The organism is Streptomyces atriruber (genome assembly GCF_001418325.1).
Lineage (GTDB): Bacteria > Actinomycetota > Actinomycetes > Streptomycetales > Streptomycetaceae > Streptomyces > Streptomyces atriruber.
The window spans coordinates 352-44,216 of sequence record NZ_LIPN01000047.1 but is presented as its reverse complement, the minus strand read 5'-3'; the positions used below and the strand labels follow the sequence as shown (position 1 = coordinate 44,216).

Genomic DNA, 43,865 nt, shown 5'->3' with positions numbered 1-43,865 from the left:
CCAATCCCCCGTCGCCCCCAAGCCGCGCAGCCGGGCCACCGTCTGGGTGGTCACCATCGCCGTGGCCCTCGTCGTGGGCGGTGGCGCCACCGCCGGGGCGTTGCTCTGGCAGGACACGGGGAACGACAAGGCGGACGGCGCGGGCAAGGACGACAAGGCCTCGGTCAGCCGGACCGACCAGCCGAGCGGGCAGCCCAGTGAGGACCCGGGCGGCGCCCCGAGCCCGGCGGCGTCGCAGAGTCCGGAGTCCGGCGACAGCACGGATCCCGGGACGACCGGCGAGTCGAAGGTCCCCGAGGGCACCGAACGGATCACGGACCCCGAGGGCTTCTCCTTCGCGGTGCCCGAGGGATGGACCCGCCAGTCCGTCAACCCCGAGCGCCCCGGACAGATCACCTATGCCGGGTCGACCGGCCGTGAGGAGTTCCTCGTCGGCGTCGTCACGGACGCGCCCTACACCTCGTACGAGAACTTCCGGAACATCGAGAAGCACACCAAGTCGGCGCCCGACAAGTCGGACTACGACCGCATCCGGATGGAAGAGAACACCTTCCAGGGGCAGGACGGGGCGATCTGGGAGTACACGTACACCGACGAGGCGGACCGCACGATCCACGCCATCAACCAGAGCTACGTCGCGGAGAACGGCACGGAGTACGCGATCCAGCTCTCCTGGCGCGAGGACTTCTGGCCGACGGGCGAGGGCGCGAAGACGCACGCGACCGCACTGGACACGTGGCGCCTCACGGACTGACACGCCCGGCCGCAGCAGGGCTCCGACCTCGCAGCCGGAGCCTTGCTGCAAGCTCGCTAGAACCCTCCGACGCGCTCCGGACGCTCTCTAAAGGGTGAGCCGGAAACAGTGGGCCGTACGCCGCGACGTCTCCACGCCCGGTACCAGCGGGGGAGTGGTGAACGACTCGGCGAGCTCCATGCCGAGCCGCCGCGTCACCGCGATGGACCGCTCGTTTCCGGCGACGACCATCGCCACCACGCTCGGCACCCCCGCCGCGCGCAGCCGCTCGACCGTCGCCTCCGCGGCCGCGGTCGCGTACCCCTTGCCCCAGGCGCCGCGGGCGAGCCGCCAGCCGATCTCGATCTCACCCACCGGGCCCCAGCTCCTGGTCCAGGGCTGGGCGCCGGTGAAACCGATCGGCTCGCCGGCCGGGTCGAGCAAGGTCCACAGGCAGTAGCCCAGTTCGGCGTCGTGTCTGCGCTGGCGGGCGGTCAGCTCCTCGTACATGGAGAGCTCCGCCGACGAGCCGCCGAAGAACTCCATGACCTCGGGGTCGTCGAAGAGCCGGTGCCAGACGAAGGCGTCCTCGTGGGTGGGGACGCGCAGCTGCACGGCGGGGAGGTGCAGCGCGGGCAGGGTATCGGTCTGCTCGGTCACGTGTGGCCCTTCGGCTGGCTGATCAGTACCGCCTCATAGACTGCCCATATCCCGTGCCGGTCGGCACACAGATTTCGAGCCTTGGGGAGAACCCGCCGTGACCGAGCCGCTCTCCGAACACACCGCGGACGTAATTGTCGTCGGCGCCGGCCCCGCCGGTTCGACGACGGCGTACTACCTGGCGAAGGCCGGCCTCGACGTACTCCTCCTTGAGAAGACCGCGTTTCCACGGGAAAAGGTCTGCGGCGACGGGCTCACGCCCCGCGCCACCAAGCAGCTGGTGTCCATGGGAATCGACATCTCCGAAGAGGCGGGCTGGCTGCGGAACAAGGGCCTGCGCATCATCGGGGGCGGGGTGCGGCTCCAGCTGGACTGGCCGGAACTCGCCTCTTACCCCGACTACGGCCTCGTCCGGAAGCGTGACGACTTCGACGAGCAGCTCGCCCGGCAGGCGCAGAAGGCGGGCGCGCGCCTGTACGAGCGGTGCAACGTCGGCGAGCCCGTCATCGACGACCGGACCGGCCGCATCACCGGCGTGCACGCCAAGATGGGCGAGGAGAAGACCCCGGTCACCTTCCACGCCCCGCTCGTCGTCGCGGCCGACGGCAACTCCTCGCGGATCTCGCTCGCCATGGGCCTGCACCGCCGCGAGGACCGTCCGATGGGCGTCGCGGTCCGCACGTACTTCACCTCGCCCCGCCACGACGACGACTACCTGGAGTCCTGGCTGGAGCTGTGGGACCGCCGCGGCCCCGGCGAGGACCGCCTCCTGCCCGGCTACGGCTGGATCTTCGGCATGGGCGACGGCACGTCCAACGTCGGCCTCGGCATCCTCAACTCCTCCAAGTCGTTCCGCGAGCTGGACTGGCGCGAGGTCCTCAAGGCCTGGTGCGCCTCGATGCCGGAGGACTGGGGTTACACCCCGGAGAACATGACCATGCCGATCCGCGGCGCCGCCCTGCCGATGGCCTTCAACCGTCAGCCGCACTACACGAAGGGCCTGCTGCTCGTCGGCGACGCGGGCGGCCTGGTGAATCCCTTCAACGGCGAGGGCATCGCGTACGCCATGGAATCCGGCCAGATCGCGGCGGACGTCATCGCGCAGGCACACGCGCGTGCCACCCCCGCCCAGCGCGAACTGGCGCTGCAGAACTACCCGCAGACGCTCAAGGAGGTCTACGGCGGCTACTACACGCTGGGCCGTGCCTTCGTGAAGCTCATCGGCAACCCGAAGGTCATGAAGATCGCGACCCAGCGCGGTCTGACCCACCCGGTCCTGATGCGGTTCACGCTGAAGATGCTGGCGAACCTGACGGACCCGATGGGCGGCGACGCGATGGACCGCATCATCAACGGCCTGAGCAAGGTGGCGCCGAAGGCATGACCGTGTGACCGCCGGGGCGCCGTGGGGGAGTTCCGCGGCGCCCGCAGGGCCCGACTAGCCCGATTTGCCCCACCCGTCGGGCGCAAGGCACGCTGGCCGGATGATTTTCATCGCAGTCAAGTTCACCGTCCGCCCCGAGCACAGCGACAGCTGGATCGAGCGGACCGCCGCATTCACCACCGCCACGCGCGCGGAGCCGGGCAACGTCTTCTTCGAGTGGTCCCGCTCCGTCGAGGACCCGAACCAGTTCGTGCTCCTGGAGGCATTCGCCGACGGGGACGCGGGCGCCGCGCACGTCGGCTCCGACCACTTCAAGGCCGCCATGGAGACGATGGGCGAGCTCATCGCGACCGTTCCGCAGATCGTGAACACCGAGATCGAGGGCAGCGGTTGGTCCGAGATGGCGGAGCTGAAGCCGAAGAACGCGTGAGGAAGACGTGACGAAGGCGTGAGGAACGCCTGAGAAGCCCTCTCAGGGCGCACCAAGGGCCGGAACCCCTCCAGGGGGGTTCCGGCCCTTGGTCGTGGCTCTAAGGGGCCGTCAGAGGACGCGCACGGCACCCGAGGCCGGGTAACCGGACAGGTCCTGGATGACAACGCCCTTGCCGGGGTTGGCGGCGTCCAGGTACTGGCCGTTACCGATGTACACACCGACGTGGTACGCGGAGCCCTTGCCGCCCCAGTACAGGATGTCGCCGACCTGCAGGTTCGAGGTGCCGACCTCGGTGCCCATCGTCGACTGGTCCTGCGAGACGCGCGGAAGGTCCACGCCCGCCTGCTTGAACGCGGCCTGCACCAGGCTGGAGCAGTCCCAGGCGTTCGGGCCCGAGGCGCCCATCACGTAGGCGTCGCCGAGCTGGGCCTTGAGGAAGCTGATGACCGAGCCGACGCTGCCGCTGGCCGGGGCGACCGAGTCGGAGGCGCTCGTGGAACCGCCACCGGACTGCGTGGAGAGGTTCGTGCGCTCGGCGGAACGCGAGGCGCGCTCCTCCGCCGCCTTCTTCTTCGCGGCGGCCTCGGCCTTGCGCTCGGCCTCGGCCTTCTTCTCGGCCTTCGCGAGGTCCGCCTTGGCCTGCTTGGCGGCCTTGGAGGCGGCGGCGTCCTGCTCGGCGCGCGACTCGTAGGTGTCGGCGGCCTGCTGGGTGGCGTCCGCCGACTGCGCGATCTGTGCGGACAGATCGGTGGAGAGCGTGGGCATCTCGATGGTCTCGGACACCGGCTCGGCCGCGTTAGCCGTACCGGCCGCCGCGGCCACTGCCAGGGTGCTGAGGACGCCACCGGCAACTCCGGCACGCAGGGCAATCTTCGAGGCGCTGCGACGGGGCTTCCGGTGGCTGGGTATGTGAGCGGTGTGGGACATGAGACCAACCGCTATCAGGGACTCACGGTTCCCTTCAAGAAACGTGTGCTGCGCCACAGTTACGGATTCCGCGCCTGAATCCCGGGCGTGTCGCTCTTTATTGACGCCGTAACGGGCAATGCGGACAGGGCTGATCACGCCTGTGATCATGGGTTTTCTGTGATACGCCCGAATTGCCCTCGGTCTACCACCCGTTGAGTCCGTTGGCCAAGCCCGGCTTATTCGGGGAAGTTCACCCTGTGGCGCAGGTCACACCGCGACCTCCTGGGGGTCTCCTTGAGATCTCGCTGAGACATCCCTGAGATCTCCCGCAGATTCCGACGGCGGTTCGAGGGTGGGTCGGGTGACCCCCTCCGGGCGGAGGGGGCGCGTCGGGTCGGTCGCGGAGATCGTCCGTGAGGGTCGGCCGCGAAGGCCGACCGAGGCCGCCGGTCGCGGAGTGGTGGGTCCCGGCGAACAGGGGGCCCGGCGCTAGTGAATCGGCGCACGCGTCCACATCCGTCCACACCTGTGCCGCCAAAGTGTGAACGCGACTCCTCTATCAAGTGATCCCGTCCAGCGCCAATTTGCTTGCAGGTGCCACCGCTTGATAGAGCGACACGCCTTCGACCAGCGATGACGCGCTGAGATGTCACCTCTAGTGATCGCTCAGGCGCTTCGCGTACGAAGATCACCGCTCATCCGACTTCATGATCCTTCGTCAGGTGGTGGAGATCACAAAGCCGTTGTCGCACCCCGTGTCGCAGATCACAGACCGCCGGGCATAGGATGCGGGGCAGTTGGGCTTGTGACCTGCTTCACATGTAAGCGATCTTCGATGGGAATCAGGGAGCGGTCCGACGCAACCGCCAACAGTCAGTGCCGACTGAGAGGAGCGAGGAGCGTGAACGCCTATGCGCCCATCCTCGTGCTGGGAGCCCTCGGGGCAGGCTTTGCGATCTTCTCCGTGGTCATGGCCACGCTTATCGGTCCAAAGCGGTACAACCGCGCAAAGCTAGAGGCCTATGAGTGCGGCATCGAGCCGACGCCGACGCCGGCAGGCGGCGGGCGATTCCCCATCAAGTACTACCTGACGGCGATGCTCTTCATCGTCTTCGACATCGAGATCGTCTTCCTCTATCCCTGGGCCGTCACTTTCGACGCGCTGGGGATTTTCGGGCTCGTGGAGATGCTGCTCTTCGTGCTCACCGTCTTCGTCGCGTACGCGTACGTATGGCGACGCGGCGGCCTGGAATGGGACTAAGGGTCTGAGGGGTCAAAGAGCATGGGAATCGAAGAGAAGCTGCCGAGCGGATTTCTGCTGACCACCGTCGAGCAGGCCGCGGGCTGGATGCGGAAGTCGTCCGTCTTCCCCGCCACGTTCGGCCTCGCCTGCTGCGCCATCGAGATGATGACGACCGGTGCCGGGCGCTATGACATGGCGCGCTTCGGCATGGAGGTCTTCCGCGGGTCGCCGCGCCAGGCCGACCTGATGATCGTGGCGGGCCGGGTGAGCCAGAAGATGGCGCCGGTGCTGCGGCAGGTCTATGACCAGATGCCGAATCCCAAGTGGGTCATTTCCATGGGGGTTTGCGCTTCATCGGGTGGAATGTTCAACAATTACGCGATTGTGCAGGGCGTGGACCACGTTGTCCCGGTTGACATCTATTTGCCCGGCTGCCCGCCACGCCCCGAGATGCTGTTGGACGCGATTCTCAAGCTCCATCAGAAGATCCAGAACACCAAGCTCGGCGTGAACGCGGAAGAAGCCGCCCGTGAGGCGGAGGAGGCGGCCCTCAAGGCGCTCCCCACCATCGAGATGAAGGGGCTGCTGCGGTGAGCGACGCGCACGACGAGCACCTGAACGGCAACGGCGTACCGGCGCCGCGCGACGAGGCCGGCGAGGTCATCGGCGTACGCAAGGGCATGTTCGGCGCCGCCAACGGCGCGGACACGTCCGGCTACGGCGGGCTCGTGCGGACCGTCACCCTGCCCGGCGCCTCCTCGCGCCCCTACGGCGGCTGGTTCGACGAGACCGCGGACGAACTGGAAGGGGCCCTGGAAGAGCAGGGCCTCGTCCCGGAGAACGCCATCGAGAAGACGGTCGTCGACCGCGGCGAGCTCACCTTCCACATCGAGCGCGAACACCTCGTCCGCGTGGCCCAGACGCTGCGCGACGACCCGGCCCTGCGCTTCGAGCTCTGCACGGGCGTGAGCGGGGTGCACCTCCCCGGCGACAAGGGCCGCGAGCTGCACGCCGTCTACCACCTGCGCTCGATCACCCACAACCGGCTGATCCGGCTCGAAGTCGGCGTCCCCGAAGGCGATCCGCACCTGCCCTCACTGGTCCCGGTCTATCCGACCAACGACTGGCACGAGCGCGAGGCGTACGACTTCTTCGGCCTGATCTTCGACGGCCACCCGGCGCTCACGCGGATCATGATGCCGGACGACTGGCAGGGGTTCCCGCAGCGCAAGGACTACCCCCTCGGCGGCATCCCCGTCGAATACAAGGGCGCCCAGATCCCGGCTCCGGACCAGCGGAGGTCGTACAGCTGATGTCTGCCACTCAGGGAACATCCCACGCTTCCCCCCGCGAGACGACCGAGGGGACCGTATATACGGTCACCGGCGGCGACTGGGACGAGGTCGTCCAGTCCGCGGCCAAGGCCGACGACGAGCGCATCATCGTCAACATGGGCCCGCAGCACCCGTCCACGCACGGTGTGCTCCGGCTCATCCTGGAGATTGAGGGCGAGACCGTCTCCGAGGCCCGCTGCGGCATCGGCTATCTGCACACCGGCATCGAGAAGAACCTCGAATACCGCACGTGGACGCAGGGCACGACGTTCGTCACGCGCATGGACTACCTGACGCCGTTCTTCAACGAGACGGCGTACTGCCTCGGGGTCGAGAAGCTCCTCGGCATCGAGGACCAGATCCCGGACCGCGCCTCGGTCATCCGCGTGCTCCTCATGGAGCTCAACCGCCTCTCCTCGCACCTGGTGTGCATCGCCACCGGCGGCATGGAACTCGGCGCGACCACGATCATGATCTACGGATTCCGGGATCGTGAACTCGTTCTCGATGTCTTCGAACTCATCACCGGCCTCCGGATGAACCACGCGTACGTCCGGCCCGGCGGACTCGCCCAGGACCTGCCGCCCGGCACGGTCGACCAGCTGCGCGAGTTCGTGAAGACGATGAAGAAGAACATCCCCGAGTACGACAAGCTCGCCACCGGGAACCCCATCTTCAAGGCCCGCATGCAGGACGTCGGCTATCTCGACCTCGCCGGCTGCATGGCCCTCGGCGCCACCGGACCGGTCCTGCGCTCGGCGGGCCTCCCGCACGACCTGCGCAAGTCCCAGCCCTACTGCGGCTACGAGAACTACGAGTTCGACGTCCCGACCGCCGACACCTGCGACTCCTACGGACGCTTCCTGATCCGCCTGGAGGAGATGCGGCAGTCGCTGCGCATCATCGAGCAGTGCATCGACCGGCTCGCCCCCGGCCCGGTCATGGTCGAGGACAAGAAGATCGCCTGGCCCGCCCAACTGGCCCTCGGCCCGGACGGCCTGGGCAACTCGCTCGACCACATCAAGAAGATCATGGGCACCTCCATGGAGTCCCTCATCCACCACTTCAAGCTGGTGACCGAGGGGTTCCGGGTCCCGCCGGGACAGACGTACACGGCGGTCGAGTCGCCCAAGGGCGAGCTCGGCGTGCACGTCGTCTCCGACGGCGGCACCCGCCCCTACCGGGTCCACTTCCGCGACCCGTCCTTCACCAACCTCCAGGCCATGGCGGCGATGTGCGAGGGCGGCCAGGTCGCCGACGTCATCGTCGCTGTCGCGTCCATCGACCCCGTGATGGGAGGCGTCGACCGGTGACCACCACTCCTTCAGAGCAGGGCGCGGGCGTCAGCCTGGGCATGCCCCAACTCCCCGCCCCCGACTACCCGGCCGACGTGCGGGCCCGCCTAGAGGTGGACGCCAAGGACGTCATCGCGCGCTACCCGGGATCCCGGTCGGCCCTCCTCCCGCTGCTGCACCTGGTGCAGTCCGAGGAGGGGCACGTCACCCGCACCGGCATGCGGTTCTGCGCCGAGATGCTGGGCCTGACCACGGCAGAGGTCACGGCCGTCGCGACCTTCTACACCATGTACCGGCGCAAGCCGTCCGGTGACTACCAGGTCGGCGTCTGCACCAACACGCTGTGCGCGGTCATGGGCGGCGACGCGATCTTCGAGGAGCTCAAGGAGCACCTCGCCATCGGCAACGACGAGACGACCGGGGACGGCAAGATCACCCTTGAGCACATCGAGTGCAACGCCGCCTGCGACTTCGCCCCCGTGGTGATGGTCAACTGGGAGTTCTTCGACAACCAGACCCCGGAGTCCGCCAAGCGGCTCGTCGACGACCTGCGCGACGGGAAGGTCGTGCGGCCCAGCCGCGGGGCGCCCCTGTGCACGTACAAGGAGACGGCCCGGATCCTGGCCGGCTTCCCGGACGCGCGCCCCGGCGCCGTCGAGGCGAGCGGCGGCGCGGGCCCCGCCTCGCTGATCGGACTGCGCCTGGCCAAGGGCGAGGAGCCGCAGCCGCGCGTCGTCCACCCGCGCGCGGGAGGCCCTCAGGACGAGGCCCCCGCCGAGCACCTCAGCTCGCACGACGCGCCGCAGCACACCTCGGCGTCCGACCCGGCGCACCCGGCAGGGCCGACCGCCGAGGAGGGGGAGTGATGACCTTGGCAGCCGAGATCGACAACGAGACCAGCCCCGAGAAGCTGCTCGCACCGGTTCTTTCGGCCTTCTGGGACGAGGAGAAGTCCTGGACGCTGGACACCTACCGACGGCACGAGGGGTACGAAGGCCTGCGCAAGGCGCTCGCCATGGCCCCGGACGACGTCATCGCGTACGTGAAGGACTCCGGGCTGCGGGGCAGGGGCGGCGCGGGCTTCCCCACCGGAATGAAGTGGCAGTTCATCCCGCAGGGAGACGGCAAGCCGCACTATCTGGTTGTCAACGCCGACGAATCGGAGCCGGGGACCTGCAAGGACATCCCGCTCCTCTTCGCGAACCCGCATTCCCTCATCGAGGGGATCGTCATCGCGTGCCACGCGATCAGGTCGTCACATGCCTTCATCTATCTGCGGGGTGAAGTCGTCCCCGTCCTGCGCAGGCTGCACGAGGCCGTCCGCGAGGCGTATGCGGCGGGCTACCTCGGGAAGAACGTGCTGGGCAGCGGACTCGATCTCGAACTCACCGTGCACGCAGGCGCGGGCGCGTACATCTGCGGTGAAGAGACCGCACTGCTCGACTCGCTCGAAGGCCGCCGCGGCCAGCCGCGACTGCGACCCCCCTTCCCTGCCGTCGCGGGCCTCTACGCATGCCCCACTGTCGTGAATAACGTCGAGTCCATCGCGTCCGTTCCCGCGATCCTCAACCGGGGGAAAGACTGGTTCAAGTCGATGGGCAGCGAGAAGTCGCCCGGCTTCACCCTCTACTCGCTGAGCGGGCACGTCACCAACCCCGGTCAGTACGAGGGTCCGCTCGGCATCACGCTGCGCCAGCTGCTCGACATGAGCGGCGGCATGCGCGCCGGGCACCGGCTCAAGTTCTGGACCCCGGGCGGCTCTTCGACGCCGATGTTCACCGACGAGCACCTCGACGTCCCCCTGGACTACGAGGGCGTCGGCGCCGCCGGATCGATGCTCGGCACCAAGGCGCTCCAGTGCTTCGACGAGACGACGTGCGTCGTGCGGGCCGTGACCCGCTGGACCGAGTTCTACGCCCACGAGTCCTGCGGCAAGTGCACGCCCTGCCGCGAAGGCACGTACTGGCTGGTGCAGTTGCTCCGGGACATCGAGGCCGGCAAGGGCGTCATGGCCGACCTGGACAAGCTGAACGACATCGCCGACAACATCAACGGCAAGTCCTTCTGCGCCCTGGGCGACGGCGCGGCCTCGCCGATCTTCTCCTCGCTGAAGTACTTCCGCGAGGAGTACGAGCAGCACATCACCGGCAAGGGCTGCCCCTTCGACCCGGCCAAGTCGACTCTCTGGGCCGACCGGCCCGCTGAAAGCGCGCAGGTGAACGCATGACAGTGACCACCAACAACGCTCCCTCCGGGGGCGGGGAGGCGGCGGTTCCGCCCGAGGATCTCGTCTCGCTGACCATCGACGGCATCGAGATCAGCGTCCCCAAGGGGACGCTGGTGATCCGGGCCGCCGAGCTGCTCGGCATCGAGATCCCGCGGTTCTGCGACCACCCGCTGCTCGACCCTGCGGGCGCCTGCCGTCAGTGCATCGTCGAGGTGGAGGGCCAGCGCAAGCCGATGGCGTCCTGCACCATCACCTGCACCGACGGCATGGTCGTGAAGTCGCAGCTGACCTCGGCCGTCGCCGAGAAGTCGCAGCGCGGCGTGATGGAGCTGCTGCTCATCAACCACCCGCTGGACTGCCCCGTCTGCGACAAGGGCGGCGAGTGCCCCCTGCAGAACCAGGCGATGCAGGTCGGCGACTCGGACACCCGCTTCGAGGGCAAGAAGCGGACGTACGAGAAGCCGGTGCCGATCTCCACCCAGGTGCTGCTCGACCGCGAGCGGTGCGTGCTCTGTGCGCGCTGTACCCGCTTCAGCAACCAGGTCGCGGGCGACCCGATGATCGAGCTCATCGAGCGCGGCGCCCTCCAGCAGGTCGGCACCGGCGAGGGCGACCCCTTCGAGTCGTACTTCTCCGGGAACACGATCCAGATCTGCCCGGTCGGCGCGCTGACCTCGGCGGCGTATCGCTTCCGCTCCCGGCCCTTCGACCTGGTGTCGTCGCCCTCGGTGTGCGAGCACTGCTCCGGTGGCTGCGCGAGCCGCACGGACCACCGGCGCGGCAAGGTCATGCGACGGCTCGCCGCGGACGACCCCGAGGTCAACGAGGAGTGGATGTGCGACAAGGGGCGCTTCGGCTTCCGTTACGCGCAGCGCCCCGACCGGCTGACGACACCTCTGGTGCGCAACGCCTCGACGGGTGAGCTGGAGCCCGCCAGCTGGCCCGAGGCCCTGGAGACCGCGGCCCGTGGTCTCGCCGCCGCGCGCGGCCGGGCCGGGGTCCTCGTCGGCGGCCGCCTCACCGTGGAGGATGCCTACGCGTACAGCAAGTACGCGCGCGTGGCGCTCGACACGAACGACATCGACTTCCGCGCGCGCGTGCACAGCAGCGAGGAGGCCGACTTCCTCGCGGCCCGGGTGGCGGGCCGGGGCCGGGACCTCGACGGGACGGGCGTCACGTACGCCCTCCTGGAGAAGGCGCCCACCGTCCTGCTCGCCGGGTTCGAGTCCGAGGAGGAGGCGCCCGGCGTCTTTCTGCGGCTGCGCAAGGCCTGGCGCAAGCACGGCCAGCGCACCTTCTCCCTCGCGCCGTTCGCGACCCGGGGCCTGGAGAAGGCGGGCGGCACGCTGCTGCCCGCGGCGCCGGGCACCGAGACCGAGTGGCTGGACGCGCTCGCGGCCGGCGTCGGCCTGGAGGCTCCCGGCACCGAGGCGTCCGAGGCGCTGCGCGCCGACGGGTCGGTCATCGTCGTCGGTGAGCGGCTCGCGGCCGTGCCCGGCGGGCTCACCGCCGCCGTGCGGGCCGCCGCCGCGACCGGCGCCCGGCTGGTGTGGATCCCGCGCCGGGCCGGGGAGCGTGCCGCCGTCGAGGTGGGCGCGCTGCCGTCGCTGCTGCCCGGCGGACGTCCGGCCACCGACCCGCGCGCGCGGGACGAGGTCGCGGCCGCCTGGGGCGTCGCCGAACTCCCGCACCGCTACGGCCGCGACACCGGCCAGATCGTCGAGGCCGCCGCGACCGGCGAGCTCGGCGCCCTGCTGGTGGCGGGTGTCGAGGTCGCCGACCTGCCGGACCCGGCACGCGCGCGTGCGGCGCTGGACGAGGTCGGTTTCCTCGTCTCGCTGGAGCTGCGGCCCAGCGAGGTCACGGACCGGGCCGACGTGGTCCTGCCCGTCGCCGCCGTCGCCGAGAAGCCGGGCACCTTCCTCAACTGGGAGGGCCGCGCGCGGATGTTCGACGCCGCGCTGAAGCCGGACCAGATGACGCGCAGGCTGGCGCCCACCGACGCGCGCGTGCTGCACATGCTCGCCGACGCCGGGGACATCCACCTCGGCCTGCCCGACCTGCTGACCCTGCGCCGCGAGCTGGACCGGCTCGGCGGCTGGGACGGCCCGCACGCCACGGACCCCCTGGAGACCGGCGCCCAGCCGCCGCGGCCCGCCGCCGGCGAGGCGGTCCTCTCGGGGCACCGGCTGCTGCTCGACCAGGGCCGTCTGCAGGACGGCGACGAAGCGCTGGCCGGGACGCGGCACGCCGCCCACGCGCGCGTGTCCGCCGCCACCGCGGCGGAGGCGGGCGTGAAGGACGGCGACCTCCTTGCGGTCGCCGGTCCGGCCGGGGCGACCGAACTCCCGCTCCAGATCACGGAGATGCCCGACCGCGTGGTCTGGCTGCCGCTGAACTCGACCGGGGGAGGCGTCACGTCGGACACCGGCGCCCGCCCCGGCGACCTCGTCCGCATCGGCCCGGCGGTCCTGCCGGAGCCCACTGAGGCCCCGGAGGTGACGTCGTGACGCACACGCTGGTGCCGCTTGCGGCGGAAGACCTGTCCATGTTCGGCCGTGACCCCTGGTGGCTGGTCGCCTTCAAGGCGGTCTTCTGCTTCGCGTTCCTGATGGTGACGGTCCTCCTCGCCATCGTGTGGGAGCGCAAGGTCGTCGCCTGGATGCAGCTGCGCATCGGTCCCAACCGGAACGGTCCCTGGGGCCTGCTGCAGTCCCTCGCGGACGGCGTCAAGCTGATGCTCAAGGAAGACGTGATCGTCAAGCGCGCGGACAAGGTGGTCTACATCCTTGCTCCGGTCATCGCGGCGATCCCGGCCTTCATGGCGATCGCGGTGATCCCGTTCGGGCCCGCGGGCAACGAAGTCTCGATCTTCGGTCACCGCACCACGATGCAGCTCACCGACCTGCCGATCGCGATGCTCTACATCCTCGCGGTCGCCTCCGTCGGCATCTACGGCATCGTGCTCGCGGGCTGGAGCTCCGGATCGACGTACCCGCTCCTCGGCGGCCTGCGCTCCTGCGCGCAGATGATCTCGTACGAGATCGCGATGGGCGCGGCCTTCGCCTCCGTGTTCCTCTACTCGGGTTCGATGTCGACGTCGGCGATCGTCGAGGCGCAGGCGGACCGGTGGTACGTCCTGCTGCTGCCCGTCTCTTTCATCATCTACATCGTGACGATGATCGGCGAGACGAACCGCGCGCCGTTCGACATGCCGGAGTCCGAGGGCGACCTCGTCGGTGGATTCAACACCGAGTACTCCTCCATCAAGTTCGCGATGTTCATGCTCGCCGAGTACATCAACATGGTCACCGTCTCGGCGGTGTCGGCCACGCTCTTCCTGGGCGGCTGGCGCGCTCCGTATCCGATCAGCACGTTCTGGGAGGGCGCGAACCACGGCTGGTGGCCGATGCTCTGGTTCGTGATCAAGGTCCAGCTGCTGCTGTTCTTCTTCATCTGGCTGCGCGGCTCTCTGCCCCGCGTCCGCTACGACCAGCTGATGAAGCTCGGCTGGAAGGTGCTGATCCCGGTCTCGGTCGTCTGGCTGATGCTGGTCGCCACGGTCAGGGCGATGCGGAACGAGGACTACGAATTCACCTCGATCGCGCTCTATGTCGGCGGCGGCGTCATCGCGTTGCTGTTGCTCTCCGTCGTCGTCGACGTCTTCCGCGACAAGCGCGAGAAGGAAGCCGCCGCGGAGGAGGAGAAGCCGGTCGCCTTCGACCCCATGGCGGGCGGCTTCCCGGTGCCGCCGCTGCCAGGCCAGAGCCTGCCACCCGTACCGCGCCGACGCTCGCGCCAGGAGCGGGAGTTGATTGTCAGTGGTGGCCCGGATACTCAAAGTGACGGATCCCGAAGTGACGGAAAGGAGGCGTCCGATGGCTGAGTCGAACCAGGAGTCACACGAGTCGAACCAATCGAAGCAGGGGTTCCAGAACCCTGTGGCGGGCTTCGGCGTGACCTTCAAGGCCATGTTCAAGAAGCGGCTGACCGAGCAGTATCCGGAGCAGCAGAAGACCACTGCTCCCCGCTTCCACGGCAGGCACCAGCTGAACCGCCATCCGGACGGCCTGGAGAAGTGCGTCGGCTGTGAGCTCTGCGCCTGGGCCTGTCCCGCGGACGCCATCTATGTGGAGGGCGCGGACAACACGGACGAGGAGAGGTACTCGCCCGGTGAGCGGTACGGCCGCGTCTACCAGATCAACTACGCCCGCTGCATCCTCTGCGGCCTGTGCATCGAGGCGTGCCCCACGCGCGCGTTGACGATGACGAACCAGTTCGAGCTGGCCGACAGCAGCCGCGAGAACCTCATCTACACCAAGGAGCAGCTGCTCGCCGGTCTCGAAGAGGGCATGGTCGACTCGCCGCACGCGATCTTCCCCGGCACGGACGAGCAGGACTACTACCGGGGGTTGGTCACCGAGGCCGCGCCGGGCACCGTCCCCCAGGTCGCCCTCTCCAAGGGCGAGACGCCCCAGGAGGCGGCCGCCGACTTCGGGGACGGCGAGCCCGCGTCGGAGAAGGTGGTCGGCCGATGACGCAGCTCGCCGCCTACTCCACCTCCACCGGCGAGGCCTTCCAGTTCTGGGTGCTCGGCACGGTCGCGGTGATCGGCGCCCTGTGCACCATCCTCATGAAGAAGGCCGTGCACAGCGCGCTCTGCCTGGCCGGGACCATGATCATCCTTGCGGTGTTCTACCTGGCCAACGGCGCGTACTTCCTGGGCATCGTCCAGATCGTCGTCTACACCGGCGCGATCATGATGCTCTTCCTCTTCGTGGTCATGCTCGTCGGCGTCACCGCGGCCGACTCCCTGACGGAGACCATCAAGGGACAGCGCTGGCTGGCCCTCCTCTGCGGGCTCGGCTTCGCGGTGCTGCTCTTCGCGGGCATCGGCAACGCCTCGGTGAAGGAGTTCAACGGCCTCGGCAAGGCGAACGCCGGCGGCAACGTGGAGGGCCTCGCGGGGCTCATCTTCACGAAGTACGTCTTCGCCTTCGAGATCACCGGCGCCCTGCTCATCACGGCGACGGTCGGCGCGATGGTGCTCACCCACCGCGAGCGCACGGAGCGCGCCAAGACCCAGCGCGAGCTGTCCGAGGCGCGCGTGCGCGAGGGCAAGCACCTGCCGCCGCTGCCCGCCCCGGGTGTGTACGCCAGGCACAACGCCGTGGACATCGCGGGCCTGCTCCCCGACGGCACGCCGTCGGAGCTCACGGTCAACAAGACGCTCCGTGAGCGCGGCCAGATCCGCGACGTGTCGAACGAGGCGCTGGACGACCTGCGGGCGCTGGAGCAGCGCTCCACCGATCGCCTGGAGCGGCCCGACCTGCGGCGCAGCGACATCGAGCGGACCGAGGAGGCGTCGAAGTGAACCCCGTCAACTATCTCTACCTCGCGGCGCTGTTGTTCACGATCGGCGCGACCGGCGTGCTCATCAGGCGGAACGCGATCGTGGTGTTCATGTGCATCGAGCTCATGCTCAACGCCTGCAACCTCGCGTTCGTGGCCTTCTCCCGGATGCACGGCAACCTCGACGGCCAGATCATCGCGTTCTTCACGATGGTCGTCGCCGCCGCGGAGGTCGTGGTCGGACTCGCGATCATCGTGTCGCTGTTCCGTTCCCGCCACTCGGCCTCGGTCGACGACGCCAGCCTGATGAAGCTCTGAGGGGTCGCTGAATCGTGGAGAACTTGATTGCGCTGCTCGTCGCGGCGCCTCTGCTCGGAGCGGCCGTACTGCTGTGCGGCGGGCGGGCACTGGACCGCGCGGGCCACTGGCTCGGCACGCTGCTCGCGGCCGCCTCCTTCGTCGTCGCCGTCGTGCTGTTCACCGACATGCTGGGCAAGGGCGCCGAGGAGCGCTCGCTGTCGCAGCACCTGTTCAGCTGGATCCCCGTCGAGGGCTTCCAGGCCGACGTCGCCTTCCAGCTCGACCAGTTGTCGATGACGTTCGTCCTGCTGATCTCCGGTGTGGGCACCCTGATCCACATCTACTCGATCGGGTACATGGAGCACGACGAGCGGCGCCGCCGCTTCTTCGGCTACCTGAACCTGTTCCTCGCGGCGATGCTCCTGCTGGTCCTCGCCGACAACTACCTGCTCCTGTACGTCGGATGGGAGGGCGTGGGCCTCGCCTCGTACCTCCTGATCGGCTTCTGGCAGCACAAGCCCAGCGCGGCCACCGCCGCGAAGAAGGCCTTCCTGGTCAACAGGGTCGGCGACGTGGGCCTCTCGATCGCCATCATGCTGATGTTCACCACCTTCGGGACCTTCGCCTTCGGCCCTGTCCTGGAGGCCACGGGTGAGACGTCGGAGGGCAAGCTCACCGCGATCGGCCTGATGCTGCTGCTCGCCGCGTGCGGCAAGTCCGCGCAGGTGCCGCTGCAGTCCTGGCTCGGTGACGCGATGGAGGGCCCGACCCCGGTCTCGGCCCTGATCCACGCCGCCACGATGGTGACCGCGGGTGTGTACCTCATCGTCCGCTCCGGCGCGATCTTCAACGGCGCGCCGGACGCACAGCTCGTCGTCACCGTCGTCGGAGCGGTCACGCTCCTGTTCGGTGCGATCGTCGGTTGCGCGAAGGACGACATCAAGAAGGCCCTCGCCGGATCGACGATGTCCCAGATCGGGTACATGATCCTGGCCGCGGGCCTCGGCCCCATCGGCTACGTCTTCGCGATCATGCACCTGGTCACGCACGGCTTCTTCAAGGCCGGGCTCTTCCTCGGCGCCGGATCGGTCATGCACGGCATGAACGACGAGGTCGACATGCGGAAGTACGGCGGCCTCCGGAAGTACATGCCGGTCACGTTCGTGACCTTCGGCCTCGGCTACCTCGCGATCATCGGCTTCCCCGGTCTGTCCGGCTTCTTCTCCAAGGACAAGATCATCGAGGCGGCGTTCGCCAAGGGCGGCACGGAGGGCTGGATCCTCGGCTCGGTGGCGCTCCTGGGCGCGGCCATCACCGCGTACTACATGACGCGCGTGATGATCATGACCTTCTTCGGGGAGAAGCGCTGGCAGCCGACAGCGTCTGATAGCGGCTCCGCCGCGGGGTCCGGCAACGAGCCGCACCCGCACGAGTCGCCGAAGTCCATGACCATCCCGATGATCGTGCTCGCCTTCGGGTCGGTGTTCGCGGGTGGCTTCTTCAGCATCGGCGACCGCTTCATGCACTGGCTGGAGCCGGTCACGCAGCACGACCACGGCGACTCGCCGCTGAGCGCCACGACGGTCACGGGAGCCACCATGGTGGTCCTCGTCATCGGCGTCGCCCTGGCCTATGTGCAGTACGGGCGCCGTCCCGTCCCGGTCACCGCCCCGCGCGGCTCGGTGCTCACCCGCGCCGCCCGCCGCGACCTCCTCCAGGACGACTTCAACCACGTCGTCCTGGTGCGCGGCGGCGAGCACCTCACGCGGTCCCTGGTCTACGTCGACCACACCCTGGTCGACGGCGTCGTCAACGGCACGGCGGCCTCGGTCGGCGGCCTCTCCGGACGGCTGCGCAAACTGCAGAACGGCTACGCCCGCTCCTACGCGGTCTCGATGTTCGGCGGCGCTGCGGTGCTCATCGCCGCGACCCTGCTGATGAGGGCGGTCTGATACCGATGTCCTTTCCCCTCCTGACAGCGACGGCGGTCCTGCCCGCGGTCGGCGCGATCGCCACGGCAGCCGTTCCGGCCGCCCGGCGGACCGCCGCCAAGTGGCTCGCACTGCTCGTCTCGCTCGCCACGCTCGGCCTCGCGGTGACCGTGCTCGTACGGTTCGACCCCGACGGCGATCGCTATCAACTGACCGAATCGCACGCCTGGATCAAGGAGTTCGGGGTGCGGTACGAGCTCGGGGTCGACGGCATCGCCGTCGCGCTCCTCGCGCTCACCGCCCTGTTGATCCCCTTCATCATCCTGGCGGGCTGGCACGACGCCGATCCCCTGGAGACGAAATCCTCGCGGTGGCGGCCGACTCAGGGGTTCTTCGCCCTGATCCTGGCCGTCGAGGCGATGGTGATCATCTCCTTCGAGGCCACCGACGTCTTCCTCTTCTACATCTTCTTCGAAGCCATGCTCATCCCGATGTACTTCCTCATCGGCGGCTTCGGAGACCGCGCCCACGCGGGCACGGACGAGAACGCCTCGGCACAGCGCTCGTACGCGGCCGTGAAGTTCCTCCTCTACAACCTCGTCGGCGGCCTCATCATGCTGGCCGCCGTGATCGGGCTCTATGTCGTGGCGGGAAACTTCTCCCTCCAGGAGATCTCCGCCGCGCGCGCGGACGGCTCGCTCGACATGGCGACCAACACGGAGCGGCTGCTCTTCCTCGGCTTCTTCTTCGCCTTCGCGGTGAAGGCGCCGCTGTGGCCGCTGCACACCTGGCTGCCGAACGCGATGGGGGAGTCCACCGCCCCGGTCGCCGTACTGATCACGGCCGTCGTGGACAAGGTCGGCACGTTCGCGATGCTGCGGTTCTGCCTCGGGCTCTTCCCGGAGGCGAGCGACTGGGCGACGCCGGTCATCCTCGTGCTCGCCCTGATCAGCATCATCTACGGCGCGCTGCTCGCGGTCGGCCAGCGCGACATCAAGCGCCTGGTGGCGTACGCGTCGATCTCGCACTTCGGCTTCATCGTGCTCGGCATCTTCGCGATGACCTCGCAGGGCCAGTCCGGCGCGACGCTCTACATGGTCAACCACGGCATCTCGACCGCCGCGCTGATGCTGGTGGCCGGCTTCCTGATCTCGCGGCGCGGCTCGCGGCTCATCGCCGACTACGGAGGAGTGCAGAAGGTCGCACCGGTGCTCGCCGGTACCTTCCTGATCGGCGGCCTGGCCACGCTGTCGCTTCCCGGGCTCGCACCGTTCGTGAGCGAATTCCTGGTCCTGGTCGGCGCGTTCGCCCGCTATCCGGTGGTCGGGATCATCGCGACCGTCGGCATCGTGCTCGCCGCGCTGTACACGCTCGTCCTCTACCAGCGGACGATGACCGGCCCCGTGAAGGCGGAGGTCTCGGCCATGCCCGACCTGCGGGTGCGTGAACTGGTCGTCGTCGCTCCGCTGATCGCCCTCCTGATCGGTCTCGGCGTCTACCCGAAGCCGCTCACCGATCTGGTGAACCCGGCGGTCGAGCACACGATGTCCGACGTGCAGAAGAAGGACCCCCAGCCCGATGTGGAGGCGGCCAAGTGAGCGCATCAGCCGTCCACAGCCTGTGGACAACTGCGGCCGACCCGATCGACAAGATCGACGCGCCCAATATCGAGTATGGGCAGCTCTCGCCGATGTTGATCGTCATCGGCGCGGCCGTCATCGGAGTGCTCATCGAAGCCTTCGTCCCGCGCAAGACCCGTTACTACGCCCAACTGTTCCTCTCCGTGGTCTCCCTGGCCGCCGCCTTCGCCGCGGTGGTCGGGCTCGCGGCCCGCGGCTTCGGCACCACCAAGGCGCAGATCGCCGCGATGGGCGCCATCGCGGTCGACGGACCCGCGCTCTTCCTGCAGGGCACGATCCTGCTCACCGGCATCTTCGTGATCTTCACCTTCGCGGAGCGGCGCCTCGACCCGGCGGCGCACGGCAACCGCGTCGACTCGTTCGTGGCGCAGGCCGGAGCCGTACCGGGCAGTGAGGGCGAACAGGCCGCCACCAAGGCCGGGTTCGCCACCACCGAGGTGTTCCCGCTGGCGCTCTTCGCCATCGGCGGCATGCTCGTCTTCCCCGCGGCCAACGACCTCCTGACGCTCTTCATCGCGCTGGAAGTCTTCTCCCTGCCGTTGTACCTGCTGTGCGCGCTGGCCCGGCGCAAGCGCCTCATGTCGCAGGAATCCGCCGTCAAGTACTTCCTGCTCGGCGCGTTCGCCTCGGCCTTCACGCTCTTCGGCATCGCGCTCCTCTACGGCTACGCCGGTTCCGTGTCGTACGCGACGATCGCGGACGTCGTCGAGGGCAACGTCAAGACCGTGGACCCGGCGCTCGCCGACACCATGGGCAACGACGCGCTGCTCCTGATCGGCGTCGCGATGGTGGTGATGGGGCTGCTCTTCAAGGTGGGCGCGGTGCCGTTCCACATGTGGACCCCGGACGTGTACCAGGGCGCCCCGACGCCGGTCACCGGCTTCATGGCGGCGGCGACGAAGGTGGCCGCGTTCGGTGCGCTCCTCCGGCTCCTCTACGTGGTGCTTCCCGGTCTGCGCTGGGACTGGCGGCCGGTCATGTGGGGCGTCGCGGTCATCACGATGCTGGGCGGCGCGATCATCGCGATCACCCAGACCGACATCAAGCGCCTCCTCGCGTACTCGTCCATCGCGCACGCGGGCTTCATCCTCGCCGGTGTCATCGCCACCACCCCGGACGGCGTCTCCTCCGTCCTCTTCTACCTGGCGGCCTACTCCTTCGTGACCATCGGCGCCTTCGCCGTCGTCACGCTGGTGCGGGACGCCGGGGGCGAGGCCACGCACCTGTCCAAGTGGGCGGGGCTCGGGCGCAGGTCTCCGCTGGTGGCCGCGGTCTTCGCGGTCTTCCTCCTCGCCTTCGCGGGCATTCCGCTGACCTCCGGGTTCGCCGGGAAGTTCGCGGTCTTCAAGGCCGCGGCGGAGGGCGGCGCGGGACCGCTGGTCGTGGTCGGTGTGCTGTCGTCGGCGATCGCCGCGTTCTTCTACATCCGCGTGATCGTCCTGATGTTCTTCAGCGAGCCGAAGGCGGACGGCCCCACGGTCGCCGTGCCTTCGCCGCTGACGATGACGGCGATCGGCATGGGCGTCGCGGTGACGCTGGTGCTGGGTGTGGCCCCGCAGTACTTCCTGGATCTGGCGAACCAGGCGGGGGTCTTCGTCCGGTAGCCCGATCGTTTCGAACATGCGTTGCCGCCCGGCATCCCGAGAAGGGGTGCCGGGCGGCGGCCTGTGGATAACTGTCCGGGGTGTCGGTGGGGAGCCCTATCGTGGAGGCAGTGGTCGAGGCAGGACGTACGGCGGGGGACAGGGCGATGGATGGGACCAAGGGCATGAGCGAGGTGACGGCGTCGGTACCGGCGCCGGGCGCGGCAACCGGCACCGTGACGGAGAGCGACGCCCTGCGCACGCTCCACCGCGTCTTCGGGTACGACGCCTTCCGCGGCGAGCAGGAACCGATCATCGAGCACGTGATCGGCGGCGGGGACGCCGTCGTCCTGATGCCGACCGGCGGCGGCAAGTCCCTCTGCTATCAGATCCCGGCCCTGGTCAGGCCGGGCACCGGCGTCGTGATCTCCCCGCTCATCGCGCTGATGCAGGACCAGGTGGACGCGCTGCGGGCGCTCGGCGTGCGCGCCGGGTTCATCAACTCCACGCAGGACTTCGACGAGCGGCGCGTGATGGAGGCGGAGTTCCTCGCGGGCGAGCTCGACGTGCTCTATCTGGCGCCGGAGCGGCTGCGTCTGGACACGACCCTGGAGCTTCTCGGGCGGGCCAAGATCTCCGTCTTCGCCATCGACGAGGCGCACTGCGTCGCCCAGTGGGGCCACGACTTCCGTCCCGACTATCTCGCGCTCTCGCTCCTCGGGGAGCGCTGGCCGGACGTGCCGCGGATCGCCCTGACCGCCACGGCCACCGACGCCACGCACCGGGAGATCACGCAGCGGCTCGGCATGCCCGACGCCAAGCACTTCGTGGCGAGCTTCGACCGGCCCAACATCCAGTACCGCATCGTGCCGAAGGCCGAGCCGAAGAAGCAGCTCCTCGCCTTCCTGAAGGAAGAGCACGCGGGCGACGCCGGGATCGTCTACTGCCTGTCGCGCAATTCGGTCGAGAAGACCGCCGAGTTCCTCTGCAAGAACGGCATCGAGGCCGTCCCGTACCACGCGGGTCTGGACGGCGGCATGCGCGCGGCGCACCAGTCCCGCTTCCTGCGGGAGGACGGCCTCGTCGTCTGCGCCACGATCGCCTTCGGCATGGGCATCGACAAGCCGGACGTCCGCTTCGTCGCCCACCTCGACCTGCCCAAGTCGGTCGAGGGGTACTACCAGGAGACGGGCCGCGCGGGCCGCGACGGTCTGCCCTCGACTGCCTGGATGGCCTATGGCCTCCAGGACGTAGTGCAGCAGCGGAAGCTGATCCAGGGCGGCGAGGGCGACGAGGCGTTCCGCCGCCGCGCCTCCTCCCATCTGGACTCGATGCTGGCGCTCTGCGAGACGGCTCAGTGCCGCCGCGCGCAGCTCCTGACCTACTTCGGCCAGGAGGCGGGCGCGCAGTCCTGCGGAAACTGTGACACCTGCCTGACCCCGCCCGAGACCTGGGACGGCACGGTGGCGGCGCAGAAGGTGCTCTCCACGGTCGTGCGCCTGCAGCGCGAGCGCGGTCAGAAGTTCGGCGCGGGCCAGATCATCGACATCCTCCTGGGCAAGAAGACCGCGAAGGTCATCCAGTTCGACCACGACCAGCTCTCGGTCTTCGGCATCGGAGAGGAGCTCGCGGAGGCCGAATGGCGGGGCGTCGTGCGTCAGCTGCTGGCGCAGGGCCTGATCGCGGTCGAGGGGGAGTACGGCACGTTGGTGCTCACCGAGACGAGCGGCTCCGTCCTGGGCCGGGAGCGCGAGGTGCGGCTGCGCAAGGAGCCGAAGCGGGCACCGGCGGCGCGGGCGTCCAAGGGCGAGCGCAAGGCGAAGTCGGCGGCGGCGGTCGCCGAGCTGCCCCAGGAAGCGGTCCCGCTCTTCGAGGCACTGCGCGCCTGGCGCGCGGCCTCGGCGAAGGAGCAGGGCGTCCCGGCATATGTGATCTTCCACGACGCCACCCTCCGCGAGATCGCGACCCTGCGACCCACGTCCGTGTCGGACCTGTCGGGCATCAGCGGAGTGGGCGAGAAGAAGCGTGCGACGTACGGCGAGGGCGTGGTGGGCGTCGTCGCGGAGTTCCTGGGCGGCGCGCCCGCCGGGGGCGGTGCTTCGGGCGAGCCGTCGGAAGGGCCCTCTGGTGGGGCCCCTGAGGCGGCGCCTGGCGGGGCTGGACGACTGATGAGCGATGAGGTGGAGCCGGACTGGGGGGACGAGGAGCCGGACTGGTAGATCGGACGACGTTCACCTGGTCGGCTCCGGTGATCGGAGCCGACCAGAACAGCCTGTCTACGGAGTCTCGGGCAGCGACCGCCTGGCGGTGATGGCGGTGAGGTCGAGCTCGATGGTGAAGGGGACGCTCACCTTGAGATCGTCGTGGAAGATGCCGGTCGGTGTGTAGGTGCGCGTCGCGGGTTCGAGTTCGAAGACATGGACCACCGGGCGGCCCTTGTCGTTCTCCACGCGCCAGTAGTGACGGATGCCTGCCTTGGCGTACTTGAGCGGCTTGGCCTCCCGGTCGCGCGCCTCGGAGCCGGGGGAGACGACTTCGATGGCCAGCAGCACTGTGTCGGCGGGGACACGGGTCTGTCCGGGGTCCAGGATCTCTTCGGAGGGTACGACGACGACGTCGGGCTCGGGCCTGTTCCGCTGGTCGATGTCGATGGTGAATTCGCGTAGGACTTCGAGTCCCGCTGGGGCGGAATCTTCGAGGCGCCGCTCGAAGAAGCTGACCGCCCGCGAATGAAGGTTGGTCTGCGGACTCACGAAGACGAGGCTCCCGTCGATCAGCTCCGTGTGCGGAGGCAGATTCGGAAGCCGGTCCAGGTCGTCGGCGGTCCAGCCACCCTTGGGCGGGACCGGCCACGTGGGCCCGGAAGCCTCGGGTTCGGCGCTCATCAGTGCTCCCGTGGGTGGAGTCTCACCGGGTTGTCCAGCGTATCGGGGGGAAACCCGCAAAGGTGTCCACGCACGTGTGAACGAGTGTCGGGGGCTTGCCCCTGCGGGGGCGCGTTCGGCGAGGTCAGGGGGCGTCCCAAGCCTCCCGTACCGCCCGCAGCGCCTCCGCCTCGTCCGCTCCCAGGGCTCGGGCCGCCGTGGTGAACTGCAGAGCCAGCGCCGCGAGTTGTGCCGGGTCGGGGAGGGAGGTGCCCGCCGGGAGCGGAGCCACCCTCGTTCCTGCGCCTCGGCGGGTGTGGATCAGGGAGGCCGATTCCAGTTCGCGGTAGGCGCGGGCCACGGTGCCTGCTGCCAGGCCCAGGTCGGCGGCGAGCTGGCGGACGGGTGGGAGGCGTTCGCCCTCGGGGAGGCGGCCCGTGGTGATGAGGGCGGCGAGCTGGGCCCGGATCTGTTCGTAGGGCGGGACGGGGCTCGTCGTGTCGACCCGGACGGCAGGGCCTCTGGCCGGGCCCGTCATCGGTGGCCTGCCCGGGGGGAGACGATCGTGGTCAGGGACCACGTCATGGTGGACGCCGCGGAGAGGGCCACGGGGATCAGGAACCAGGCCGCCCCGGACGCGCCCATGCAGTCGAGGCCGAGCAGGGCGCCGGTGGCGAACGTCGTGGTCCCCAGCAGGGGAGCGGAGATCAGCAGGCCCCACGCGGCGGTGATCGCCAGTGCCCGGTCTCGGCGTGGCTGCTCTTCCGAGGGGCGGCGGGCGATGCGGCGCAGGGACCATGCGCACGCGGCCGTGCCGATGGCGAGCGAGGCCAGGACCGGTGCGCCGTAGAAGAGGCCGGGCCAGGGGCCGACCGTCTCGGTCATGCCCTGGCAGATGGCGGAGAGGGAGCGCCCGGCATGGCCCTGGTCGTCCGGGGCGGCCATGGCGGCCGCCGCGACGAGGAGGGTGATCAGCGCGAGCGCCTGCGCGGCGAGCAGGCGGGTGGTGCGGGGCGGCACATAGTCCCGGGCCCGGCGCGGGGTGAGGCCTGCGCTGCGCACCGGGCCGTGCGGCGGGGGTGTGAGGGCGTCCCCGAGCAGGACTCCGGCGACGGCGCAGAGGCCGAACGCCGGGATGGCGTACAGGATCCCGATGCCCAGGCCGTCGTCCCTGGAGGCCACCGCCCAGGCCGCGGCGGCACCGGCGGCCAGGCCGGACCAGCGGGCGTAGAGATCGACGCGGGCGCGCGCGGCTGTCTCTGGGGGGATGACGGGTGGGAGTGGTGGGGCGATGTGGGTGTGGGCGCGAGTGCGTGTGCTGGTGTCCGTGCCGGTGTCGTGCATGCGTGAACCCCCGAGTGAGCGGGCCGGGTGGTCGGGCCCGGACCTGTGCTCGGCGCTCGCTTGTATCAAGCGCCGAGTACAAGTTCACCTCACTCGGGGGTTTGTGTCAAGCAGTTGGTACAAGCGGTTGGTGCAAGTGGTTGGCGTAAGTGTTCGGTGCCAGCAGCCGGGGTGAGTTCGGCGGGCTCAGTTCGCGGACGCGATCCGGCCCGTCACCTCGCCGAGTCCGACCCTCGTGCCGTTGGGCCCGGGGGCCCAGGCCGAGAGCGTGACCACGTCGCCGTCCTCGAGGAACGTCCGCTTGCCGTCCGGGAGTTCGAGGGGGTCGCGGCCGTTCCAGGTGATCTCGATCAGTGAACCGTACTGACCTGCCTCGGGACCGCTGACCGTGCCCGAGCCGTACAGGTCGCCGGTGCGCAGCGAGGCGCCGTTGACCGTCATGTGCGCCAGCTGCTGCGCGGCCGTCCAGTACACGGTGGAGAACGGCGGCTCCGAGATGACCTGGCCGTTCAGGGTGACCGTCATGTGCAGGTCGTAGCCGCCGGGCTCGTCCGCCACGGACTCCGCGGAGTCGTCCAGGTAGGGCAGGAGCTCATGCGTGCGCTCCGGGGGCGCGATCCGCGCCGAGTCCAGGGCCTCCAGCGGGGTGATCCACGCGGAGACGGACGTGGCGAACGACTTGCCGAGGAACGGGCCCAGCGGGACGTACTCCCAGGCCTGGATGTCGCGCGCCGACCAGTCGTTGAGGAGGGTCAGTCCGAAGACGTGCTCCCGGAAGTCCGCCAGGGGGACGGGGGTTCCGTGCGTCGAGGGGGCGCCGACGACGAAGCCCACCTCCGCCTCGATGTCGAGCCGGACGGACGGGCCGAAGACGGGGGCCGCGTCGGCGGGCGCCTTGCGCTGGCCCGAGGGGCGGACGACGTCCGTTCCGGAGACGACCACCGTGCCGGACCGGCCGTGGTAACCGATGGGCAGGTGCTTCCAGTTGGGCGTCAGCGGCGTCGGCGAGTCCGGCCGGAACATCTGGCCCAGGTGGGTCGCGTGGTGCTCGGAAGCGTAGAAGTCGACGTAGTCCGCAACCTCGAAGGGCAGGTGCAGGGTCACTTCGGAGAGGGGGTGCAGCAGGGGGCGTACGGTCTCCCGGTGGGCCGGCACCGTCACCCATGCGGTCAGCGCGCGCCGCACGTCCGACCAGGCCCTGCGGCCCGCGGAGAGCAGGGGGTTCAGCGTGGGCCGGGCCAGGAGTGACACGTAGGGGGAGCCGAGCGCGGCGGCCGCGGCGCCCGCGTCCAGGACGTACGAGCCGAGCCGTACGCCCACCCTGCGTCGTCCGTCCGCCTCCCCGGCCAGGGAGAACACGCCGTAGGGAAGGTTGTGGGGTCCGAAGGGGTCGCCCTCGGGAAGGCCGAAGGGATCGCCTCCGGGAAGGTCGGTGGAGTCACCGGCGGCCGGGTCGAGCGGGGTCTGCTCGGACATGCGTACCTGCCTCGCTTTCCATAGGGGTGTGCCACACGTTACGTGTGGAGACCCCTGTTGCGGCAGTGTCTAAAGAGTTAGCAATGTCCGGATAAGTCTTGCTGGACTTTCCGATTCCGCCCTAGCGTTCTTTGGGGGACGCGGGATGGGTGGGGTCCCATTCGGTTTGGCATACGTGGGGGGAACCCGTGGCCAGGATCGCCGCCAGTGCGCCGTTCACGCCGGACCGGAACGTCCCGGGACTGATCGTCAAGTTCGGTGACTACCCCCTGCACCACGGTGGAGTGGGAGCGATCCGCAGCCTCGGCCGGCTGGGCGTTCCCATGTACGCGATCACGGAGGACCGGTACACACCGGCTGCCGCGTCCCGCCACCTGACGGCCGCCTTTCCCTGGCCGACCACCGGCGCCGAAGAGCCGGAACGACTGGTGGAGGGGCTGCTGCGGGTCGGGCGCCGCATCGGTAGACCGGCCGTCCTCATCCCCACGGACGAGGAGGCGGCCGTCCTGATCGCCGAGCACCAGGACGAGCTCTCCGGGGAGCGCACCGGCTTCGGTGGATTCCTCTTCCCGCGCGTGGAAGCGGAATTGCCCCGAAGGCTGGCGAGCAAGCAAGGCCTGCACGGGCTGTGCGTGGAGCACGGCATCGCCTCGCCCGATGCCACCTTTCCGGAAAGCCCGGCGGACGTCGCGGAGTTCGCGTCCCGCGCGCGGTTCCCCGTGGTGGCCAAGAACCGCGAGGCCTTCACCCGGCGGAAGCGTCCTGCAGTGCACGGCACCACCCGCATCGAGACCCCCGGCGGCCTTCTCGCGCTCGCCCGTCACTGGGGCGAGCGGCCCGGCGTGATCCTCCAGGAGTATCTGCCCCGGGAAGAGGCCGAGGACTGGATCGTGCACGCGTACTTCGACGCGAACTCCGTCCCGCGCGCGATGTTCACGGGGGTCAAGGTCCGCTCCTGGCCGCCGCATGCGGGGATGACGTCGAACGCGTACGTCGTCGACAACCCGGAACTCGCCGACCTCGCCGCGCGTTTCATCAAGCAGATCGGCTTCACCGGCATCATCGACCTGGACCTGCGCTTCGACCGCCGCGACGGTCAGTACAAGCTGCTCGACTTCAACCCCCGTATGGGCGCTCAGTTCCGGCTCTTCGAGAACGAGTCGGAGATCGACGTCGTCCGTGCCATGCACCTCGACCTGACGGGCCGCGTCGTCCCCGAGGGGGACCAGCGCGCCGGGCACCGGTATGTCGTGGAGAACATCGACCTGCCCGCCCTCGTCGCGTACCGCCGCAGTGGATACACGACGCCGCACGCGCCCGCCCGCGCGAGCGGCACGGAGCTCGCGTGGCTCGCCGCCGACGACATGAAGCCGTTCTTCACGATGCTCGCGCGCTTCCTGCGGCCCGGGACGAAGCATCTGTACCAGCTGTGGCGCTCCCAGCGCCGCGGCAGCACCGCCGCAATGTGACGCCCTGGGGAGGGACTTCGTGACGCAACCGGTAGCAGTCGTCGGAGCCGGGCCGTACGGCCTGTCCACCGCCGCCCATCTGCGGGCGCGCGGCATTCCGGTGCGGGTGTTCGGCGATCCGATGGTGAGCTGGCGCGCCCACATGCCCCGAGGGATGCTGCTGAAGTCCACCCCCGTCGCGTCCAGCATCGACGCGCCGCAGCGCGGCCACACCCTCGCCGACTACTGCGACGCGGCCGGCATCCGGCGCCTCGTCACGGACGAGGACATCATCCCGATCGAGACCTTCGTGGCCTACGGAGAGTGGTTCCAGCACCGGCTCGTCCCCGAGTTGGAGCGCGTGCGGGTCGTCGCGGTGGACCGCCGCGCCTCGGGCGGTCCGGGCGGCTTCGATCTGAAGCTGGACTCCGGAGAGCAGTTCACGGCTCGCGCGGTCATCGTGGCGACGGGCCTGTCGGGCCTCTCGCGGCTGCCGCGCGAGCTCGCCGGTGCGGTGCCGGACGGGCCTTCCCCCACCGGGCCCGTCTCGCACACTTCCCAGCACCACGACCTGACCCGCTTCGCGGGACGCGACCTGATCGTCGTCGGGGCCGGTCAGTCCGCTCTGGAGACGGCCGTGCTCGCCGCCGAGGCGGGCGCGCAGGTGAGGGTGGTGGCCCGCGGCAAGCGGGCGGTCGCCTTCGGCGAACCGCCCTGGCGGCAGCCGAAGTTCCGCCCCGAATCGCCCTTCGGGCGCGCCTGGTCGCTGTACGCGATCAGCTACCACGCCGATCCGTACCGCCACCTGCCGCCCCAGGCACGGCACTTCCTGGTCCGGCGCATTCTGGGGCCGCTCGGCGCATGGTGGCTGCGGGACCGCTTCGAGGGCAAGGTCCGCACGCACGAGGTGCGCCGGATCAGGGCCGCGAGTATCGCGCAGGGGCAGCCCGTCCTGACGGTGGAGACGCAGGGCGGCCGCGTGGCGGAGCTCTCCGCCGACCACGTCATCGCCGCGACCGGCTACCGCGTGGACCTCGCGGCGCTGGACTTCCTCGGCCACGGCCTGCGCGCCCGTCTCGCGGCGAGCCGCGGTACGCCGAAGCTGGGCGCGGGGTTCGCCTCGTCCGTCCCCGGGCTCTACTTCACCGGGATGCTGGGTGGTTCGTCGTTCGGCCCGGTGATGCGGTTCGTGTGCGGTACGGAATTCGCCTCGCCGCGCCTGGCGCGGCATGTGTCGGCCGCCTGTGACTGACGGGCAGGGGCGTGCGGCGGGGTTCGGGGCGACCCGCGCGGCAGCGTCCCGGCGCGGTACCCCAGGTGGTGCGCGCATAGTCGGAACGGGGCATGCCGGAATGTAATCCTCCACTTTCCGGTGAACCGGCGGGCCCTCGGTGCGGTCCGGTCACACCCATGCGTATGCGCACCTTGCCAAGCAGCTTCCGGCCGGGCCCAGGATCCGTATTCTCTGGATCATGTCCGCTCCCCTCGCATATGCACTCATCGCCACTGACCTGGACGGGACGCTGCTGCGCGGCGACGACACGGTCTCGGACCGGTCGCGGCGGGCGCTGGCCGCCGCGGGCGAGGCGGGCGCCCGGCACCTCGTGGTGACAGGCCGCCCGGCCCCACGGGTGCGGCCCCTCCTCGACGAACTCGGCTACGACGGCCTGGCCGTCTGCGGCCAGGGCGCCCAGCTGTACGACGCCGGGGCGAACCGGATGGAGTGGTCGGTGACGCTCGACCGCGAGCTCGCCGAGGCCGCGCTCGGGAAGATCGAGGCGGAGGTCGGGCAGGTCCACGCGGCCGTCGACCAGGACGGCGTGGAGGGCCTCACGCTCATCGAGCCGGGCTACGAGATGCCGCACCCCACGCTCCCCGCCGTGCGGGTGCCCAAGCGGGACGTGCTGTGGGAGGAGCCCATCAGCAAGGTGCTGCTGCGCCATCCGAAACTGGCGGACGACGAGTTGGCGGCGGTGGCGCGGGACGCGGTGGGCTCGCTCGCGTCGGTGACCATGTCGGGGCCCGGCACGGTGGAGCTCCAGCCGTGCGGGGTGACCAAGGCGACCGGGCTCGCGCTGGCCGCCGAGCGGCTCGGCCTGACGGCCGCCGACACGATCGCCTTCGGGGACATGCCCAATGACATCCCCATGTTCCTGTGGGCCGCACACGGGGTGGCCATGGCCAACGCCCACGGGGAACTAAAAGCTGTGGCTGATCAGTTGACCCTCTCGAACGAGGACGACGGCATCGCCGTCGTCCTCGAACGTCTGCTGCGGTCCCGGGGCCGTTCCTAGCCCGCCGTCCGCCGGATCCGCTGCTCCCAGGTCCGGTGGAAGACGACCTCGTCGCCGTCCTTGCACACCACCTCGTTCGAGGCGATGAAGTCCGCCGCGTCGCAGGTGATCTCCGAGCGCGTCTCGACGCGCGTGTCCCAGCCGAGGTCGGGCCGGTGCAGGCGGATCGTCCAGTCCGAGCGGGTGCGGGCGCTCAGCGGGTCGTCCTCCTGGATCGTGTACGTCTCCAGGGCGTCCTCGGTGAACTCGAGCCCGTCGGGGTACACGCGCGTGCCGCCGTACCGCGGGTCGACCTCGAGCCGCCACTCGCCCTTGGCGACATCGCGTACGACCAGACGCTCGGGCCGCTGCTCGTCCAGGGTCGCCGGATACACCACGCCCAGCGGCTCCGACTGCTCGGCGGGCCCGAAGGTGATCGACGGATCCAAGTCGCCGTCACGGACCGGCAGTTCCAGGGCGCTGCCCACCGGCTCCAGGGTGAAGCCCACCGAGTCCGCCTGCGGCCAGATCCAGGGCCAGTAGGCGGAGGACACGGCGAGACGGATGCGGTGCCCCGGCGGGAAGGTGTGGCCGATGCCGTTGAGCTCGAAGGTCACGTCCTCGGTGGCACCGAGGGGCCAGGCGTCGACGCGGTCCCGGCCGTTGCGCGCGGAGAGGTTCAGCACGCCCCGGGTGACGAGGGTGGACGAGCCGTCCGGCGCGATGTCGCAGAGGCGCGCGACGGCCTGGCCGTACGGCACGTCCATCCGCAGCCGCAGGGTCACCTTGGCGCGCCCGAGGATCCGTACCCGGGCAGGGACCTCGAACTCGAAGCACGCCGACTTCGCGTCCTCGTCCCGCTGGTCCGGCGGCAGGTCGGCGTCGTTGCCGAAGGGGAAGTAGCGGCCCGCGTCCAGGCCCGTGTGCTGGGGGGAGTCGACGACGACGGGCGTGCCCTGCAGGGCGTAGCTGACGGGGGTGACGTTCGGGGACGGCCAGGACGGGTCGCCGACCCAGCCGCCGGGCAGCTCCGGGTAGACCGTCGCCGGCGGGTGCGAGTCGCTGATCCAGGAGCGGAGCTTCGGCTCGGCCATCACCCCGGTGTCGATGCCCTTGAGGTGGTGGTCCCACCAGCGCAGGGTCTCCTGGAGGAACCCGATCGAGGGGCCCGGCGGCAGGCCGCGGTCCGGGTACTGGTGCGACCAGGGGCCGATGAGTCCTCGTACCTGGTCGTCGGGGAGGTGTTCGACGAGGCGCAGGACCGTGTCGCGGTACGGGTCGTGCCAGCCGCCGACCGCGAGGACCGCGGCGCCGATCGCGGAGTAGTCCTCGCAGACGCTGCCGTGCCGCCAGTAGTCGTCCCGGGTCTGGTGGTCCAGCCAGGTGTGGATGAAGGGCTCGACGGCCGCAAGGCGCGTCAGCCACATCTCGCGCCACGCGTCACCCACGAAGTACGGGTCCGGCGGGCGGGACACGAAGGCCAGCATCGTCGCCGCCCACGCGTGCATGTCCACCGCCAGGACGGAACCGCCCATGTAGTGCACGTCGTTGTCGTAGCGGTCGTCCGCCGAGCAGACCGTGACGATCGCCTTGAGCGGCTCGGGGGCGAGCGCCGCGATCTGGAGGGAGTTGAAGCCGCCCCAGGAGATGCCGAACATGCCGACCTTGCCGCTCGACCAGTCCTGCGCGGCCAGCCAGTTCACCACCTCGACGCCGTCGGCCAGCTCCTGCGCCGAGTACTCGTCGGTGGGCAGGCCCTCGCTGTTGCCGTGCCCGCGGACGTCGACCCGCACGGAGGCGTAGCCGTGGCCCGCGTACCAGGGGTGGCGCTGCCAGTCCCGCGGCGCCGTCCAGTCGCTGAGGCGGTAGGGGAGGTACTCCAGGAGCACGGGGACGGGTTCGTCGGTGACCGGGCGCCACACGCGCGCGTAGAGCGTGGTCCCGTCGGCGAGGGGTACGCGGAAGTCCTCGCGGGTGGTCTCGTACGGGTAGGAGTCGCGGATCTGCATGAGTGGAACCTCAGTGGACGGGGTGTCCTCAGTGGACGGGGTGCATGGTGCGGCGCAGCCACGGCGCCAGCGTGATCACGGCGATGCCCGCGACCACGGCGATCGCGCCGTTCACGCCGAAGTACGCGGGGTTGGAGACCTCTCCGTACAACTTCACGACCTGTGCCTGGATGCCGTTGGCGAGCGCGAGGGAGAGGAACCACAGCGCCATGGTCTGGCTGGCGAAGGCCTTCGGGGCGAGCTTCGTCGTCGCCGACATCCCCGAGGTCTCCAGGAGGATGTCGCCGAGCCCGAGCAGCAGATAGGAGCCGACGATCCACCAGGCCGCCATCTTGTACGTGTTGTCGGCGTGCCCCGACGTGGGCAGCACCATCAGGAGGAACGACAGGCCGCCCAGGATCACACCGAACGCGATCTTGTTGGACGCGTGCGGCTGGCGCGGGCCCATCCGCGCCCAGACGGCGGCCACGACCGGCGCGAGCGCCACCTCGAAGGCGCCCAGCGCGGACGCGTACCAGCTGGCGGGGAAGTGGTAGCCGAGGATCGACGTCTCGGCGTTCGACGCGGCGAGCAGCATCATCGTCGAGTACGCCTGGAAGAGGATGAAGTTGAAGACTACGGAGGCGAGGAACAGCACTACGTAGGGTCGCAGCCGGCGCCTTTCCTCGCCCGTGACGCGCGGGCTGCGGAACATCACCGCGAAGTAGACGATCGGCGCGATCACCGAGATGAGGGTGAGCAGGTCGACGAAGCGGTCCATGGTCAGCCAGCCGACGGCGGCGAGGAGACCCGCGAGCGCGGCGGCGACGGCACAGCCGAAGACGATCATGAGCACCGCGCGGCGCATCGCCTCCCGCGGCAGCGCGAACTCCGCGGAGGCCTTGCGTCCGGCGAGGTGGCGCCGTCCGGCGACGTACTGGACCAGACCGAAGGTCATGCCGATGGCGGCCGCGGAGAAGCCCCAGTGCCAGCCCTTGTGGTCGCCGAGCCAGCCGGTGATCAGCGGGCCCGCGAAGGCGCCCACGTTGATCGCCATGTAGTACAGCGCGAAACCGGCGTCGCGGCGCTCGTCCTCGGTGCGGTAGAGCTTGCCGACCATCGAGGCGACGTTCGGCTTGAGCAGGCCGGTGCCCGCGCTGATCAGGCCGAGGCCCACCCAGGTCATCGTCGGCGTCGGCACGGCCATCGAGTAGTGGCCGCAGGCGATGAGGATGCCGCCCCACAGCACCGCGCGGTACGAGCCGAGAATGCGGTCGGCGAGCCAGCCGCCGGCCACGGAGACCAGATAGACCAGGGTGCCGTACGCCGCTGACACCGACGCGGCCGTGCCGGCATCCATCCCCATGCCGTCGTTCGCGACGGAGTCGGCGAAGTAGAGGACGAGGATGGCCTGCATGCCGAGGAACGAGAAGCGCTCCCAGACCTCCAGGCCGGAGAGCGTGAGCAGGCCGCGCGGCTGCCCGAAGAACGCGTGGTCGTCGCCCGGCGCGGGGTCGTCGGGTGGCTCGGCGGGCGGCTCGTACTCGGCCGTAGTACGGGACAAAGAGTCTTCTCCCGGTCGATACGGTTCTTGTGGTGCAGGACGGGCTTGTCAGTCGTATGGGCTGATCACGAACATACCGGTGGGCTTCGGTCGCCGCGCGGGCTGGTGTGCCGGGCGGGCGGAAGGGGCCTCTCGCACCGCGCCGACCAGGGCTGCGACGTGCGACGGGCGGGCAGGTGCTCGCCGTGATCGAAAGTCGACCGGATACGCTGACTTGAGTGATGGCAGCGACACATCGACAAACCCGTGTCATCGACCGAGATCCAATGATCGACCGAGTTGGCCGTGTGATCGTCAGCAGACAGGAGAACCTCTCGTGACCGTCGTCGGGCCTTTTGGGCTGAGCGTGCGGGACCAGGCTCTCGAAGCCGATGTCCAGGTCGGATTGGCGGCTGTGGAGGAGGGCCTGCTCGAGGCCACCAAGAGCGAGGTGCCCTTCATCACCGAGGCCGCCCAGCACCTCGTCCGTGCCGGGGGCAAGCGTTTCCGTCCGCTGCTCGTGATGCTCGCTGCCCAGTTCGGCGACCCGTACGCGCCGCGTGTCGTGCCCTCCGCCGTCGTCGTGGAGCTGACGCACCTGGCGACGCTGTACCACGACGACGTCATGGACGAGGCGGACGTGCGCCGGGGCGTACCGAGCGCCAACCAGCGCTGGGGGAACTCCGTCGCCGTCCTGACCGGCGACTTTCTTTTCGCCCGCGCCTCCTACATCCTGGCCGACCTCGGCCCGGAGGCCGTCCGCATCCAGGCCGAGGCGTTCGAACGCCTGGTCACCGGCCAGATCCTGGAGACCGCGGGACCGGCCGAGGGCCGCGACCCGGTCGACCACTACCTCGACGTGCTCAGGGGCAAGACCGGCTCGCTGGTCGCCGTGGCCTGCCGGTTCGGCGCGATGATGTCCGGCGCCGACGAGACCGTCGTCGACGTCCTCACCCAGTACGGAGAGCGGCTCGGCGTCGCCTTCCAGCTCGCCGACGACGTGCTCGACATCGCGTCCGACTCCCACGAGTCCGGCAAGACGCCGGGCACCGACCTGCGCGAGGGCATCCCCACGCTGCCGGTGCTGCGCCTGCGCGAGCGGGCGGCTCGGCTCGGCCTGGCCGAGGACATCGCCCTGTGCGAGCTGCTCGACTCGGACCTCACGGACGACGCACGGCACGCGGAGGCCCTCGTGAGGCTGCGCGCGCACCCCGCGCTGGAGGACGCCCGCAGGGACACGGTCTGCTACGCGGAAGGCGCACGGGCCGCACTGGGACCGCTGCCGGAGGGCGACGCGAAGGCGGCCCTGGTGGAGCTCTGCGACCTGGTGGTGCACCGGGCGGGCTGAGGGTCCGGACCTTTCGATCGGCGGTGTCGACCCCCTACGGGATGGGGGAGGCGCCGCCGTTTCACGTCATCCCAGGGCAGTACGTGGAGTTGCGCCCGGGGTCTGACGCTTCTTGCTGGCCGATTTGGTCGGATGGAGTCCAGCGAGAACAACCACTCCTGACCAATTCGGGTGAGAATGGCGGCACAGGGTGGACGAAGGCACGTACAGGTAAGGCCGCCGCCGACCACGGAGGTAAGGCAGACAATGGCACCGTACGAACCGGAGAAGGACACCAGCGAGGCCGGGGAACTGCGTGCAGGACGCCGCAAGGCGGCCCGCTATGCGGTCCCGATCGCGGTGGCGGGGGTGGCGGCGGCGACCATCGGGCTCGTCCCGGCGCTCGCCACGTCGGGCGACCCGGACCTGCCGAAGGTCACCGCGCAGGAGCTCATCGAGAAGATCGCCGCGTCGGACACGCAGCAGCTGTCGGGCAACGTCAAGATCAGCACTGACCTGGGCCTGCCGTCGATCGGTGGCATGGCGGGCGGCTTCGGTGGCGGCGGCGCGGACCGGGGGGAGGGCGGCGACGAGAAGGGCTCGGCGGCCGACCCCAAGAGCAAGCTGATGGAGCTGGCGTCCGGTACGCACACGCTGCGCGTCGCGGCCGACGGCCCCGACAAGCAGAAGGTGTCCGTCCTCGGCGACGCCTCCGAGTACAGCATGATCCACAACGGTGACGACGTGTGGGCGTACGACAGCGAGTCGAACGAGGCCTACCACGCCAAGGGCGAGGGCGCCTCTTCGAAACACGACTCTTCGAAGAAGCACGACAAGGGTGCCGAGGGCAAGGAGGGGGTCCCGAAGGGGCTCGACGGCGAGCAGCTGCCCTCGACCCCCAAGGAGTTCGCCGAGCAGGCCCTGAAGGCCGTCGACGACACCACGTCCGTGAAGGTCGACGGCACCGCACAGGTCGCGGGCCGCGACGCGTACCGCCTGGTGATCAAGCCGAAGGAGTCCGGTTCGACGATCGGCCAGATCACGGTCGCGGTGGACGAGAAGACCGGTACGCCGCTCAAGTTCACCCTGACCCCGTCCTCCGGGGGCGCGGCCGTCGTCGACGCGGGCTTCACGAAGGTCGACTTCGGCAAGCCGTCCGCGTCCACCTTCGACTTCACGCCGCCCAAGGGCACGAAGGTCACCGAGGCCGACGAGCAGCACGGCAAGGAAGGCCACGACTTCAAGGGCAAGGGGGACAAGGACGCCGCGGAGTTCGGCAAGGGCGACCTCAACGAACCGAAGATCATCGGTGAGGGCTGGAGCACCATCGCCGAACTGAAGCTGCCAGGTGGCCAGGGCCTGCCGACGGCCGGTTCGGGCGACGTCCCGCAGGACGCGCAGAAGCTGATCGACTCGCTGGGCGACCAGGTCGACGGCAAGTTCGGCTCCGGCACGGTCTTCTCGACCCGCCTGATCAACGCCCTCGTCACCGATGACGGCAAGGTCTACGTGGGTGCGGTCACGAAGGACGCGCTGGTGAAAGCGGCGAACGACGCGCACTAGGAGGATGCGCGCCTGAGGTGCGCACGACCCAGGGGTACGGCGGATGGAAGGTGCCGGGTCGGCGCCTTCCATCCGTTTCGTCGCGGAGCTGGCGAGACCGACGCGACCGACGCGACCGACGCGACTTGCGAGACGGAAGAGCGGAACAGCGGAACAGCGGAAGAGGGAGGGCTACGTGCCGGGCACCAACGGCATTCCGGTGGGCGAAGCGGACTCCGCGGGCTCGGCCGACATGGCGATCTCCGTGGACACGGTGAAACACGTCATCGAGACGCATGCGCTCACCAAGCGCTACGGAAAGCACCTCGCCGTCGACCGGCTCGACCTCACCGTCCCGGAGGGCAGCGTCTTCGGTTTCCTCGGGCCGAACGGCTCGGGCAAGACGACCACGATCCGCATGCTGATGGGCCTCATCGAGCCGACCTCCGGCCACGCCGAGGTCCTCGGCCGCACCATGCCGCGCGCCACGCGCAGCGTGCTCCCGCACGTGGGCGCGCTGATCGAGGGCCCCGCCCTCTACGGCTTCCTCTCGGGCCGCGACAACCTCCTGCGCTACGACTCCGCCGACCCGACCGCCGACCCCCGCACCCGGCGCGCGCGGGCCGAGGCGGCGCTGGACCGGGTCGGGCTCACCGCGGCCGCCGGCAAGAAGGCGAAGGCGTACTCCCTCGGCATGAAGCAGCGGCTCGGGCTCGCCGCCGCGCTGCTCCAGCCGCGCAGGCTCCTCGTCCTCGACGAGCCGACCAACGGCCTCGACCCGCAGGGCATGCGTGAGATCCGCACCCTGGTGCGGGAGCTGGCGGCGGAGGGCACGACCGTCTTCCTCTCCTCGCACCTCCTCGACGAGATCGAGCAGGTCTGCACGCACGCGGCCGTGATGACCCAGGGTCGCCTGATCACCCAGGGGCCGGTCGCCGAACTCGCCGCGGGCGCGCGGGGCAGGCTCGTCGTGACGACACCGGACGCGGGCGACGCCGCGCGCGTCCTGAAGGAGCACGGCGTGACCGACCTGACCGTGACGGAGGACCGGGTGACGGGTGAACCGCCGTCCCAGGACGAGAGCGGCCGGGAAGTGGAGCTGGCCGAGCTGAACGCCGCGCTGGTCGGGGCGGGCGTCCGCGTCCGCGGATTCGGACTCGAACGGGCCTCTCTGGAGGACGCGTTCGTGGCACTGACGGGAGAGGGTTTCGATGTCGCGGGCTGAGGCCGTTGAGGTCATGGACGGCTCCGGGCCGACACCGGCGGGCGGCGCGCGGGAGCCCCGTCGGCTCTGGACGCTCGGCCTCTTCCGCAGCGAGCTCGGGATCACGTTCCGCCGCTGGCGGACCCTCGCGCTGCTCGGGGTGCTGGCCGCCGTGCCGATCCTCGTCGGCGTCGCCGTCAAGATCGAGACCAGTGACGGCTCCACGATCGGCGGGGGCGGCGGCGAAGGCGGGCCCGCCTTCATCGCGCAGATCACCAACAACGGCCTGTTCCTGGTCTTCACCGCGCTCGCCGCGACCCTGCCGTTCTTCCTCCCGATGGCGATCGGCGTCGTCGCGGGGGACGCGGTCGCGGGCGAGGCCAACGCCGGCACGCTGCGCTACCTGCTGGTCGCGCCCGCCGGACGGACCCGGCTCCTCCTCGCGAAGTACGCGACCACACTGACGTTCTGCCTGGTCGCGACCCTGGTCGTGGCCGTGTCCGCGCTCGCGACCGGCGCGCTGCTCTTCCCCCTCGGCGAGGTCACCACGATCTCCGGCACGCGCATGAGCTTCGGCGAAGGGCTGCTGCGGGCCCTGCTGATCGCTCTCGTCGTCGCCGTGTCACTGATCGGTGTGGCGGCGCTCGGCCTCTTCGTCTCGACGCTCACGAGCAGCGGCATCGCGGCGATGGCGACGACCGTCGGACTGCTGATCACGGTCCAGATCCTGGACCAGATCCCGCAGCTGCACGGCCTCCACCCGTACTTCTTCTCGCACTACTGGCTGTCCTTCGCCGATCTGATGCGCGAGCCGATCTACTGGGACGACATCATCAAGAACCTGCAGATGCAGGGGCTGTACGCGGCCGTGTTCGGCTCGGCGGCGTGGGCGCGGTTCGGGGCGAAGGACGTCATGGCGTAGGGCGTCATGCGTCACGGCGAGGGCGTCATGGCGCAGGGTGTCATGGCGCACGGCCCACGCTCGGCGCGCTGTCGTCAGTTGTCGTACGGGTAGCGGGCCAGCGGCGGCTCCTGCGCGAAGAAGGTCTTGGCGCGCGCCAGGGCCTCGGTGTCCTCCAGGACGTGGCCGGGCCGGGTGCCGTTGCCGAGCAGGACGCCTCCGAAGCGCATGGGGAAGAAGGCGGCCGTGTTGCGCAGCGTGCCGATCAGCGGGTCCGCCACCTCCTCCTCGCGGTGCGCGAGCGCCGTCACGCCCCACAGGGTGCGGTTCTCCAGGGTGTCCTTGAAGGCGATCTCCGGAGTCTCCAGCCACGCGTCCCAGTAGTCGAGGTAGCGCTTGACGGTGGCCGACAGCGAGTACCAGTACAGGGGCGACACGATGACGATGTCCGTGGCCTCCAGGGTGGCGTCCAGGAGCGTCGCTTCGTTGTCGCCGACGGGGCGGGGGCGGGCCCGGGGGCGCGTGCCGTCGTGGCGCCGGTCCTCGAAGTCGGGCAGCGGCAGTTCCGCCAGGTTCAGCCAGCGCTGCTCGATGTCCGAGGGAAGCTGTTCGGCGGCCTTGCGGGCCAGGATCTCCGTGTTGCCCTCGGGGCGGGCGCTGCCGAGGATGAAGAGGAACTTGCGGGTCATGGGATCCCCCTTGGGTGCTTGCGCACGGCGTTGCTTGCGCGCGGCGATTGCTTGCGCGTGCACTATATGCACGCGCAAGCAATGTCGTCCAGGGGGTGCCGCTTACGCCGCTTGCGCGCCGCCTACGAGGACAGTCCCCACACCGCGTACGCGACCGCGTCGCTGTTGCGGTCCAGTGCGGTCCCGTCGATGTTCGACACGCCGTCGCAGGCCGAGTGGTAGCACTTGTCGAACGCCTCGCCGGCCGTCCCGCCCCACTTCTCCGCCTGCTCGGCCGACTTGGTGGTCTCGGCGCCGCTGAACAGTCCGCCGACCGGCACGCCCGCCTGCTGGAACGGCGCGTGGTCGGAGCGTCCGTCGCCCTCGGTGTCCGGCTCCGTGGCGACGTTCTTGCCCGCGTAGTAGTCCTTGAACGTCTTCTCGATCGTGGGGTCGTCGTCGTAGACGAAGTAGCCCGCGTTCGGGGAGCTGAGCATGTCGAAGTTCAGATAGGCGCTGATCTTCGAACGGTCGGCGCCGGCCAGGCTGTCGACGTAGTGCGAGGAGCCGACCATGCCGATCTCCTCGGCGCCCCACCACGCGAACCGCAGGTGCTTGGTGGGCTTGTACTTCTCGCGGGCCACGGTGAGCGCGGTCTCCAGGATGGCGGCGGAGCCCGATCCGTTGTCGTTGATGCCGGGGCCGTCGGAGACGCTGTCGAGGTGGGCGCCCGCCATGACGACCTTCCCCTCGTCGCCGCCGGGCCAGTCGGCGACCAGGTTGTAGCCGGTCTCACCGCCCGCCGTGAACTCCTGGACGGAGGTGGTGAATCCGGCGTCGTCCAGCTTCTTCTTCAGGTGGTCGATCGAGGCCTTGTAACCGGCGCTGCCGTGCGCCCGGTTGCCGCCGTTGGCGTCGGCGACGGACTGGAGGTCGGCGAGGTGGGCCTTGACGTTCTCGACGGAGATGTCGGGAGCGGCGGCCGCCTCGGGGGCGGGCGCCGCGTTGGATATCGCGGTGGTCGTGAGGAGTCCGGCGACGGCTATGACTGCGGCCGCGGCGGTACGTCCGGGAACGGAGAGTTTCATGTGGGGGGCTCCGGTTTCCGTGGGTGACATGCGAACTCGTATGCGATGTGCGCGGATCGCGCATCGCGGTTCTTGTCTGTGGGGGTTGTCGTGTTGTGGGGTTTGGGCTGTGAATTGCGGCTTTCCGGCGGTCAGTTGTGGGTTGCTCGGGGTGTTTGGCCCGTTGCGTCTGGACCGTCGGCGAGTCGCGCACGAGTTCGGAGTTGCCTGATGGTGGGGGTGGGACTGAGGTGACGTCAAGACCGCAAAACGGGCGGCGGGTTCCGGATAGCGTGCGCATCCGCGCGGGGGCGCGTCGCGCGTACCGCGGCTCCACGCGCGCGTGGGGCTCGTTCGGTGCGCGCATTCACGGGCGTACGTGGACGACCCACCCGGGTGCATAGGTGCCGGGCACTCGGTGGCGGGGCCAGGTGCGAGCCCAGTGCGGGGGTTCCGCATCGCGCAGGACCAGGGCGGTGGGTCGGCGCGGGTCGCCGGGGCTGCCGGGTGCGCAGCCGGTGGCGTACGCGACGGGGATCACCGAGGTGTTGCCGCGCAGGACGCAGGGAGGGGCTTTCCTGGCTCCGGTTTCGGCTCCGGATTCGGCCCCGACGCCGTGCGCGTGCAGGACCTCGGCGACTCGCGCCCAGTCGCCCCGGGCGCCCGCCTGGATGTTGGCGTTGCTGTGGGCGAGGGGGAGTTGGACGGAGAGATGTCCGAGGAGGGCGAGTCCGAGGGCGGCGGTGGCGACGTACTGCCGACGGGACGCGAGGGCGCTGTCGCCGAGGGCGAGCAGGCCGAGGGCCACGGCCGGGGCGAGCAGGGCGTGCGTGGGCGCGAGGAAACGCGGGGCGGCGTAGGGGACGAGGAGGAGGTAGGGGAGGGCGACGCACAGAGCGGTGGCTACGGCCAGCAGGCAGCTGCGGAAGTCTGTGGCTGGGCGGGGTGTGGCTCGGGAGTCCGTGGTTCGGCGAGGTGTGGCTCGGAAGTCCGTGGCGCCGCCCCGGACGCTCCACAGCCCCACCGCCACCAGGAAGGGCAGCACGAGCCACCACTCCGCCGCGAGAGGGCGGATGCCGTCGCTGTCGCAGGGGCGGCAGAGCAGCGGCCCGTCCATGACGGTGAGGTGATGGACGAAGGAGAGCAGAGGGCGCAGGTCCCCCTGCACTTCACTGGCCTCCGTCAGCCGTTCGCGGAGCCCGCCGAACCGGACGTACGCCTCGACGATCCACGGCAACGCGCCCACCACGAGCCCGCCGAGCACGGCCAGGACCCGGCTCCACCCCCGCCACGCGGGGACCAACAGGGCGGCGACCAGGAGGGGGGCGCCCAGCGCGACACCGTCGTTGGGCCGCATCAGGGTGGCCAGGGCGAGACCGGCGAAGACTCCGGCGCAGGTGGCGGGTGACTGGCGCGTCCGCAGGAAGAGCCCGACCGCTCCGACGGCACCCATGGCGGTGTAGTGGTTGGGCATGGCGGCGCTCGCGTAGAACAGCACGAACCACAGTCCGCCGTACAGCGCGGCGGCGACCGCGGCCGCCGACGGCCGCCCCAGGGAGCGCAGCCAGGGGCGGAACCCCAGGTAGAGGGCGGTGGTCGAGAGCAGCGTCAGCCACACCCTGAGCAGGACGACGGAGTCGCTCCAGGTGGCCACGGGCGCGATCAGGAACGGCACGCCGCGCGTGCGGGGTGCGCTGAACGGCGTGGCGGGGGCGTACGGCGCGAAGCGGCTCGCGTAGACGGTCTCGTCCCAGCCGAGGGGCAGGGTGAGCGGTACCAGGACGAGGGACAGCAGGGCGAAGGCGCCGCAGACAGCCAGGAGGAGGCGGTGGGCGCGCGACTGCGGTGCCATGCGGACGGGCCTTCCTGGTCCGACGTGCCTAGCGGGGGGTGCCCCCACCCAAAGGTAACTACGCACTTATTAGTGCGTACTTGAGTGGTTCGTGGCGATCGACACAGCATGGGGAGGCGATCAACTACAGGAACGGGGTCGGACCATGACGGACGCCAAGGGCACGGCTATGTCTGCGGGCGCAGGCGCAGGCGCAGGCGCGGATACGGGTACAGGCACGGGTGCGGGGGTGAGCGCACGTACGCCCGTGACGATCGTCGGGCTCGGGCTGATGGGTACGGCACTGGCCGAGGCCTTCATCGAGGCCGGGCACGAGACGACGGTGTGGAACCGCAGCGCGGAGAAGGCGGCCCCGCTCGTCGCGAAGGGTGCCTCGCACGCGACGAGGCTCGTGGACGCGCTCACCGCGAGCCCTCTCGTCATCGCTTGCCTGACGACGTACGAGGCTACGCTCGCCGCTCTGGAACCGGCGGCTGCCGCGCTGGCCGGGCGCACTCTGGTGACGCTCAACTCCGGCGCCCCGTCCGGTGCTCGGGGGATGGCCGACTGGGCGGTCGGGCACGGTGCGCGGTTCCTCGACGGTGCCGTCAAGAACGTGCCGGGGGCCGTGGGGAAGCCGGACACGTTGCTCTACTACGCGGGTGACCGCGCGACGTTCGACGCGTACGAGGAGACGCTGAAGGTGCTCGGCGGCGACACCGTCCACCTCGGCACCGAGCCGGACCTCGCCGCCCTCTACGAGATGGCGGTCGGCAGCACGCTGCTCCCCGCGCTGATGGGCTTCTTCCAGGGGGCGGCGCTGCTCCAGGCGCGCGGGTTGGAGGTCGGCTCGATGGTGCGGTACGAGGTCAAGTGGCTGGAGATGATCGCCTCGATCCTGCCGACCCTGGCCCAGGAGATCGACTCCGGCGACTACACGCGGCCCGCTTCGACGGTAGGCCTCTTCGACGCGGCGGCCGAGTACGACCAGGACATGGCCGAGGAGGGCGGCATCGATGTCTCCTGGCTCGCCCCGATGAACGACCTGGTGCGACGGGCGGTCGCCGAGGGACATCGCGACCACAGCATCTCGGCGCTGGTCGAGATGCTGCGGAAGCCGGCGGCGTGAACCGCTCCGCTCCGGGCGGTCAGCGGAGGGGACCGCTCTGGGCGGGCAGCCGGGGAAGCCGCTCCCGGCGGTCAGTGGACGCAGAACTCGTTCCCCTCCGGGTCCGTCATGACGACCCACTCGCCGCCCGGCTCCTTGACGTGCTGCGCCACGGCGGCGCCCAGCGATTCGAGGCGGGCCACCTCGTCGTCCCGGCGCCCCGGCTCGGTGTGCACGTCGAGGTGCAGCCGGTTCTT

At 69.9% G+C, this 43,865-nt stretch carries 37 protein-coding genes and 1 pseudogene; 26 read left to right on the top strand and 12 right to left on the bottom strand.

Annotated features, from left to right (window positions below):
* Positions 1-754: pseudogene (locus AOK03_RS05635) on the top strand (hypothetical protein); the annotation flags it as partial.
* 87 nt (positions 755-841) lie between these two features.
* On the opposite strand, the gene AOK03_RS05630 reads toward AOK03_RS05635, so the two are convergent.
* A complete protein-coding gene (locus AOK03_RS05630) occupies positions 842-1,393 on the bottom strand; it encodes a GNAT family N-acetyltransferase (protein WP_244177495.1) in 552 nt (183 codons plus the stop codon).
* 97 nt (positions 1,394-1,490) lie between these two features.
* On the opposite strand from AOK03_RS05630, the gene AOK03_RS05625 reads away from it, so the two are divergent.
* A complete protein-coding gene (locus AOK03_RS05625) occupies positions 1,491-2,777 on the top strand; it encodes a geranylgeranyl reductase family protein (protein WP_055564038.1) in 1,287 nt (428 codons plus the stop codon).
* A gap of 100 nt (positions 2,778-2,877) precedes the next feature.
* Positions 2,878-3,207 carry a putative quinol monooxygenase gene (locus AOK03_RS05620; protein WP_055564037.1) on the top strand — a complete coding sequence of 110 codons (330 nt, stop codon included), beginning with the start codon at positions 2,878-2,880 and terminating at the stop codon, positions 3,205-3,207.
* Positions 3,208-3,318: 111 nt separating this feature from the next.
* On the opposite strand, the gene AOK03_RS05615 is transcribed toward AOK03_RS05620, so the two are convergent.
* Positions 3,319-4,137: a C40 family peptidase gene (locus tag AOK03_RS05615; RefSeq protein ID WP_055564036.1), complete on the bottom strand. Its 819-nt coding sequence runs from the start codon at positions 4,135-4,137 to the stop codon at positions 3,319-3,321.
* An 883-nt stretch (positions 4,138-5,020) separates the two neighbouring features.
* Here AOK03_RS05615 and AOK03_RS05610 point away from each other — a divergent pair.
* The 15 genes from AOK03_RS05610 to recQ all read left to right on the top strand — a co-directional run bounded on the left by AOK03_RS05610 (position 5,021) and on the right by recQ (position 23,243).
* The gene (locus AOK03_RS05610; RefSeq protein WP_003992243.1) at positions 5,021-5,380 is read left to right on the top strand and encodes an NADH-quinone oxidoreductase subunit A; all 360 of its coding nucleotides are present in this window, start codon (positions 5,021-5,023) and stop codon (positions 5,378-5,380) included.
* A 21-nt stretch (positions 5,381-5,401) separates the two neighbouring features.
* Positions 5,402-5,956, top strand: coding sequence for a NuoB/complex I 20 kDa subunit family protein (locus AOK03_RS05605; RefSeq protein WP_055564035.1), 555 nt, complete (start codon positions 5,402-5,404; stop codon positions 5,954-5,956).
* Complete coding sequence (locus tag AOK03_RS05600) at positions 5,953-6,675, top strand: NADH-quinone oxidoreductase subunit C (protein WP_055564034.1); 723 nt, start codon at positions 5,953-5,955, stop codon at positions 6,673-6,675. The genes AOK03_RS05605 and AOK03_RS05600 overlap by 4 nt, the downstream gene beginning before the upstream one ends.
* A complete protein-coding gene (locus AOK03_RS05595) occupies positions 6,675-8,009 on the top strand; it encodes an NADH-quinone oxidoreductase subunit D (RefSeq protein ID WP_055564033.1) in 1,335 nt (444 codons plus the stop codon). The genes AOK03_RS05600 and AOK03_RS05595 overlap by 1 nt, the downstream gene beginning before the upstream one ends.
* A complete protein-coding gene (nuoE, locus tag AOK03_RS05590) occupies positions 8,006-8,857 on the top strand; it encodes an NADH-quinone oxidoreductase subunit NuoE (RefSeq protein WP_055564032.1) in 852 nt (283 codons plus the stop codon). Before AOK03_RS05595 ends, nuoE begins: the two co-directional genes overlap by 4 nt.
* Positions 8,854-10,218, top strand: coding sequence for an NADH-quinone oxidoreductase subunit NuoF (gene nuoF, locus AOK03_RS05585; protein WP_208609504.1), 1,365 nt, complete (start codon positions 8,854-8,856; stop codon positions 10,216-10,218). The genes nuoE and nuoF overlap by 4 nt, the downstream gene beginning before the upstream one ends.
* Positions 10,215-12,728, top strand: a complete 2,514-nt coding sequence (locus tag AOK03_RS05580; RefSeq protein WP_055564030.1) for an NADH-quinone oxidoreductase subunit G — start codon at positions 10,215-10,217, stop codon at positions 12,726-12,728. Before nuoF ends, AOK03_RS05580 begins: the two co-directional genes overlap by 4 nt.
* Positions 12,729-12,766: 38 nt before the next feature.
* Positions 12,767-14,104 (top strand): NADH-quinone oxidoreductase subunit NuoH, encoded by a 1,338-nt coding sequence (gene nuoH, locus AOK03_RS05575; RefSeq protein WP_244177497.1) that lies wholly within the window; start codon positions 12,767-12,769, stop codon positions 14,102-14,104.
* Positions 14,097-14,756: an NADH-quinone oxidoreductase subunit NuoI gene (gene nuoI, locus AOK03_RS05570; RefSeq protein ID WP_055564029.1), complete on the top strand. Its 660-nt coding sequence runs from the start codon at positions 14,097-14,099 to the stop codon at positions 14,754-14,756. Before nuoH ends, nuoI begins: the two co-directional genes overlap by 8 nt.
* Positions 14,753-15,592 (top strand): NADH-quinone oxidoreductase subunit J, encoded by an 840-nt coding sequence (locus tag AOK03_RS05565; RefSeq protein ID WP_055564028.1) that lies wholly within the window; start codon positions 14,753-14,755, stop codon positions 15,590-15,592. The genes nuoI and AOK03_RS05565 overlap by 4 nt, the downstream gene beginning before the upstream one ends.
* A complete protein-coding gene (gene nuoK, locus AOK03_RS05560; protein ID WP_003974374.1) occupies positions 15,589-15,888 on the top strand; it encodes an NADH-quinone oxidoreductase subunit NuoK in 300 nt (99 codons plus the stop codon). The genes AOK03_RS05565 and nuoK overlap by 4 nt, the downstream gene beginning before the upstream one ends.
* A 14-nt stretch (positions 15,889-15,902) precedes the next feature.
* Positions 15,903-17,822 (top strand): NADH-quinone oxidoreductase subunit L, encoded by a 1,920-nt coding sequence (gene nuoL, locus AOK03_RS05555; RefSeq protein ID WP_055564027.1) that lies wholly within the window; start codon positions 15,903-15,905, stop codon positions 17,820-17,822.
* A 5-nt stretch (positions 17,823-17,827) separates the two neighbouring features.
* Positions 17,828-19,399: an NADH-quinone oxidoreductase subunit M gene (locus AOK03_RS05550; RefSeq protein ID WP_055564026.1), complete on the top strand. Its 1,572-nt coding sequence runs from the start codon at positions 17,828-17,830 to the stop codon at positions 19,397-19,399.
* Positions 19,396-21,045, top strand: coding sequence for an NADH-quinone oxidoreductase subunit NuoN (gene nuoN, locus AOK03_RS05545; protein ID WP_055564025.1), 1,650 nt, complete (start codon positions 19,396-19,398; stop codon positions 21,043-21,045). The genes AOK03_RS05550 and nuoN overlap by 4 nt, the downstream gene beginning before the upstream one ends.
* 164 nt (positions 21,046-21,209) lie before the next feature.
* The gene (gene recQ, locus AOK03_RS05540; protein ID WP_055564024.1) at positions 21,210-23,243 is read left to right on the top strand and encodes a DNA helicase RecQ; all 2,034 of its coding nucleotides are present in this window, start codon (positions 21,210-21,212) and stop codon (positions 23,241-23,243) included.
* 57 nt (positions 23,244-23,300) lie between these two features.
* On the opposite strand, the gene AOK03_RS05535 is transcribed toward recQ, so the two are convergent.
* From AOK03_RS05535 to fahA, 4 genes are all read right to left on the bottom strand, one after another.
* Positions 23,301-23,909 (bottom strand): Uma2 family endonuclease, encoded by a 609-nt coding sequence (locus AOK03_RS05535; RefSeq protein WP_055564023.1) that lies wholly within the window; start codon positions 23,907-23,909, stop codon positions 23,301-23,303.
* Between the two features lie 124 nt (positions 23,910-24,033).
* Positions 24,034-24,426, bottom strand: coding sequence for a GntR family transcriptional regulator (locus AOK03_RS05530; RefSeq protein ID WP_055564022.1), 393 nt, complete (start codon positions 24,424-24,426; stop codon positions 24,034-24,036).
* Positions 24,423-25,232, bottom strand: coding sequence for a hypothetical protein (locus AOK03_RS05525; protein ID WP_244177494.1), 810 nt, complete (start codon positions 25,230-25,232; stop codon positions 24,423-24,425). The genes AOK03_RS05530 and AOK03_RS05525 overlap by 4 nt, the downstream gene beginning before the upstream one ends.
* 186 nt (positions 25,233-25,418) lie before the next feature.
* Positions 25,419-26,708 carry a fumarylacetoacetase gene (fahA, locus tag AOK03_RS05520; protein ID WP_079074502.1) on the bottom strand — a complete coding sequence of 430 codons (1,290 nt, stop codon included), beginning with the start codon at positions 26,706-26,708 and terminating at the stop codon, positions 25,419-25,421.
* Positions 26,709-26,896: 188 nt separating this feature from the next.
* Between fahA and AOK03_RS05515 the strand changes: the two genes are divergently transcribed.
* The 3 genes from AOK03_RS05515 (at position 26,897) to AOK03_RS05505 (ending at position 30,450) form a co-directional block, all read left to right on the top strand.
* Positions 26,897-28,177, top strand: a complete 1,281-nt coding sequence (locus AOK03_RS05515) for a carboxylate--amine ligase (RefSeq protein WP_055564021.1) — start codon at positions 26,897-26,899, stop codon at positions 28,175-28,177.
* 19 nt (positions 28,178-28,196) lie between these two features.
* A complete protein-coding gene (locus tag AOK03_RS05510; protein WP_055564020.1) occupies positions 28,197-29,408 on the top strand; it encodes an FAD-dependent oxidoreductase in 1,212 nt (403 codons plus the stop codon).
* Between the two features lie 220 nt (positions 29,409-29,628).
* Positions 29,629-30,450, top strand: coding sequence for an HAD family hydrolase (locus AOK03_RS05505; RefSeq protein ID WP_055564019.1), 822 nt, complete (start codon positions 29,629-29,631; stop codon positions 30,448-30,450).
* Here the strand turns inward: AOK03_RS05505 and AOK03_RS05500 are convergent.
* Both AOK03_RS05500 and AOK03_RS05495 read right to left on the bottom strand, forming a co-directional pair.
* Positions 30,447-32,438: a CocE/NonD family hydrolase gene (locus AOK03_RS05500; RefSeq protein ID WP_055564018.1), complete on the bottom strand. Its 1,992-nt coding sequence runs from the start codon at positions 32,436-32,438 to the stop codon at positions 30,447-30,449. The two genes, AOK03_RS05505 and AOK03_RS05500, sit on opposite strands and share 4 nt — an antisense overlap.
* 28 nt (positions 32,439-32,466) lie before the next feature.
* On the bottom strand, positions 32,467-33,981 hold the full coding sequence (locus AOK03_RS05495; protein ID WP_055564017.1) for a peptide MFS transporter: 1,515 nt from the start codon (positions 33,979-33,981) through the stop codon (positions 32,467-32,469).
* Positions 33,982-34,297: 316 nt separating this feature from the next.
* On the opposite strand from AOK03_RS05495, the gene AOK03_RS05490 reads away from it, so the two are divergent.
* The 4 genes from AOK03_RS05490 to AOK03_RS05475 all read left to right on the top strand — a co-directional run bounded on the left by AOK03_RS05490 (position 34,298) and on the right by AOK03_RS05475 (position 38,955).
* Positions 34,298-35,308, top strand: coding sequence for a polyprenyl synthetase family protein (locus AOK03_RS05490; RefSeq protein ID WP_055564016.1), 1,011 nt, complete (start codon positions 34,298-34,300; stop codon positions 35,306-35,308).
* A 246-nt stretch (positions 35,309-35,554) separates the two neighbouring features.
* Positions 35,555-36,850 (top strand): LolA family protein, encoded by a 1,296-nt coding sequence (locus AOK03_RS05485; RefSeq protein WP_055564015.1) that lies wholly within the window; start codon positions 35,555-35,557, stop codon positions 36,848-36,850.
* A gap of 232 nt (positions 36,851-37,082) precedes the next feature.
* Positions 37,083-38,054 carry an ABC transporter ATP-binding protein gene (locus tag AOK03_RS05480; RefSeq protein WP_055564041.1) on the top strand — a complete coding sequence of 324 codons (972 nt, stop codon included), beginning with the start codon at positions 37,083-37,085 and terminating at the stop codon, positions 38,052-38,054.
* Complete coding sequence (locus AOK03_RS05475) at positions 38,041-38,955, top strand: ABC transporter permease (protein WP_055564014.1); 915 nt, start codon at positions 38,041-38,043, stop codon at positions 38,953-38,955. Before AOK03_RS05480 ends, AOK03_RS05475 begins: the two co-directional genes overlap by 14 nt.
* A gap of 74 nt (positions 38,956-39,029) precedes the next feature.
* Here the strand turns inward: AOK03_RS05475 and AOK03_RS05470 are convergent, their stop codons facing one another.
* From AOK03_RS05470 to AOK03_RS41720, 3 genes are all read right to left on the bottom strand, one after another.
* A complete protein-coding gene (locus tag AOK03_RS05470) occupies positions 39,030-39,623 on the bottom strand; it encodes a flavodoxin family protein (protein WP_055564013.1) in 594 nt (197 codons plus the stop codon).
* A 122-nt stretch (positions 39,624-39,745) separates the two neighbouring features.
* Positions 39,746-40,690, bottom strand: a complete 945-nt coding sequence (locus tag AOK03_RS05465; protein ID WP_055564012.1) for a M28 family metallopeptidase — start codon at positions 40,688-40,690, stop codon at positions 39,746-39,748.
* A 346-nt stretch (positions 40,691-41,036) separates the two neighbouring features.
* Positions 41,037-42,521, bottom strand: coding sequence for a hypothetical protein (locus tag AOK03_RS41720; protein WP_244177493.1), 1,485 nt, complete (start codon positions 42,519-42,521; stop codon positions 41,037-41,039).
* A gap of 271 nt (positions 42,522-42,792) precedes the next feature.
* Between AOK03_RS41720 and AOK03_RS05455 the strand changes: the two genes are divergently transcribed.
* On the top strand, positions 42,793-43,629 hold the full coding sequence (locus tag AOK03_RS05455; protein WP_055564039.1) for an NAD(P)-dependent oxidoreductase: 837 nt from the start codon (positions 42,793-42,795) through the stop codon (positions 43,627-43,629).
* Between the two features lie 71 nt (positions 43,630-43,700).
* Here the strand turns inward: AOK03_RS05455 and AOK03_RS43790 are convergent.
* The coding region (locus AOK03_RS43790) for a VOC family protein (RefSeq protein WP_279616305.1) at positions 43,701-43,865 on the bottom strand (165 nt) is incomplete at its 5' end.

What these genes read in the sequence shown, in the direction of transcription:
- AOK03_RS05485 (WP_055564015.1), top strand. Translation starts at nt 35,555, where the DNA reads ATGGCACCGTACGAACCGGAGAAGGACACCAGCGAGGCCGGGGAACTG.
- AOK03_RS41720 (WP_244177493.1), bottom strand. Translation starts at nt 42,521, where the DNA reads ATGGCACCGCAGTCGCGCGCCCACCGCCTCCTCCTGGCTGTCTGCGGC.
- AOK03_RS05535 (WP_055564023.1), bottom strand. Translation starts at nt 23,909, where the DNA reads ATGAGCGCCGAACCCGAGGCTTCCGGGCCCACGTGGCCGGTCCCGCCC.
- AOK03_RS05595 (WP_055564033.1), top strand. Translation starts at nt 6,675, where the DNA reads ATGTCTGCCACTCAGGGAACATCCCACGCTTCCCCCCGCGAGACGACC.
- AOK03_RS05455 (WP_055564039.1), top strand. Translation starts at nt 42,793, where the DNA reads ATGGGTACGGCACTGGCCGAGGCCTTCATCGAGGCCGGGCACGAGACG.
- AOK03_RS05480 (WP_055564041.1), top strand. Translation starts at nt 37,083, where the DNA reads ATGGCGATCTCCGTGGACACGGTGAAACACGTCATCGAGACGCATGCG.
- AOK03_RS05530 (WP_055564022.1), bottom strand. Translation starts at nt 24,426, where the DNA reads ATGACGGGCCCGGCCAGAGGCCCTGCCGTCCGGGTCGACACGACGAGC.
- AOK03_RS05475 (WP_055564014.1), top strand. Translation starts at nt 38,041, where the DNA reads ATGTCGCGGGCTGAGGCCGTTGAGGTCATGGACGGCTCCGGGCCGACA.
- AOK03_RS05550 (WP_055564026.1), top strand. Translation starts at nt 17,828, where the DNA reads ATGTCCTTTCCCCTCCTGACAGCGACGGCGGTCCTGCCCGCGGTCGGC.
- AOK03_RS05470 (WP_055564013.1), bottom strand. Translation starts at nt 39,623, where the DNA reads ATGACCCGCAAGTTCCTCTTCATCCTCGGCAGCGCCCGCCCCGAGGGC.
- AOK03_RS05615 (WP_055564036.1), bottom strand. Translation starts at nt 4,137, where the DNA reads ATGTCCCACACCGCTCACATACCCAGCCACCGGAAGCCCCGTCGCAGC.
- AOK03_RS05620 (WP_055564037.1), top strand. Translation starts at nt 2,878, where the DNA reads ATGATTTTCATCGCAGTCAAGTTCACCGTCCGCCCCGAGCACAGCGAC.
- nuoH (WP_244177497.1), top strand. Translation starts at nt 12,767, where the DNA reads ATGTTCGGCCGTGACCCCTGGTGGCTGGTCGCCTTCAAGGCGGTCTTC.
- AOK03_RS05465 (WP_055564012.1), bottom strand. Translation starts at nt 40,690, where the DNA reads ATGAAACTCTCCGTTCCCGGACGTACCGCCGCGGCCGCAGTCATAGCC.
- AOK03_RS05565 (WP_055564028.1), top strand. Translation starts at nt 14,753, where the DNA reads ATGACGCAGCTCGCCGCCTACTCCACCTCCACCGGCGAGGCCTTCCAG.
- AOK03_RS05605 (WP_055564035.1), top strand. Translation starts at nt 5,402, where the DNA reads ATGGGAATCGAAGAGAAGCTGCCGAGCGGATTTCTGCTGACCACCGTC.
- recQ (WP_055564024.1), top strand. Translation starts at nt 21,210, where the DNA reads ATGAGCGAGGTGACGGCGTCGGTACCGGCGCCGGGCGCGGCAACCGGC.
- fahA (WP_079074502.1), bottom strand. Translation starts at nt 26,708, where the DNA reads ATGTCCGAGCAGACCCCGCTCGACCCGGCCGCCGGTGACTCCACCGAC.
- AOK03_RS05500 (WP_055564018.1), bottom strand. Translation starts at nt 32,438, where the DNA reads ATGCAGATCCGCGACTCCTACCCGTACGAGACCACCCGCGAGGACTTC.
- AOK03_RS05580 (WP_055564030.1), top strand. Translation starts at nt 10,215, where the DNA reads ATGACAGTGACCACCAACAACGCTCCCTCCGGGGGCGGGGAGGCGGCG.
- AOK03_RS05525 (WP_244177494.1), bottom strand. Translation starts at nt 25,232, where the DNA reads ATGCACGACACCGGCACGGACACCAGCACACGCACTCGCGCCCACACC.
- nuoI (WP_055564029.1), top strand. Translation starts at nt 14,097, where the DNA reads ATGGCTGAGTCGAACCAGGAGTCACACGAGTCGAACCAATCGAAGCAG.
- AOK03_RS05505 (WP_055564019.1), top strand. Translation starts at nt 29,629, where the DNA reads ATGTCCGCTCCCCTCGCATATGCACTCATCGCCACTGACCTGGACGGG.